We start from the raw sequence: 57,671 nt of genomic DNA on the forward strand, positions 1-57,671 counted from the left end.
ACTAGCATCGTCTACTAAAGAAAAAGGTTTAGCTGAAGCGCTTATTATTCGTGAACGTTTGACTGCGGAAGCAAATGGTTTGGTAGAGAAATTCCAAGCTATGAGCACCATGGATGAACAATCTAAGAATCATGAAGAGTTCCGCTTAGCGTTAGAAAAAAGCTTTGAACAATCTATGTCTGCCATTGCAGCAAATAAAGAGATTGCGCGTGAACAAGCTGATGTATTGGCTGCGGCATTTAGTAAAGCAAATATTGAGATTGTTGGTGGTAATGATAATTTCTTCAATAGCTTCTCTAAGGCGATCAGTGTAGGTAAAGCCGTTGAAGGCGCGGTTGGTCAAAGTCCGATATTGCAATCGGCATTACAATCCGTTTTATCCCGTTTATCTGGTAATAAGGATATTGATGTAAAATAGACGTTAGCCAATACAGATTTAAAAGCGTTAGCTAAACAATTTTTATCTGATAAGTCAGATAAGGAATAAATTGTAAGCTTAATTTGCTAAATCTAAGGTGTACTTAATCAATTGGTAGTAAATATATTGTGATTTACTACCTAAATCCCGCTTCCTTATAGATAAAATCAATGAGTTAAATATGGCTGAAACTCCACAAAAAAAACAACAACAAACCGCGATAGACAATGCAGTAGCAGAAGGCGGTGCATATGAGATTCTTCGTAAACGTTTAACCGTACTTGGTCAAGAATTAAATCAAAAAACAGAGCAACTTAATCAACAACGATTAGCTGAATTTGGCAAAAGCGATATGTCAATTATTAGCCGTATTCGGATTCGTACCAGTAATAACTGCATTGCAAGGGATATTGTTCGTTTTGGTGATTGGTTTTTATTTGGTTATAATGTTTTTATCGGATTAAAAAAAGAGACTAAAATTGAGGATGTTTTTTCACTTTACCAGCTGGTCGAAAAAGACGGTTCTTATGACGCAGCTCCCGTGGAACTCAATAATACTTTTTTAAATATAGATCGATTCGTCCAAGATTTTAGTGAACTTTATACCTACTATAAAAATGCGCAGCTTTTACAGCTAGTTGAACGTGACGGTAAATTACTGGCTAGTTTTCAAATTGGTGAACGAGTAAGTGATATTAGAGTATTTCGTTGGTCTATTTCAAACGATAAAAAAACAATAAATTATATTGATAATCGCGGAGAACGGGATATTGCACTCCCCCCCGCTTATAGCTTTGAATGGCAAGAAACAAGCCGAGAAAATATTGTTAATGGACGTTTTCCTCATATTAATGTACTTGATTCTGTCTTTGTTGAAACTATTGGCGGTGATTTAACCATTAAGTGTGAAAATAACACCGATGATGGGCTAGGGATTTATCGTGAAGAAGTGCTAGATAAAAACCAATCAATTAATGACGCCAAGATTGAATATGCAAAAGTAGGGACATTAATATTACTAAAAATACTACCATACCGAGAGGAGAGTTGGCGTTACCTGATATTCAATATTTTGACGCAAAAAGTTCAACGTATTGATGCTATTGGTTTAGCTTGCATTGAGCTACCAGAAGATCATGGTATTATTTTCCCTGGTGGATATTATTTGCAAAATGGTGAGTATAAAGCTTTTGATCAGGTAATGGATGGAATGCACTTTCGCCGTATAAGGCGTTCGCCTAATGGTGAAGATGTATTATATGTGTTTTATGAACCCACTTCTGGTCGCCTCGCACTATTCAATTATAATATGATTGAGCGCAAGCTTAATAACCCTATCTTAGGCTATGGCTATGCCGTTTTTGAAGATGGGCGGGTGGTGGTATTTGAAGGCGAAAATAATGAACCGACTCGTGTACATCCAATGCAAATTTGGCAGACACCATTTTATAGTGATGAGTTTGCTGCTCAACAACCGACTAATAATAGCTTTTTAGGGAAAATAGGTAATGCCGAATTAGTTAGAGGGATTTCTGATCTTTATTTCATCAGTCGTGAGATAGATAATCAGAGTATTTCGTCTCAACTTTATGCAAAATTAAGTGAAGACACGCGCCGATTATTTGATAATTATTTTTGGCTTAATGATGAAAAAAATCTTTCTTTCGTACCTATTTTGCGAGGAATTTCACAAACAAGTGAATTAGTCATAGATGAATATGAAAAAGTTGAAAGCATTCGGCGTCAATCGACGAGTGCAATGCGAGAAGCTACTGCGACACAAAAAGAGCTGCTGACAAAGTTATATCCAGATAGTTGGCAGGAGACTCAAGAGTTTGTTGATGCGCTTAATGCAATAAATTTGCAACTCGGCCAATTAGTGACCTTACGTAGCTATCGGTATATTGATGTTAATGAAATCGATAAAATGGAAAACGAGCTAAAGGAGCGCCGTGTTATCGTCTCCTTAGCAACAGCCGAATTTTTATCCAGTGAAAAAGCTTTCCAGCCATTTACACTTGCTATTAATGATATTGAAAAACAGTTATCGACAGTGACGATCGCCGTTCAGTTAAATGATTTAATTAAAACAGCCGATCAGATGTCGTTAGATCTTGATATGTTGTCTCAATTAATGGCAACATTAAAGTTTGATGATATAACTTTACAAACCAACATTGTTGAATCAATTGCCGAAGTCTATTCTAAACTAAACCAAACTAAAGCCAAAGTTAATCAAAAGCGCAAATCATTAACGAGCGTTGAGACGATCGCTCAATTTGGTGCACAGTTTAAACTGTTTAGTCAAAGTATCGCAAGTGCACTAAGTTTATCTATAACGCCTGAAAAATGTGATGATGAATTATCCCGTTTATCATTACAGCTTGAAGAGTTAGAGAATCAATTTAGCGATAATGAAACCTTTTTAAATGATATTCTTACTAAACGGGAAGAGGTCATTGAAACGTTTGAAACGCATAAACAATCGCTCATCGAAGAGCGTTCTAGGCGAACTCAAACACTTTTTACTGCTGCAGAGCGTATTTTGGATAGCATTCCAAGGCGAACAGCAAAATTTACCAATCAAACAGAACTTAATGCATTTTTTGCAGCAGATCAGCTGGCAATCAAAATTACAGAATTAACCGAAAAGCTCCGTGGATTATCGGATAATGTCAAAGCAGATGATATCGAAGCGCGTTTCAAAAATGCTAGAGATCAATCTGTCCGTTCATTACGTGATAAATCTGAGATTTTTGAAGCAGGCGGAAACATTATTAAGTTAGGTCCACGCCATCGATTTAGTGTTAATACACAAGAGTCGGACCTAACGATTTTACCTAAAGACGGTAACCTTTATTTACAACTTACAGGGACAGATTATCAGGAAAAAATTAATCATTCAAAATTGCAAAGTTATAAGCCATTTTGGTCAATGTCGCTTGAGTCTGAGTCCCCAACTGTTTATCGAGCAGAGTACCTCGTTTATTCATTGATCGCATCGACATTAAAAAACACCGATAGCCTCTCTTACAGTGAACTTGCCTCGCAGATAAATCAACCGGATGCCTTAGCTAAAACTGTACGTGATTTTGCGGCTATGCGTTATAGAGAAGGCTATGAAAAAGGTATCCATGATCACGATGCGGCTAAAATTATTACCAAGCTTATCCCTCTCGGTGAAAGTGCTGGTTTACTGCGTTATAATCCACTCGCACGCAGTTTAGCGATTCTTTATTGGCAATATAATCAAGACAATGATTTTGTCGCTTTATGGCCAGAACGCGCTAAAACCTGTATGGATATTTATGAGCTCTTTAAGCATGACGATGGATTACAAAATCTCCGCCAAGAGATGATTAATGCAATGACGGATTTTTTTAGTCAAGAATCAATAGCTCATGAAAAATATCATTTAATACAAGCCGCAGAATATTTAAGTTATGTTTTAACTAATTCGCCAAGAGAGTTTATTTTAAGTAAATATGGTAAACGATTATTTGATGGATTACTGAGCCACTTAGAGAAAACACATATGTGGAGTGGTTTTAATCACTCTCAGTTGAGCCTGCAGCAACGAATCGCCGATCGTTGGCTGTTAATTGAAAATTGGTTAAAAGGGCTTTGTTCGCTTTCAGAATATCAAGCGAGTAGCAATTATATTCCAGAAGCAATCATTTTAATTATGTTGAAAGATGATACTCATACTGCATTAAAGATGAGTGAAATCGACTTAGACATCAAGATCACTGACTTATTAGGTGAACATCCTAGAGTAAAACAGGGTACTTTAATGATTAATCTTGATGATTTCTTTAACCGTATGCGTAGACAGTCTCGAGTAATTATTCCTGAATATCAACAATATCAACAAATAAGGCAAGAAGTCCTTAATGAACAACGACAATTTTTACATCTAAGCGAGTTTAAAGCTAAGCCACTTAGCTCTTTTGTTCGTAATAAATTAATTAATGATGTCTATTTCCCTATCATTGGTGATAACTTAGCGAAACAGATGGGGACAGTAGGCGAAAGTAGGCGAACCGATTTAATGGGATTACTATTACTCATTTCCCCTCCAGGCTATGGTAAAACAACCCTGATGGAGTATATCGCTAATCGTCTAGGCTTAATTTTTATGAAAATAAATGGGCCGGCACTAGGGCATCATGTTTTGTCATTAGATCCGCAGCAAGCACCTAATGCAACCGCTCGTCAGGAGCTAGAAAAAATAAATTTGGCGTTTGAAATGGGTAATAATGTAATGCTGTATATCGATGATATTCAGCATACTAATCCCGAGTTTTTACAAAAATTCATTTCACTTTGCGATGGTTCTCGTCGCATTGAAGGAGTATGGAAAGGTAAGACCAAAACCTATGATCTGCGAGGTAAAAAGTTTTGTGTAATTATGGCTGGAAATCCTTATACTGAATCTGGCGAGGTGTTTAAAATTCCGGACATGCTAACTAACCGTGCAGATATCTATAATTTAGGTGAAGTCCTTGGTGGCATGGAGGAGGTATTCTCTTTAAGCTATATTGAAAACTGTTTAACATCAAACTCAGTACTTGCGCCATTGGCCTTAAGAGACCTAAACGATCTCTATAAGCTTATGGATTATGCGCATGGTAAACCGCTAAATAGTAATGATTTGAGTTATGCGTACAGCCAAACCGAAATCAATGAAATTAGTACTGTATTAAAGCATCTAATTCAAATAAGAAAAGTTGTATTTAAGGTTAATCAACAATATATCATTAGTGCTGCACAATCAGATAAATACCGTCAAGAGCCACCATTCAAATTGCAAGGTAGTTATCGTAATATGAACAAACTGGCAGAAAAAGTTTTTCCGGTAATGAATCAGCAAGAAATTAACCAAATCATTGATGACCACTATTTAGGTGAAGCGCAGCTATTAACCACCGGCGCAGAAGAAAACTTACTAAAACTCGCTGAAATTCGCCATACTATGGTCGAGGAGCAAAGAGTGCGTTGGGCACAAATTAAGAAAGACTTTATGCGTAATAAAGCGCTTGGAGGCGATGATATTGATACTGGAGCAAGAATTGTTAATCAACTCGCTGATCTGGTACAAAGCGTACAATCGCTAAAAAGCTAATATAGGTAAAACAAAAAATCGCTTAGCGCATTAGGTTAAGCGGTTTTTTGTTGCCCAAATATCGGGTAATGCTAATAAAATATCCAATCGATTTTTTATAGCGTTTTTAGCACTTGATAACTTAATATACCTAACAACGTCATCAATATTGAGCCGATAACATGAATAGCAATCGTACTTAACCCTAACGTGATTTGCCCTTTTTGTAAGAAAGTAACTATTTCAGCTGAAAATGTAGAAAACGTTGATAAACCACCACAAAAACCAGTAATAATAAGGAGTCGCCATTCTGCTGAAATGTGAGGCGTGTTAGCGAGTAATGCCATCGCAAAGCCAATAATATAACCAGCGATAAGATTTGATAACAAAGTTCCAAACGGAATAATAAAAAACGTATTAAATTTAACTGATAAAATCCAACGTAATATTCCTCCAGCTGTAGAGCCGATGGCAATTGCAATGATTGCTTTTAACATATGAGATCCTTATAGGATAAAAAACAAATAAATAGCCATATTATAAGGAGGAATCAGTAACCAAGATATTTTATTGATATGCGCTGATTTCCTCGTTATTACACGACTCGATCAGGCGTCATCATCCGTTAAGAACGGCGGTTGGGTAAGGTGGAACACCATCACCTCGCCCGCTAAGTTACAATAACATAGGTTATTTTGCAATAATTTAATGCTAGAATAGTTCAATTAATTTTACGAAGGAATATGCGTTATGTTCACAGGTATTGTGCAGGGTGTTGGCTTAATTGTAGATATTATTGATAAAAATAAGTTACGTACCTATCAAGTAAAACTACCACCAAACTTAACTCAAGCTATCGAAATTGGCGCCTCAATTGCTAACGATGGCTGCTGCCTCACAGTGACATCATTTGCTAATGAATGTGTCACATTTGATATTATGCAAGAAACATTAGCATTAACTACCCTCGGTAGCAAAAACGTTGGTGATTTGATTAATATTGAGCGTAGCGCTAAGTATGGCGATGAAATTGGAGGCCATGTTATGTCAGGACATATTTCTTGTACCGCCAAAATCGTAGCGATCAATAAAACAGCGACTAATTGCCAAATGATTTTAGCCATGCCAGCTGAGTTTATGAAATATGTGCTCTATAAAGGTTTTATTGGTATTGATGGCGCGAGTTTAACCGTGGGTAATATTAATAGCACTGGTTTTGATATTCACTTGATCCCAGAAACATTAGCCGTTACCACCTTAAAAAATAAGAAAGTAGGGGACTTAGTTAATATTGAAATTGATGCACAAACTCAGGCGATAGTCGATACTGTCGAAAGAGTTTTAGCGCAAAAAAATTAACGAGTTGAACGTCGCTCATTTGGCGATCAAGTCTTTTACATAATGGTTTTAAAGAGTAAGCAGCACCAATGATTAAGGTACTGCTTATTGGTTAAGCAAAATATTACTCAAAATGTGGTAATTTATTCTGACTTAGTGCTAGCCAAAACTGCTCGGTAGTTATTGATTTACCTTTTAACCTAGCTTGATTTTCATCTTTAGAATAATATAAATCAACAACAATTCCATCCTTGATATCATTATTAGGCTCGTTGTTAAAGTCGATGATTGGCGAGTTTTTAAATAATATTTTTGAAAATAAAATGACAGATTGGCGAGCTGATTCGATATCAATATCATCGGGTATCTCTTTATCTAGATTGCTGATCTGAGCGACTAAATACACCATCGGGTTTAAAGGTAAATGCATATTTGCTTCAGCTAAAATTAGGTTATCTTGATCTAATTCAGGCCATGTTTGATTATGATCGGTAATATTTAATATAAAGTTAGCATTAAAATTACCTTGTTGGTTCTGCCATAATAGTTTATCAAGCTTAATAAACCAATTTCTTACCGCTAAGTGATTATTCGTTCCTGCAGTTAAGTCACCGCTAATAGGCAACGTATAATTTACTAACATCTCACCTTGACCTAAATTTTGCTGACCTAAAAATAGACTATCAACAGATGTTGAAATATCACCTGTTATATTTTTATTCTGCGCCATGGCATCGATATTTATACTAAGTTGGTTGACTTTGATATCGTTATTATTCGGTTGAATTTGACTTATTGATCCCTTATCTATGCTCAAGTTACCTTTAATCTGATAACCTGAATCCAATTGTTTAACAATCTTACTGGACATCTCTAAATTGTTTATTTCAAATTCATTTAGTTGATTTTTAAAAATTAGTAAATTTACTTCGCCTTTGATAGCCAAATTATTAAACTGATTATCAATCGATATAGAGAGACTATTTTTAGTTGCTTGTAAATTGGTATCAAGCTCTTCGTTGGTATAATTAATCGGTTCATTATTGACTACTAGCTTAATATTTTCATTATAATCAATACTTGCACTCAGGGTGACAAAAGGTTTATTGCCCGCCGCAAGCCATAGCTGTTGATTGCTCTCTTTAGAGGTTTGATAAGTAAATGCGGCCATTTTCGGTGAAAGGTCAGCCGATTTTATTTCACTCCAAGGGAAAGGGCCATGATAGATAGTAACAATGTCATCAAAAATTATTGTGTTATCCTTTTCAATATTAACGGCATCTACGGTTAAGCGAAAAGAGGTTGAAAATATTCCTTTGTGATAGTTAGTGTACTGAATATTAATCTTCGATAAATTTTGCTGTTGATTAATTTCATTTGTTATTTGTATTACTTTTGCATCAATATTATTTTCGATAATATTACCCGTACACCAAGAAGCAACAGTATAGCCAATAGCTAAAATAACGATAATACTGGTGGCAATAACTGCTTTTTTCATAATTCGATATCCTTTTATTTTATTGCTCGTTAGCACAATGCATAGCAAATTGGCTAAGTAGTGTATTGATATAGTCAATACGTTGTTGCCTTTGTAAGTCAGTTTTTAATAGTTTTAATCGATTCTGTCCATCTAGGCGATAGCGCTTAGGATCTTTTTGTATTTCACCAATTAAGTAGTCGACTGAAACTTGGTTATTAGCGCCAAATTCAATGTAGCCACCTTTTTCCCCTAACTCGATTTTATTTATGCCTAATCGCTGGGCATTAAATCTAATTTTAGTTACGTCTAATAAAAATTGTACAGGCTCGGGTAAACGACCAAATCGATCAATTATTTCAACTTTTATATCACTGAGTTCTTCAAGCTCTTCAATACTGGCAATGCGTTTATAAAGCGATAAGCGGGTATTGACATCAGCAATAAAATCATCTGGAATTAGTGTTGGTAAACGTAGCTCAATGTCCACTTGTTGATTACTTAATAATGATTCTAGTGATGGTTGTTTGCCTTGTCTTAACGATTTGACGGCTTCATCAAGCAATTCCATATATAAATTAAAACCGATTGCTTCAATTTGGCCGCTTTGGTCTTCGCCTAATAACTCACCCGCTCCACGAATCTCTAAATCATGAGTGGCTAACGCAAAGCCTGCCCCTAAATCTTCTAATGAAGCGATAGCTTCTAAGCGTTTTTTAGCGTCTTTAGTTAATGCTTTTGGTGGCGGTGTTAATAGATAAGCGTAAGCTTGATGATAAGAGCGGCCAACCCGTCCTCTTAACTGATGTAACTGTGCTAAACCAAATTTATCTGCTCGTTCAATAATAATAGTATTAGCGTTAGGTACATCAATCCCTGTTTCAATAATTGTAGTGCAAAGCAGTAGATTATAACGTTGGTGATGAAAATCATTCATTACGCGTTCAAGTTCGCGTTCATGCATCTGACCATGGCCAATTGCAATACGTGCTTCAGGAATGAGTTCTTGTAATTTTTTTTGGCTATTTTCGATATCAGCTACATCATTGTGCAGGTAATACACTTGCCCACCACGCAATATTTCACGCAAAATGGCTTCACGGATAACATAACTATCGTATTCTCGGACAAATGTTTTAACGGCTAAGCGACGCGCTGGTGGGGTGGCAATAATCGATAAATCACGCATACCACTCATTGCCATGTTGAGGGTTCTTGGGATTGGCGTTGCTGTTAAAGTTAAAATATCAACGTTAGCTCTCATCGCTTTAATGCGCTCTTTCTGCCTTACCCCAAAACGATGCTCCTCATCGACAATGAGTAAGCCTAAATCACGCCATTTTACATCAGTTTGTAGTAGTTTATGGGTACCTATAACAATATCAACCTTACCGTCTTGTAAATCGGCTAATATTTTTTGTTGCTGCTTAGCCGTTTTAAAACGAGATAATGCTTCAATGCGAATAGGCCAATTGGCAAATCGGTCGCAAAAATTTTCATAATGTTGTTGAGCAAGTAAGGTTGTTGGGACTAATAAGGCAACTTGCTTATGATTTATCACAGCTAAAAAAGCCGCACGGATCGCAACTTCTGTTTTACCAAAACCAACATCACCACAGACCAAGCGATCCATCGCGATAGGCGTACACATATCACTAATCACGGCACCAATTGCATTAAGTTGATCATCCGTTTCTTGGTAAGCGAATCCTTGGCAAAATAATTCATATTGCTCGCGGTCTTGTTTAAATTCAAAGCCTGGTTTGGTTTCTCGCTGGGCATAAATATCAAGTAGTTCCGCTGCCACATCTCTGATTTTTTCGGCTGCTTTTTCGCGAGCTTTGCTCCAAGCATCAGAACCTAATTTATTGAGTGGAGCGGTTTCCTCATCACCACCAGAATACCGACTAATTAAATTTAGTGATGAAATAGGGACATAAAGCTTTGTCTCATTAGCATAAATTATAATCAAATATTCCGCGGATATTCCGCCGGTTTCAAGTGTTGTGAGTCCTGAATATCGACCCACACCATGCTCTAAATGAACAACTGGTTTACCTGGTGTTAACTCAGCTAAGCTTCTAATTAAATTATCAGTATTAATCGCTTGTTTAGCTTCTTTTTTACGCCGAATAATGCGGCGACCGAATAATTCATTTTCAGTCACTAAGGCAAATTGGTTATCAACATCAATAAAGCCTTGTTCACTGGCTCCAACCATTAAATAAAACTGTTGAGTAGCCGTTTCAATTTCACTCGCTGTTTCAATATAGTTGGGATAAATTTTTATTCGACCAAGAACATCTTGTAGCGCTTCACGACGACCTTGTGATTCAACAGAAAAAATAATTTTATGATGATAATTTTGTAAAAACTGTTGAAAATGGTGATAAGGATCTTTCTGTTGAATTTGTATTGCGAGCTCGGGTAACGCTTCATAGCCCAAGTTCTGTGCTTTTTTACTGGTTATTTTTTCATTACTGATAATTACGCGAGGGTAGTGTTTAAATTTGGCAAAAACTTCATCGACTTTTAACCAAATTTGTTCAGGTTTAAGCAACGGTCGCATAGGGTCAACATTGCGACTTTCGTAACGGTTTTGAATGTCTTGCCAATATTTTTCGGCAAATTGATGAATGTTTTGAGTATTAATTAATAAAGTATTATTAGGTAAGTAATTAAAAAGAGAGGCCAAGGGTTCATTAAAAAACAGCGGTTGCCAGTATTCAATGCCAGTAGGTAGAATGTTTTTGCTGACTTGCTGATAGATACTTTCCGCTTCAAGCCTGACTGCAAAGTTTTCTCGCCATTGGCTACGAAATAGCTCTATTGCGGCTTTATCAAATGGAAATTCGTGTGCTGGTAATAATTGAATATTATCTATTTCATCTAAGGTTCGTTGTGTTTCAACGTCAAAAATACGAATACTATCGATTTCATCATCAAAAAAATCGAGCCGATAGGGGACACTGCTACCCATTGGATAAACATCGAAAAGTGCGCCTCGAGTGGCGTACTCGCCGTGTTCCATTACTTGGTTAACACTACGATAGCCAGCATTTTCGAGCTGGGATCGTAAACCTTCTCGAGAGATGTGTTGCCCTTTTTGCATAATAAAAACATGCGCACTTAAATAAGAACTTGGGCAGATTTTTTGCATTAAGGTATTTACCGGAAGGATCAAGGCGCCTTTTTTTAAGGTCGGGATTTGATAAAGACATGATAATCGCTGCGAAATAATATCTTGATGAGGAGAAAAACTATCATAAGGCAATGTTTCCCAATCGGGAAATAACATAGTAGGTATTGAGGAGTATTGCTTGAGTTCTTCATGTAGACGTGTTGTCTGTTGCATATCATCAGTAATAATTACAACGGGGCCTTGATGAAGTGACAGTATTTTCGCACAAAATAGTGAAATTGATGAGCCGACTAATTGACCAAACTCTTGGATTTCTCCTTGTGCGTTAGGCAGTATAATATTAGGCATGTGTAAATCTTAATAGCAACTATGATAAATTTTAGTGGTCAATTATAGCTTAATTTGAACAATTAAGAAATCAAGATATCATGATTGCTTGATTCTTGATATGATAATGAGCTATCGTTATGATTGCCATAATTTAAAATTATATATTAAAAATCAAATAATTATATTAAATTGATTTTAAAGAGAATTAAAGAATGTTTTATCCTTTATCTACTTTTATTGGTTTACGTTATGCATATAGCCGAAAATCAGATAGCTTCGGTCGATTTGTCTCTTGGCTATCAATGATTGGCATTATGCTTGGATCTATTGGTCTAATTGTTATTATGTCGGTAATGAATGGTTTTGAAAATGAGATGCAAAAAAATATCTTACAATACCTTCCCCAAGCGCAAATAATCGGTCAAGCTAATCGACTGTCGACAATTCAATATCCATTAACATCGATACCGACGATTAACCAAGTTGACAATATCGTTCCTTTAGTAACGGCAGATGTCATTCTACAAAGCACTAAAAATATAACGATTAGTACTCTTATTGGTATTGAACCAAATCAATACGATCCTATCTCTAGCCGCATCTATGGTGGCAGTTATGCGTCATTGCAACAAGGTAAATATAATATTATTTTAGGACGTCATTTAGCTGATTTATTAAATATTGATATTGGTGATACTATCCGCTTAATGGTGCCAGAAGTTAGCCAGATAACCCCTGTTGGCAAAATACCCAGCCAACGTATTTTCAATGTTTCAGCGCTATTTGCTGCTAATCGAGATATTGAACAATCAGTCGTTTATTTAAATATTGACGATGCAGCCAAATTGATGCGTTATCCACCAAATACGATCACGAGTTGGCGGTTATACCTAAATAATCCATTAAATATTGAGTCGATTGTTACAACGAAATTACCCGAAGGGTTACACTTTGATGACTGGCGTGCTAAACGAGGCGAGCTATTTCAAGCAATTAGCATGGAAAAAAATGTTATGGGATTACTTATTAGTCTCATTGTGATTGTTGCTGCCTTCAATATTATTACATCATTAAGTTTGCTAGTTATGGAAAAACAAAATGAAATCGCTATTCTAAAAACACAAGGATTAACACATAAAGGAATTATGATGATTTTTATCATACAAGGTGCAAGTTCAGGCGTTGTTGGAACCGTGCTTGGTTGCCTCATCGGGTTATTCATTAGTTATAATTTAAGTGATATTATGTCGACTCTAGGTTTAACTTTTTCAGGTATTCGTTTACCATCAGTTGTTGATATAACACAGGTTGTAATAGTATTTATTGCATTGCTTATGCTGTCAATTGTGTCAACACTTTATCCAGCTTATCGAGCAGCTAAAACTCAACCGGCAGAGGCGTTACGTTATGAATAATCAGGCTAAAATTGATAGTAATGCGCTTATTTCAACCAAAAATTTATCTAAAAGCTATCAGGATGGTAAATCGGTGATTGAAGTATTAAAAGATGTCACTTTTTCTATTAATGCTAAGGCGATGACATCAATTATTGGCAGTTCGGGATCTGGAAAAAGTACGCTATTGCATATACTTGGTGGCCTGGATAAACCGACATCTGGCGAGGTTATATTCAAATCGCAGACATTAAATAGCTTATCTGAAGTCCAAAAAGCCGCTTTACGTAATAAAGAGATTGGTTTTGTTTATCAGTTTCATCACCTATTAGCCGATTTTTCTGCGCTTGAAAATATTGCGATGCCTTTACTTATAGCGGGAGTAAAAAGCAAAGAAGCGCAAGAAAGAGCATTTGATATGCTTAACGCAATAAACTTATCTCATCGAGCAAAACATCGACCAGCAGAGCTTTCTGGTGGTGAAAGACAGCGGATTGCGATTGGCCGAGCATTGATTAATCACCCTTCAATTGTAATGGCCGATGAGCCAACCGGTAACTTAGATCACTCTACTGCTGAAATAATATTTGAACTATTAATTACCCTCAATCAACAGTATGGTACTGCATTTTTAGTCGTAACTCATGATTTGAGTTTAGCCCGAAAAATGGATCAACAATACATGATGTCTCAAGGGACATTAAATCTAATTACGGGTGATTAAAAAATTATGTTATCACTTTTTCTAGCACGGAAATTTAGGCGAGGGCGCAGACAAAGCGGAATGTTATCTCTCATTTCGATTATATCTACCCTAAGCATTGCTATCGGCATTGCCGCCTTAATTATTGGTTTAAGTGCGATGAATGGCTTTGAAAAAGAATTAAAAAATCGAGTGTTATCTGTTATCCCTCATGGTGAATTTTATTCACCGAATGGAACATTACCAAATTGGCGAGCGATACAAAGCCAAATAGATCATGGTCGAGGGATAGTTTCATCAGCACCATTTATCAGTTTTACGGGACTAATCGAAAATTCAAATAAAATTAAAGCGGTTCAAGTTCAGGGTATAGACCTTGAACAAGAGGCAAAGATGAGTATTTTACCAACCTATATCTTAGATAATAAATGGCCAGCCTTTAAGCAGGACAATAAACAAATTATTATCGGCGTTGGGTTAGCTGATTCACTCGACGCGAAAGAAGGCGATTGGATTACATTACTTATTCCGACTAATGACGATTCTTCTAGGCAATTAAAACAACCTAAACGGATCCGTTTAAGTGTTGCAGGGATAATGAATTTTAGCGGTACGTTAGGAAATAGTATTGCCTTTATCCCCCTATCTGATGCGCAACAATACCTAAATTTAGGTGACAACGTAACAGGGATCAAAGTAAATGTTGATAACATCTATAATGCAAATTATATAATTCATAATATCGCGATGGATATTGCTACGCCTTTATATATTACTAGTTGGGAGCAAAATTATGGTTATATGTATCATGATATCCAGATGATAAGGCAGATTATGTACTTGGCTATGGTGGTGGTAATTAGTGTGGCATGCTTTAGTATTGTTTCAACACTTGTTATCGCCGTCAAAGATAAACAGCGCGATATAGCCATTCTAAAAACACTCGGTGCAACAAATCAACTTATCAGTAAAACGTTTATTTTTTATGGTATGATATCGGGTTTTGTCGGTAGTATTATTGGTGTTTTAATCGGTATTATTATTTCATTGCAATTATCTACTATTATTCACGTTATTGAGTCTTTAATCGGGCGTCAATTATTAAATAGCCATATTTATTTTATTGATTTCTTACCTTCAGAGCTACATCTAACTGACATTATGATTGTATTTTGTACGGCGATGGTATTAACCTTAGTGGCGAGTTATTATCCCGCTCGCCGTGCTTGCAAACTCGATCCTGTTAAAATTTTGAATGGTTTTTAGCCAGCGTTGTTATTTATTTCAGTGATTCAACATATTGAAATAGCAGAAAAATAAGCATACCTAATGACTGATTGTTGTCAACAGCAGAGATAGTGGTCAGTTTTATGATATAACGCTAAATAAGAAAATCTTTTAATGATTTTGTTTGGCTATTTAAGGCATGCTGTATTGGCTTTGGGGTTCGACCTTGTCCAGTCCAGGTGCGTAAATTGCCGTTACTGTCGGTATATTTATATTTAGGAGGGCGAGGTGGCCGCATTTTACGTAGCTTTTTAAATGCGGGTAAATTGGCTTTTTTTAGTAACTCAGCTAAGGCAACACCATCGCTTGTAATTTGTTTTAAATAATCTTCTACTTTTTTATTATGTTCAATAAGATTTTTTTTTGCCTCTTCATCTTCCTTTTGGCGTTCCTTAATGATTTCTTCTAATTTAGCCTGAATTGAATGGAGCTGTTCAAGCGAAATATTTTTAGTCTGCGCCTTAATGCTACGAATATTATTGGATAAAAAAATCTTCTTTGCCATAACTGTCTTAACCTATTTTTATCCCTAGCTGACAAGGTTTATTTTGTTGCCAATATTGCTGTTCTTGTTCCAAATCTAATAGAATGAGTCGATTATGCTTAGCAAACTCTTTGTCAATGATAAGTTCAATTTTATGAGGATCATTATCTAAAACAGCAAGTTTGAATACATCCGGATTTAATGTATTTGAACGCTGATTATTCACTAAAATAGCTAATCGAAGGATCTGTAATAATGGATAAATCTGCTTATTATCAAACAAACTAAAATAAGGTATTGTGTCTAGTTTAAAGCCTCTACGATGATATCTAACGAGCGTTGACAATAAAAATTGTTGCTCCTCATTAAATCCTGGCATATTGCTATGACGTATAATATAAGCGGAATGTTTTTGAATTCCCGAAAAATTAATACTTAAGCCGATTTCATGCAGCAATGCAGACCAGTACAACATTGATTCCAACGTTTTATCAATGACAACAGGAGAGGCACGCTGCCACTGTTTAAAAAAATGTTTGGCGGTTATGGCAACTTGGTTGGCATGAGTTTCATCTACATTATATTGTTTAAATAAATTATGGATTGTTTGCTGGCAAATATCTTGATTAATCTTATTATCGCCAACCATTTCATGCAATATGCCTTCGCGTAAAGCACTTTGCGTATAGTGAAGTTTTTGCAAGTCAAATGCCTTAAAAACGCCGTAGAAAATAGCAAGTCCACTAACAAAAACATGTTTACGGGCTTTAGATAGAGAAGGGTAGTCTATATCGCTAAAACGTTTAAATTCTAACACATAGGAAACTAAATCATCTAAACGTTTTGGTGTAATAATGCCATCAGTTACACCGATATCAAGTAAAATATTGTAGATACTTTTTATGGTACCCGATGAGCCAAATGCGATAGCAATGTTTTTACTTTTAACGGATTTAATTATTTTTTCAACTTGCTGCTCCGCTGCCAGTTTTGCGCGGTCAAATGATTGACGATCAATTTTTTGCTCAGGGAAAAATTGTTTTGCATAAGTGACACAGCCCATAGGTCTACTTTCGACTAATATTGGTGTCGAATTTATACCAATCGCTATCTCTGTCGAGCCACCACCAACATCTATGATGAGCTTTAAGTCAGATTTTGCAACGGATTCATTGTTGATTGCTCCGATATAAATAAGCCTGGCTTCTTCTTGGCCAGAAACGACTTCGATCGGATAAGGAAATACTTTGGCTGCTGCCATTAAAAATTTATGTCTATTTTTGGCGACCCGTAGAGCATAAGTCCCGACCACTTTAACGTGATTAACAGGAAAGCCATTTAGACGCTCGGCAAAGAGTGTTAAGCTGGCAACACCACGTCGAATGCTACTGTCACTAAGTTGATATTCATCATCCAGACCCGTTGCTAGGTGAGTATTTTGTTTATTTTTATAAATAACGTTATACGAGTCATTCACTTTTTTGACAACCAGCATATAGAAGCTATTTGAGCCTAAATCAATGACCGCATATTCATTAAAATTATTATTTTCAGATGTCACTTATTTGTAATCCTTTGTTATTTATTGATTTTCTAATTGATTCAAATAGTCATATATTGCAATTTGCGCTCTGACTTTCTTCTTATTACCTCGTTGAATGTAATTATTTTGTAGATCTTTATCGATAATTCTGGCTTTTACATTATCATTAACTTGTATTACAAAAATGTCGTGAATAATTTTTTGTAGCTTAGGATCTAGAATTTTAACGCCCACTTCAACTCGGTTATCAATGTTTCTTGGCATCCAATCAGCCGATGATATATAGGTATCCTTATGGCCATTATTTTCAAAAATATAGACTCTTGCATGCTCTAAAAAGCGATCAACAATACTGGTAACCATAATGTTTTCACTTAAGTTCGCTACTTGCGGAATTAGTCCACACATTCCTCGGACAATCATTCTAATTTTAACGCCCGCAGATGAAGCCTCGTATAGTTTATCAATTAATTGCTTATCGGTTATGGCATTAAGCTTCAAATAGATCCCAGCCGGTTTACCTGCTTTAACATGATCGATTTCTCGCTGTATTAATGCTATTAACTTTGTTCGGGTATTTTGTGGTGACACAAGTAAACAGTTAAATGTGACTGGTTTAAATGGGTTCTCAATAAAGTTAAATACATTTTTGACTTCATCGGTAACTAACGGATCGGCAGTTAGTAATGAGAAGTCGGTATAAATTTTAGCGGTTCTTTCATTGAAGTTGCCGGATCCTATGTGGGCATAACGAACGATTTTATCTTGTTCTTTCCTCTCAATTAGGAACAATTTGGCATGTATTTTTAATCTTGGTTGGGAATATATAACTTTAACCCCAGAGCCTATTAGTTTTTTTGCCCACCGAATATTTATCTCTTCATCAAACCGTGCTTGTAGCTCAACAACAACTGTCACTTTTTTACCATTATTCGCGGCATGAATTGCGGCTTGAACAAAGCGCGAATCTTTCGCAACACGATAGATATTTATCCTAATATGTGTTACGTTCGGATCAAATGATGCTTGACGCATTATTTCCAGTACGTGGCTAAACGAGTAGTAAGGATAATAAAGTAAAATATCTCGATCTTTGATAGCGTCAAATGCATTTCTAAACTGTTTAAATCGCTTATAGGTTAAATTCGGCAATACTTTATCTAGCAGGCTCCTAAAGCCGATATTAGGAAATTCTATTAAATCCTTAAAATTAGGATAACGTCCACCGAGCGTAGCATCACTCTCTGTTAACTTAAGCTTTGCTAATAAAAGTTCAATTAAGGCATTAGGCATGTTTTTTTGATAAATAAAGCGCACGGGTTGTGCGGTAAGACGTTGTTTTAACCCTTGTGACATTAGTTCTAGTAAGCTATCTAATTCACTGTTAAGTTCGTACTCGGCATCTCGGTTGATTTTAATCGAATAGGCATTAAACTCCGTTGCATCGAAAAATATTTTAAATATATCGGGTAAACAGTAACGTAAAATATTATCAAGAAAAATAATTGATTGGTTTTTTGATGCTGTATCAGACGGTAATAAAACAAAGCGAGATACTTTTTCTGTTGGTAATTCTAACAATGCATATTGAATTTCAGCATTATTGATAATTTCAACGGCTAAATAAGAGTGATCATCTTTTAAAATTTGGATCAAATCGGTATGGCTATCAAGTAAAATCGGGGTAATATAACGTTTTAAATTTTGTTTATAGAATTTTTTTATCCAATCTTCTTGAATTGAGGTTAGTTGCCTTTCATTGATTAAAAATATCTGATTACGAGCCATTTCGAGTAATAACTCATTATAGAGCATATCAAACTTTAATTCGATTTGAGCAACTTTTAGATGAACTTGGCGTAAAATATTTTTTACATTAGAAGCATTACCTTGTTCTTGTTTAATGAGGACTTCTTTTTTTAAGTTGGCAAATTGAACCTTATAAAATTCATCAAGATTATTGGAATAAATACCTAAAAAGCGTACTCGTTCAATAAGTGGATTACTTTTATCCGCCGCCTCTTGTAGCACTCTTTCATTGAATGCAAGCCAACTAAGCTCTTTTTGAATATATAAGTTATCGCTATTCATATAATTTTGATTTGACCTACCATAGAAATATTATTATCAATTATATACTTAATTTAATTGTATGTGCATATATTAGTTGCAAATATGCCACTAAGTCATATAAAAAAAGCCGGCTATAGCCAGCTTTTTTTCGATATCGTAAATTAAATACGATGTACAGATGTTGTATTTGTCGTGCCGCTTGGTACTAATGCTCCAGAAACCATTACAACAATATCACCAGACTTAGCGTAGCCTAATTTAACGGCCATTTCTTTACCTAAGCGGTAAAAATCATCAGTTGAGTCGATGGAATCGATTAATACCGGTTCAACGCCTTTAGTTAAAATTAATTGATTAATCGTTTTTTGATTTGAAGATAACGCTAAAATATTAGCTGTAGGGAAGTAATGTCTCACTTCACGTGCTGATTTGCCACTACGCGTTGCAACAATGATTAATGGTGCGTTTAGTCTTTCGGCAATTTCGACTGCACCACAGCATACAGCGCCTGTAATTCGTAGCTTTTCTAATGGTTGAAGATCTAAAGATGCGGGAATAATTTTATCTGTACGCTTACAGATTGTCGCCATCACATTTACTGTTTCTAGCGGATATTTACCCTTAGCGCTTTCACCTGAAAGCATAACTGCATCAGTACCATCTAAAATTGCATTCGCAACATCGCCAGCTTCAGCGCGAGTAGGGCGAGGATTTTTAATCATGGAATCAAGCATTTGCGTCGCAGTAATAACTGGCTTAGAGGCTTTAACACATTTTCTAATCATCATTTTTTGTGCAAAAATAACTTCTTCTACTGGAATTTCAACACCTAAATCACCACGAGCAACCATGATCCCATCAGAAGCATCTAAAATATCATCAAAATTATCTAAACCTTCTTGATTTTCAATTTTAGAAATAATTTTTATATTTTCGCCACCGTGGGTTTTTAAGTGTGTTCGGATATCTTCGACATCTGAGCGCTTACGAATAAATGACGCAGCAATAAAGTCAACACCTTGCTCGCAACCGAAGATAAGATCTTGTTTATCTTTTTCAGCAAGCGCAGGTAACTGGATTGATACACCGGGTAAGTTAACGCCTTTATTTTCGCCTAAGTCGCCATTATTTAATACCGTACAGATAACTTCATTGCCTTTTACTTCTTTAACATCCATTGCGATTAAGCCATCGTCAACTAAAACTCGATCGCCCGCTTTAAGGTCGTTAGCAAATCCAGCATAAGTAACGGCTACGCACTCTGAATTACCTGTAACAGATTTGTCGGTAGTGAAAGTGAACTTTTGGCCAGCAACAAGCGAAACATCATTGCCGCCTTCAAGCTTAATAGTGCGAATTTCGGGTCCTTTAGTATCAAGCATAATAGCTGCTTTTCGGCCGGTTTCTTGCATTACTTCACGAAGGTTTCTAATACGCTCACCATGCTCTTCATAATCGCCATGAGAGAAGTTTAAACGCATAACATTCATGCCCGCATTTAATAATTTAGCTAACATTTCTTTGGACTCTGATTTAGGTCCGATTGTACATACAATTTTAGTTTTTTTCATAATGATATATATCTGCTGTTAAGTTAATATTAAAAGTTAAATTTATAAGAAAACGAGCATAAAAAAACCAATGACAAGCATTGGTATAATTATAATATGGATACGATTAAGCTACACTCAAAATTAAAAACAATATCGACAAAATTACCTATATCTTTTGCTGATGTAGTTCCCACTGAAATAGCCTATAAAAGTTTTAAATGATTGGCTATATTATATATTAACAATTTTTTAAATAAAGATTTTTGTGTGAATAAACATAAAATATTAAGTTCAAAAGCTTATGGTTAAGTGCAGTTACTATATTAACGTTACGATTAATTTAGCTATTTTTATCGATTAGATCTTACATAAGATCTTTCTGTCTAAATTTTAATTCATACTCGTCATTTTTTAGCGTTAACTCACCTAATTCTTGATTAAGATTTGCTATTGCACCATATTGTAATAGTTGACTCATAATTAAGTCGAGTTTATTTAACTGTTCATCTGAACATAGCCTGTTTGTTGATGCTAAATGAGGTATTTCAATTCTATTTTTGGTTATGTTTGCTTGACCAAAAAATTGATTACACATCTGTCCATTAACCGTAGAATTTTCACCAAACTCAATAAATGTTTGTTTACTATTGATAATTTTTTCATTATTCAATTCAATAACCGTAAAGCGATGATGAGCTAAATTTTGCCCAATAGATGGCTGTTTATTATCACAGGCTGATAATATGATTACTCCAGTAAATAACGTAAAAAAATAATAAATATATTTCATTATCATTTCTCCCCAAATTAATTTATAAAATTTGCTATAATGGTAACAATTAACTCAATAAGTTACTAAGAATTTATGCCACATAATAAGCCAATACAAATACTCTTTGACCAATTAAGTAGGGTCTGCCTATATGATAAATATAAGATACAAAAAGAATTACAGCAAATAACTAAGCAGCAAACCCCTACAGCTCAATGCTTGGCATCTGTGCAAAGTAAGATCGAAGTAGCGCATAAAAATTATCAATTACGCTTAACCCAATTACCAAAAACAATTAATTATCCTGATTCATTACCTGTTACGACCAAAAAGCAACAAATTTATGATTTAATAAAAAGTAATCAAGTCGTTATTATCGCTGGGGAAACAGGTTCAGGTAAAACAACGCAGATCCCTAAAATTTGTCTAGAATTAGGGCTTGGTGTTAAAGGTTATATTGGTCATACTCAACCGAGGCGGCTCGCGGCCCGTTCAGTTGCAAGTCGTATTGCGCAAGAGCTCAATTGTGAACTTGGTGGGCTAGTTGGTTATAAGGTTCGCTTTAATGATCACGTTCAAGATAATACATTAATCAAACTCATGACTGATGGGATCTTATTAGCTGAAATACAACAAGATCGTTTATTAAGCCAATATGATACGATTATTATCGATGAAGCTCATGAACGCAGTTTGAATATCGATTTTATCTTAGGATATTTAAAGCAACTTTTACCTAAGCGCCCTGATTTAAAAGTTATCATTACCTCTGCGACCATTGATGTCGAAAGATTTTCTCATCATTTTAATAATGCGCCAATTATTGAGGTTTCAGGGCGCACATTCCCTGTTGATGTACGTTATCGCCCCTGCAATAATGACGAAGATAGCGAAGATGATGATTTCCAAGGGATAATTAATGCAATTGATGAGCTTTCGCTCGAAGATAACCATGGTGATATTCTCATTTTCTTAACTGGAGAGCGAGAGATAAGAGATCTTGCCGATACACTCAATAAGCTTAATTTACGTCACACTGAAGTTGTGCCTTTATATGCTAGGCTATCGGCAACAGAACAAAATCGGATTTTTCAATCTCATAGTGGCAGGCGAATAATTTTAGCCACTAATGTGGCTGAAACATCACTAACCGTTCCAGGGATTAAATATGTTATAGATCCTGGCATGGCAAGAATTAGTCGATATAGTTATCGGACGAAGGTTCAGCGTTTACCGATAGAGGCCATATCTCAGGCGTCAGCAAACCAACGAAAAGGACGCTGTGGCAGGACATCAAATGGGGTTTGTATCCGTTTATACGATGAAGTTGATTTCCTTAGCCGTCCTGAGTTTACTGAACCTGAGATCCTAAGAACTAATTTAGCTTCTGTTATTTTACAAATGACAGCATTAGATTTAGGTAATATTGCCGCCTTTCCTTTTTTAGAGCCACCTGAGCAAAAACATATTAAAGACGGTATTCGTTTGCTTGAAGAGTTAGGTGCCCTTTATAATAAAAAAGGCCAATATAACTTAACTCGAACGGGGCAAATATTATCGCAGCTACCTATCGATCCAAGACTCGCTCGAATGTTAGTTGAAGCAAGGAAAACCGGCTGCGTTAAAGAGATTATGATTATATCTGCCGCACTTTCCATTCAAGAACCTAGAGAAAGACCGCTCGATAAGCAACAAATATCTGATGAAAAGCATCGACGGTTTATTGATAAAAATTCAGACTTTATGAGCTACCTTAATCTTTGGTTGTATATTCATGAGCAACAAGATTTATTAAGTAATAATCAATTTAGACAATTATGTAAAAAGGAGTTTCTTAATTATCTACGTATTAAAGAGTGGCAAGATATTTATACTCAAATTAGGCAAACGATTAAACAACTAAATATTCCAATTAACAGCCAAGATGCAAATTATCAATCAATACATACGGCTATTTTAAGTGGCATGCTATCTCATATTGGTATGAAAGAACTGGAAAAATTTGAGTATATTGGTGCTAGAAATATTAAATTTGCTATTTTCCCCGGCTCGAGTGTCTTTAAAACACTACCTAAGTGGTGTGTTGCTAGTGAGTTAGTTGAAACCGCTAAACTTTGGGGGCGAAATGTTGCAAAAATTGAACCAGAGTGGATTGAACCATTAGCAGAGCATCTATCAAAAAAACACTACAGTGAACCGCGTTGGTCTAAAAAGCAGGGCACAACGATAGCTAATGAAAAAGTGACACTGTTTGGTCTGCCGATAGTAACCTCAAGAATGGTTAATTATAACCATATTGACCCAAAGTTGAGCCGAGAACTGTTTATTAGGCATGCATTAATTGAAGGTGACTTTGAAGCTAAATATGATTTTTTAATAAAAAATCATAAATTAGTCGATGAAGTGCTAGAACTTGAACACAAATCGAGGCGGCAAGATATTCTAGTTGATGATGCATTATTATTTGAGTTTTATGATAATAAAATACCGTTATCTGTAACAGGAGCAACAGAATTTGCTACTTGGTGGAAGCAGAAACAAGTCGACGATGCGGATTATTTATTGTTAACAAAAACGATGCTAATCAACCCTAATGCAGATAAAGTAACAAAAAATGACTATCCCGATTATTGGTATTACAATCAACAGTTGAAGTTAAAATTAGCCTATCAATTTGACATTGGCGGTATTTGCGATGGTGTTACGGTCAATATCCCACTGTCAATCCTTAATCAAATTGACGATGAATACGTTTTTCAATGGCAAGTTAATGGTTTCCGGCAAGAGCTAATCATTGCATTAATTAAATCATTGCCTAAATCGTTACGACGACATTTAGTGCCCGCGCCAAATTATGCCACTGCATTTTTAGAGCGTACTGAGCTTTATAAAAATGATCTATTTACGTCGCTTGAACACGAATTTAAAAAAATGACAGGCGTTAATATTAACCGAGATGATTGGCAGCTCGACCAAGTGCCCGATCATTTAAAAGTGACCTTTAATATTTTAGATCAAAACAATAAATCAATGTGTATAGGTAAAGATCTTAAGGTGCTTAAAGATCAATTAAAAGATAAAGTACAGCAAGCATTAACTAAAATAACTCGAGCTAAAAATAATGAAATAGAGAAAACTAATCTAGTTAATTGGGATTTTGGTAATTTACCAACAATTTATGAAAGAAAACAACAAAATTATGTGGTTAAAGCTTATCCTACCTTGGTCGATGAGGGGAATAGCGTCGCGATTAAGCTGGTTGAGCGTGAAGATGAACAAGCCAGATTAATGCTGCAGGGAATAAGGCGTTTAATCTATCTTAATATTCCATCCCCCGTTAAATACTTACATGATAAACTACCAAATAAAGCTAAATTAGGTTTATATTTTAATCCGTTTGGTAGCATCATCGACTTGATTGATGATTGTATCTATTGTGGTATTAACTATTTAATTGAAAAAGATCATGGGATCATTTTTGATCAAGCCCAGTTCATACCACTGCTAGATATGATAAAAAGAGAAATAAATGAGGTTATTGTTAGTATAGCTAGCCAAGTTGAACGAGTTTTAACATTAAATTACGCAATTAACAAAAAATTAAAAGGGCGCTTAGACCTTAGTGTTGCATTATCCCTAGCGGATATAAAACAACAATTATCTAGGCTTATCTATAAAGGATTTGTTACTGATACTAGCTACCAAAAACTATCTGATGTCTATCGGTACTTACAAGCTATAGATAAACGGATCGATAAACTCTATGCTGATCCGAACAAAGATCGATTACATTTGCTCGTTGTCGAGCGAGTGACCAAACAGTATCTTGAATTATGGCAAAGCCGCGAGCAGCACAAAATAGCAGAACAAAAGCTCAAACAGCTACGTTGGATGATCGAAGAATTAAGGGTTAATCTATTTGCGCAGCAATTAGGAACGCCGTATCCTATTTCAGAAAAGAGAATTAATCAATTTATTGAAGACATTAAACAATAAAAAAGAGGGTGGAACCATCCCTCTTTATATTTCAAACAAGATATCAATTAACGATACAAATCAACATACACTGTTTTGTTTGGACCTTTTGAATCTTGCGCAATACGAGATATATGATAATACTTAGCGCCTTTTTCCAGTGCTTTCTTACCCGCATTAAAGGAAATATCTTGCGCTGTCGCATAATAGCCTCTAAATTTGATACTATCAAATGGCACCATCTTGGCGGCAGTGGCATCATTGAGTTCTTCTATTTTAGTTCCATTCGGTAATGTTACAGTGTAACGAGATGATTTTTGTTCCACTACTACGGGTTTAGAAGAAACCGCTATGTCCGTTGTAACCATTTTACCATTATCAGTATTTTTATTTATTTCAATAGCTTGAGTATTCGTCTCTGGTGTAACGTCTTTTACGGACTGATTATTAAATTTATCAGCATAAAATTGCTCATTAAATGAAGATGAAGAGTAATAACCTGGTCGTTCAACCTGCATTGCCGCCTCGCCACCTTGTGCTAAAGCTTGTTGTCCCGCTTCTGAATCATATGGAATAGCATTATCAGGCTGAATTTTTCGTTCTGGTGCATCTTTTTTAAAGAGATATGCGGTAACTTGTTGATTACCGCTATTGTTAACTTGAACCAAGCGGTCAATAAAAAAGGCATATGCATTTTTAGCTCGAGCTTCTTTTGCAACCGCATTATTTAGAGCTACTTGAGTAGGAAAATATCCTCGTATTCTAATAATATCATATGGTTCGAAATGAATAGCAGTTGTTTTAGGATATTCATAGATCCCTACAAATTGTCGAAGATTATCTTGCTTATTGTCCGTTGATTCTGGAGCATTAGATTTATATAGTTTAGCGTAAATAATTCGCAAACTATCATTGCTAGGGTGTGGATTTACACTGGTAATATAAAAATAAGCTGCGTCTTGTTTGTCAGCAGCCTTAGATATTGCTCGAGCATAATCGGATTCGTTATAGTATGAACCTCTAATTGAGATCTCTTTAAAGGGTTGCAATGATGCTGCTTTTTCTGGTGTCAGCTCTTCTGCTGCATGAGAGTACGAAGCAAAAGAAGATAATAATAATAAAGTTAAACATGATTTTTTAAAATTTTTCATTCAAAATAAGCTCTTTTTAGGTGACAATGTCACTTCTTTTTGTTACTAAATAGTTTCAATCGCTAATCGAGCTAGCGCTGAAATATTTTTTATCGAAATATATTTACCTTTAACGCTTAATATCTCTGTTTCTTGAAGACGAGTTAGAATACGACTGACAGTTTCAATTGTTAGCCCCAAGTAATTCGCTATATCTGAACGACTCATTGACAATTTTATATTAAGAGATGTATGTCCACGTTGGGCATATCTTAAATATAAAGAGTAAATAAATGAAGCCAGTTTTTCTTCAGCATTTTTTTGCGAATAAGCCAAAATAAGTTTTTGATAATTAAGTACATCTTTACTCATTAAGTCTAAAACCATATCTCTAACTTGTGAGTTTTGGCTGACTAGTTTTTTGACTTCATCATATTCTAATACGCAGGTGAGGGTATGAGTTAGTGCCTTTATCGAGTTATTATATTTGTTATTTGAAATACCATCTAAGCCAACAATATCACCAGGTAGATAAAAACCATTAATTTGTTCTATACCATTTACCGTAACATAGGTTTTTAATGCACCAGAGTGGATAATATAAAGTTTTTTAAAAGGGGCGCCTTCATTAATGACAACTTCATCTTTAATAAATTCTTGTTTTCGGTCTAATACTGTATGAAGCGTATTATTCAACAACATTGGAATACACATAGAACCAATACTACAAAGTTCACAAGGCACTGAATAACTTTTAGAACGCAGAGGTTTGTAAATATCTTGCATAGTGATAATCAATATTAATTGCAACGCCCGACAAGATTACCAGCTTTATTCTAAATCACCAAGAATAACCTAGTACTATTTGATAAATATTATTGAATAATTTTATCAATAAAAGGTAATTTTATTCGTTTGATACTAATTTTTCATTGCAAAAAAACTCTATTAGAACAATAGGGAGGCTATCGCATGATGAGTTAGTGTGCATTCACTAATAAATAAAGAAAATTTTAACTTATTGTTAAATAGAAATTAAATCACATTTATTATTTAACATAATATACATTATGCGAACCAATGTGCATTTTAGAGGACTTTATCCAGCCAACCGATCAAAATAGGCACAAACTATCAAATCAATATGCAACACTGATAACAAAAGAGCTCGTTTTTTGACCAATATCATAAAAGTGACGCTGTCCCAACTATAATAACCCTTGTTTTTTAAGGGGCATTTTGAAGGCTGGCCATGAGGAAAGGAAAAAACTGCTTTCCTTTCCACCTGACCTAGATAATAAAATTGGAGGGGTTATCAATGGTGCACTTCGTCAAATGCTCACACGGTCTTACTGCGTATAAGCTGCGTCTTGCGCTTTGCCATTGACAAATAAACAACGGTAACGTCATGAGTTATTAACAAAAACAGTTTATAAAACCGTGTATAACCCCTTAAACCTGATCAGATTCAATCAATTAGCCTAATGCGCAAGAAAAAGACACTCAGAATTAGCGCAAAGCTCCTCGTTACCTGCGGTGCTTAGCGCTAACCCTGACTTTATTTATTTTATGCAATAACCCTATTTTTATTGAGTTCAATAATCCGGTTATTTAGTGATTTTTTCGAAATGTCTTACGACAACAATGCTAGTTTTACTTAATTTTATCTGCAATCTCAATATGCTAGACAGTTTAGTGGCGTTTGAATGGATCCTAATTGATCATCGTTTGCCGAAAAGGATCTATTGGTAGTGATAGTTAATGCTATCAATTGATCGCTTTGCGAAGCCGTAAATACTTAGTTGTATAAGTAGAAACAAGATTCACAATAAATATTACCAGCAAAAGTGCAAATAAATGTTGTGTCTGTTTTCGATCGAACTAGTAGCATTATTAAATCTTATTTATTTTTCAATCCCCTTACCTATTCTTTTATTTGTTGATTTTTGGTCTGATAAGGATTGCTTGATTACTAATTTTTGAGCTGCAGCTTGGCGTACTTGTGCAAAGATATCATTAGATGATTGTGCTAGATTATCTTTTGATAATTTTTTGTCATTTTTATTAATTTCAGCTTGAACAACTAAAGATGGCAATATCTTATCAATCTTTGAATCATATATTTTTTCTTGTCGGTTATGAATTGTTAAAGATTCAATCTGCTTTGACTGGCTGAGTTTATCTGTATTTTGTGGTAAAGCTTCAATAATTTGATCATGAACTACTTTTGGTACATGACGAGGGATTTCACCCGCTTTTAATGCATTTTCATAGCGCATATTAACACTATTCCAACTAATTTCTTTCGGACAAGTGTGGATTACAATATCAACGTGATAACCTTTATTTTTGAGGTTATCAATTAACTCTTCAGCTCGACCTACATTACCTAAGGTGCCATCAATAATAATATTATATCTGTTATCTATCGCACGTTTTTGAATTTCTTCCTTGATTTCACCGGCAAATTCATGTGTATAACTAGACAACTCTTTACCATATTTTTCATATAAGGCTTTATAGTTTGGATGCTCTTTTCGATATTGGTCTAAATCAATTAAAATAATATTATTACCGAATTTTTCTTTTAATATCGTTGTCGATGTCGATTTTCCCGCTCCTGGTTGGCCTCCCATAACATAAGAATGGGGGCTGTTTTCTTGTACCAAATTGTTTTTTGCAAGAATTCTACTCCATAATTCATTAACAATTTTTTCTTTCTGTTCAGTGCTCACAAATGATAAAGATTCATTATTTTTCATTGCTATCACCATTTATCTGGCATAGCTTCATATTTAGATTTTATCGTTTTAAAAAAAACTAATGCTTCTTCATAATTAATTTCTTGGTAAGGGGTATTTCCAATCCAATCTCTGAAATCATCCAATTTCTTACTATCTTCAAGCCACTCTTTAGAATACCCATCAGTCGATGATACTTTCTTTCCCATCGCGTGGGTAACAATTGCATACATTTCATCCCATAAAAACTCTTTTTCATCAAAGGTTGCCATAATTTTTTCCTTTTTGTGATTATTTATAATTAACAGTTTAGATTATACTAAATTTTCAAAGTCGCCCTATTTCTTAATGCCTTTATTCATTCCTTTATGTAAAGATTTTGGAATTGGTAAGGATTGCTTGCCTTCCAATTTCTGTATGGCACGTTGACGAGCCTTGACAAAATCGTTGTTAGATACTGATTCAAATTTTGTTGCCTTAATATCTTTACCTTTTGTTGCCTCAATATATTTATCTTTTGTTAGCTTAAGCACTTTATCTGATTCTGTTAATGCTTTTTTCAATTCCTCTTTCTGTACAGATTTATCATCACCAAATTTACTTAAAAAGTTTTTTAGATACGCTAAACTATTTCCTTTATCTAACTTATTTTTAGTCATCTCATTTAATTTGATTGCAGATATTTCTGCAACTAATTCATCTCTTTTAGCAAAATTGGCTTTTTGCTCTGCTGACTTAGGTTCACGCCCTAATTCTATAATTGTTGAGTGACCTATTTCATGAAACATATCATTATAATATTTTTCCGAGGATGGATATTGTGATCGGTGAGGCATATAGATCGTGTGGTTTTTAGGATTATAACGAGGTGTCGAGGTGCTATTGTGTAAGATTTTCACACCTTGGCTTTCAATAAATTCTTCTATTTGAGGGTTTGCCCTCCAGCTCGGCATCGGTTTTACTTCCAAAGGTAATTTATCAAACGACGCTTTATCTAATTGTTCAACATTGTAAAATTTGATATTTTCGTGATATTGGTTATTTTGATACAGATCGCTTTGGATAAAATTATTTTCTTCGCCAAGTTCTAGTTTCAAGCCATTTGCTTGTATTTCATTTTCAGATAACCAACGAGTTTCATTAAATCCTTTTTTATGGCCATTGTTGTGTAAAAAAATAGCTTCATATATTTCTTGGCTATACGGATTCTTAGGATAATTAATATCTGTTTTAATAAAATTATCAATAGTTGCTGATTTATTTGTTTGTTGTATTGCAGAAAATAACTCATCAGTATAATTGTTCTCCATTGCTTACATCTCTATGAGCCAACAATCTTCCAAGCTATCTTTTATGTAATCTCTAACAAACTCCAAAGTTGTTATTTTTTCATAGTAATGATTAATTTTATTCCAATCTTCATCATAAAAAGCTAGGCTATTTTCATATTTATTATAAATGTAAGATGTTAACTTATTAAGCTCATCTAAATATTTATCGTGCTGTTCTTGAGTAATTAAAGTCGTAGCTAATGCATGACGAAACTCATTTTTCATGGTGCTTTCAATGATATAAACTCTTTCTTTTTGGTCTCGCATATTTATACCCTTATTAAATTATTGCATCTTGTATATTATACATAAAACTATGTAGAAACTAAATGTTTGATGTACTGTGCTTGGCAACTCTTATGTAAGACGCATTCAGTTAATTTACCGCGCAGCTCACTATGGAATAATTTATTCCTTTCGTGTTAATTTACCTCGAGTTTCCAAATATTAAGAAAAAAATACTTTTCATGTTTCTTTTCTGTGGATAACTTGTGAATGAATGCGGCTGTAAATACTAGTTTACACTGTCGCCGATATCTATTGGTGGATTAATATTACTAATTACTAAATATAACTTTTATAGAAGTGACGCCGTAATGAAAATTAGGTTGTTTTATTTGTTTAGCTTTGTTCCTTGCTATTCAATCTAATATATTATGGTCATTTTTTAACTAAATAATTAATTACAAAACAAAAAAAGCCCACTAAATTTGTGGGCTTAAAAACGATAAATACAACCGCGATTACAATTTTTCGATTTCAGCGTATTGTTCTAATAGTTTTATTTTATCATCCTGATAACCTTGACGTTTTTCTTGCTCTTTAGCTACAACTGCTTCTGGAGCTTTATCGACAAAGCCAGGATTAGATAACTTGGTCGTAATGCGGTTAATTTCATTATCCATACGGTCAATTTCTTTACGTAAACGAGCAAGTTCATCATCTTTATTGATCAGCCCTGCCATTGGGATTAGTAATTCAGCGCCTTCAACTAATTTTGTTACTGACATAGGTCCTTTTTCACCTTCATCTAAAATAATGATTTCAGATAAACGCGCTAAAGACTTGATAAATGTGACGTTGTCACCAATTCGGCGATGTGTTATCGGCGATGCGTCCCTAATTAGCAGTTCTAATTCCTTACTTGGTGCTATATTCATTTCTGCACGAATATTACGCACTGCGATAACGACTTGTTTAATCCAATTAAGATCGTTAACGGCTTGCTCATTATGCCATTTTGCGTCATATGTTGGCATTTTCTGCAGCATAATCGTATCAGCATTAATTCCTACTAGCTCTTTTATATTTTGCCAAACCGCTTCTGTAATAAATGGAATAATTGGATGAGCAAGCCTTAACAAAGCTTCAAGCACTGATATTAATGTATGGCGAGCCGCACGTTGTTGATTAGCATTGCCATTGGCAATTGCTGATTTGGTCAATTCTAAATACCAGTCACAAAATTGATTCCATGTAAATTCGTATAATATGCTTGCTGCCATATCAAAACGATAAGTGGCAAAGGCTTCTTGATAGGCTTTAATGGTTTGGTTAAACTCTGCTAGGATCCATTTATCAGCTAATGAGTATTCCAGTTCTCCGCCATTAAAACCGCAATCATTACCCTCTGTATTCATTAGCACGTAGCGGCTTGCATTCCATAGCTTATTACAGAAATTACGATAACCTTCTAAACGTTTTAAATCCCAGTTGATATCGCGACCTGTGGATGCAAGTGCCGCTAAAGTAAAGCGTAACGCATCAGTACCATGAGGTTCAATACCCGCAGGGAACTGTTTTTCAGTACGTTTTGCAATTTTCTCTGCTAGCTGAGGCTGCATCATATTACCGGTACGTTTTGCTAATAGATCCGGCAACGAGATCCCATCGATCATATCTAAAGGGTCAATAACATTACCTTTAGACTTTGACATTTTTTGCCCTTCTTCATCACGGATAAGTCCAGTGACATAGACCGTTTTAAATGGCACTTGTGGCTTACCATCTTGATCTTTAATAAAATGCATGGTTAACATAATCATGCGAGCAACCCAGAAAAAGATAATATCAAAACCAGTTACTAACACATCTGTCGGGTGGAAGGTTTTTAAGTCTTCGGTATTTTCTGGCCAACCTAACGTTGAAAATGTCCAAAGTCCTGATGAGAACCAAGTATCAAGTACATCATCATCTTGAGTTAATTTGATACTTTCCTCGATATTGTTTTCGCTCCTCACTTCATTTTCAGTTCGACCAACATAGACATTGCCTTGTTCATCATACCAAGCTGGAATACGGTGCCCCCACCAAAGCTGCCTTGAAATACACCAATCTTGAATGTCATTCATCCATGAAAAATACATATTTTCATACTGCTTAGGGACAAATTGAATTTCGCCACTTTTAACTGCGTTAATTGCAACTTCTGCTAATGGTTTCGTTCTTACATACCATTGATCGGTAAGCATTGGCTCAATAACAACCCCACCACGATCTCCGTAAGGGATGGTTAAGTCGTGAGGTTCAATTTTATCTAAAATCGATAAGGCTTCACATGCAGCAACGATCGCTTTACGAGCCGAAAAACGTTCTAAACCTTGAAAATTCTGTGGTAAGTCAGTCGAATAGTCAGTAGATTCTTCGCCATTACTATTAAAAACTTCAGCCTGTTGACGGATATCGCCATCAAAAGTAAAAATATTAATCATCGGTAAGTTATGACGTTTACCTACTTCATAGTCGTTAAAATCATGCGCTGGTGTAATTTTGACGCAGCCCGTTCCTTTCGTCATATCGGCGTGGTCATCACCTAAAATTGGAATACGTCTATTAACAAATGGCACGATCACTTGTTTGCCGATCAGATCTTTATATCTTGGATCTGCAGGATTAACTGCAATCCCTGTGTCGCCAAGTAGTGTTTCAGGGCGGGTTGTAGCTACCACTAAATAATCATGACCATCAGTGGTTTTAAAGCCATTAGCTAATGGGTAACGGATATACCACATTGATCCTTTCACATCTTTATTTTCAACTTCAAGATCAGAGATCGCCGTGCGTAATTTAGGATCCCAATTAACGAGTCGCTTACCACGGTAGATCAAATTTTCTTTATATAAACGAATAAAGACTTCTTTAACGGCATTAGATAAACCATCGTCCATCGTAAAACGCTCTCGATCCCAATCAACTGAATCACCTAAACGACGCATTTGTTTAGTAATACTGCCGCCTGATTCCGCTTTCCATTGCCAGATTTTATCAATAAAGGCATCTCTACCATAATCATGACGTGTTTTATTTTCTTCAGCCGCTATTTTACGCTCGACCACCATTTGGGTCGCAATCCCGGCATGATCAGTGCCTGATTGCCATAAAGTATTATTACCTAACATACGATGGTAACGAATAAGAGCATCCATAATCGTTTGCTGAAACGCATGCCCCATATGCAAACTACCCGTTACATTTGGTGGTGGGATTGCAATACAGTAACTTGGCGCAGATTTATCGCCATTCGGCTTAAAGTAACCACTGTTTTCCCAATGCGAATAGATGGGTTGTTCAATTTCTTGAGGATTATAAGTTTTATCTAATGTTATTTTCATAATACTTTTCAGATCCAGCCACATAGGGCAAACAATAAAGACAAAGAAATGGACGATATTCTACATCAAATTGTACACAGATAAAAATGGAATAATACAATCCTAAGCAGATAAAAATTAGATAAACTCGGTTCTTGGATATAAAATATGCGTTATTTAAGAAAAATTAATCTGTTATGGTGATAGTTTTTAAATTGAATCCTACATTTTTGTAAGCAATATAGCGCTCTCTTGCCAAGGCTTTTAACCTACTTTCAAACGGTACAAAATCAATAATGTCTCGATATATAGTCGCAAATTCAGGAAATGCTTCTTGTAGATTAATCAATAAATGACGATTATTATTACCTTTTTTACCAACCCAGGCTATTTCAACTGGAGAGCCACTTGGCATGCCTTCTCCAACCAAATTATGTGGTACAAAACTTGCTGAATCTTGTTGCCACAAAAATTCATCTATTTTTTCTGCTTGTTGTTGATCTTGGCAGCTAACAAGGATACGAAACCCTTGCTGCCAACTGGCAATAATCTTTTCACATGCCAGTTTTTCATGAGGTAATAGTATTGAATCGGCTAACGAAGTGTCCTCTTCAATCAGATAAAAAATAACTTTCTTCAACTATCATTACTCCATTTATTAATGTGCTATAGATACATACTGTATAACTATTACAACAATATATTAATGAGCTTGCTGTAATAAATATTCAACTAACATTGCAACCGGTCGTCCTGTTGCCCCTTTTTTAGCTCCAGAAACCCATGCGGTACCGGCAATATCAAGATGAGCCCAATGATAGTTTTTAGTAAAACGAGATAAAAAGCAACCGGCTGTGATTGTTCCGCCATCTCGCCCAGCTGAATTGACAAGATCAGCACATGTTGATTTAATTTGTTGTTGAAAATCATCATCCAATGGCAACGGCCATGCTTTATCATCTGCTTGATTTGATGCTGCAACTAATTGTTCAATAAGCTTATCATTATTACCCATAATGCCAGTATAATGATGTCCGAGGGCGACAATGCAAGCCCCCGTTAAGGTGGCTATATCGATAACGGCTGCGGGCTTGAATCGCTCAACGAATGTTAATACATCGCATAATACCAAACGGCCTTCTGCGTCAGTATTAATTACTTCAACCGTTTGCCCCGACAATGTTGTTAGTATATCGCCAGGGCGATATGCTCCAGTCCCAGGCATATTTTCACAGCCGGCCATAACGCCAATTACATTAAGCGGTAGGTTTAATTCCGCAACGATTTGCATAACACCATATACGGTTGCTGCACCACACATATCGTACTTCATCTCATCCATTCCTGCTGAAGGCTTGATTGATATACCGCCAGAATCGAAAGTTAAACCTTTACCCACAAGCACAATTGGTTGCGATGTTTTATCTTTAGCGCCATGATACTCCATCACCGTCATAATCGATTCATTTTGCGAACCTTGACCAACGGCTAAATAAGTGTTCATACCTAATTTGGCCAATGCTTTTTCATCATAATATGATGCTTTTATTGAACTAAACTGTTTGCTAAGTTGCTTGGCACTATTTGCTAGATATTGCGCATTGCATATATTAGAAGGTTGATTTGCTAATGTGCGGGTTGTCGCAACGCCTTTTGCAATAACACTGCCGTGTGTTAAGCCTAGCTCAGCTTGCGTTACTAATGTTTTATCGGTAATCGATAACACTATTTTTTCTGTTTTTATGCTATCAGCTTTAGTACTTTGATACTGATCAAAGCGGTAACAATGGTAAATAACCTCTTCAACAAAGCGTCGAACAAAAGTATATACATGTGTTTTAGCCAAATCTGGCATTAAAACGCTTAATTGTTTGCTATTTAATGTGCTAAGTTGGTTAGCCACGCTTTGACTTATTTTACTGACACTATTGATAACATTGTTTTTTCTATCACCAATACCGACTAACAGCACTTTGCTTGTGGCTATATTAGGCACATTAAACAATATTAATGTTTCGCCGACTTTGCCACTAAAATCTCCTTTTTTGAGTAAGTTACTAATTAAATTATTACTTAATTGTTCAAATTCTTGTACAACATCTAGCTGTATTTTGCCTTGGTAAATAGGTAAAACTAGGCAATCAGCCTTTTGCTTAAGCACATTATTATTTTTAATCTCAAAATTCATTACCAATCCTTAAATAAATAATTTATTGTTTACAATATCATTCTTCCATTCTAGCGCTTAACAAATTCATATCAACAAAAAAGTGATAACGACAAATGCGATTTCACGCTATAATAGGCATAATTTATTTATGCATATTACTGTTTACAGGCCTAATACGTGATTATTCGTCGCTACATCATAAAAGAAACATTCAAAACGCAGCTGGCAATTTTATTTATTCTATTTATGATCTTTTTTTCACAAAAGCTAATCAGGATCCTTGCTAGCGCAGTAAACGGTGATGTGCCAAATAACTTAGTTATGCCCCTTTTGTTGCTCGGGGTATCAAATATGGCGCAATTAATTTTACCGCTAAGTCTTTTTTTAGGGATTTTAGTTGCTTTCGGCCGCTTCTATACTGATAGCGAAATGGTAGCAATGTATGCCTGCGGGGTCAGAAAACGGGTCGTTTATCAGGTTGTCATCTTTCTTTCGGTTATTACCTGCTGCTTTAGTGTAGCTAATTTGGTTTGGTTTGGTCCATGGTCTAGTGTGCAAGAAGAGCAATTAATTGAAAATGCCAAGTTGAATCCGAGCCTTGCAGGGCTGCTCGCCGGACAATTTCAAACTACACCAAAAGGCGATTCGGTTATTTATATTGGTCAAGTTGAACGTAGTAACATTAAACATATCTTTATTGCGCAAACTGATCCTACTAACACCTCACGGCCATCGGTTATTTTAGCGAATAAAGGTAAAATTGCCAGTGATGCTGAAGGTAATCAAATTATTGTTCTTGATGATGCCAACCGTTATGAAGGTTCAGCTCAATTGCAAGATTTTAGAATTTCTCATTTCAATAATTACCAAGCGATTATTAAACCGAAGACTCAAGTTTTGTCGGAAGATGAAACAAAAGATAAAGTTGAGCAACTATCTTTCGCTGAGCTTAGAAAAGTTAATACACCAAAATCTAAGGCTGAATATTATTGGCGTATATCGTTGATTATTTCTGTACCATTAATGGCGTTTTTAGTTATTCCTATGAGCGCATCAAATCCAAGACAAGGGCGTTTAGCGAGAGTCTTACCAGCAATTTTGCTTTATTTGATCTACTTTTTGATTGAAAGCTCGATTAAGGCTCATGCAAGCAAAGGTCGGATCGATCCTACATTTTGGTTTAATTTTGTTAATGGTATTTATTTTTTTATGGCAATTGTTTTTAATATTTGGGATAGCATACCTATGAGAAAAATTCGTTATCGATATATCCCTGCTCGTTTTGCATCATAAGGACATCTTGACATGCTATCTATTTTAGATCGTTACATAGGTAAAACCATATTGAGCATGATCGGCATTACGCTATTTTTGCTTGTAAGCCTATCGGGTATTATTCGCTTTATTGATCAACTTAGGCGAGTTAAAGCCGATTATGATGCATTATTCGCCGCATTCTATGCACTGCTAATGATCCCTAAAGATCTAGAAGTATTCTTTCCCATTGCCGCCCTACTTGGTTCGCTAATTGGGCTTGGGTTACTTGCATCAAAAAGTGAATTGGTTGTTATGCAAACTTCTGGTTTTAGTCGTTTGCATATTATCAAAGCGGTATTAAAAACAGCGATTCCACTGGTTTTAATTGTTATGGCAATAGGTGAATGGGTTGCACCGTTAGGCGAACAGACAGCAAGGAATATGCGTTCAGAAAAATCCTATGGAGGATCGTTAATTGCCAATAGAAATAGCATTTGGGCTAAAGATGGCAACGATTATGTGCACATAGGTAAGGTCGATTCTGATGATTCAATTTCTGATATTGATATTTTTTTAGTGAATAGCAATAGTGAATTAGAATCGATTACCCATGCATCGTATGGTAAATTCAAGGACAATGCCTGGCAGCTTTCGCAGGTCGATAAAACCGATCTAACGGATCCAAATGAAGTTAAAGGATCTAATTTAATCTCTATGGAGTGGATCACCACAATAACACCGGATAAATTAAGTATTGTTGCTCAAGATCCTGACTCACTATCAATATCTGGCTTGTATAAGTACGCGCAATACTTAAAATCATCGGAGCTCGATTCAAGTAATTATCAATTATTATTTTGGAAAAAACTATTAAAACCTCTCTCGGTTGCGGTTATGATGCTACTGGCGCTATCATTTATTTTTGGCCCTCTGCGCAGTGTCTCTATGGGGATAAGAGTAATAACGGGTATATTTGGTGGTTTTATCTTTTTTGTAGCGGATAGCTTATTTTCGCAGTTAAGTGTTGTGATGGGTTTATCGCCGATATTAGGCGCAATGCTAACGAGTATTGCATTTTTAGGCTTTAGTTACGTCTTATTTAGCCGAAAAACCTGATAATTAACTTAATTAAAGATGATTTTTTCAGCAACTAAAGAAAAAAAATACAATTATAGTTGCAAGGACAGCATAGCTTAGTATAATGCCAAAGTTTACTTTATTTACCTTCAATGCCTGAGTGGCGAAATCGGTAGACGCAGCGGATTCAAAATCCGCCGCCTTTAAAAGCGTGTCGGTTCGAGTCCGACCTCAGGCACCAACTTAAAACCCTTTATTTTCAATATCTATAGCAAATTTTTTTAAAATTTTAAAAAACTCTTTAAAATGGTGGTTGGATAATTTCCTCTATATTATATAGCTATGTAAAATATCATGTCCCTTCAAAATATAAAAAAGGTTTTCTCAAGCTCTTTCGTTATAACATTAAATACTATTTAAACTTTTTTTCTTACAAGTTTGCTTAGGAATTTCTACACAGCCTAATAATATATAAAATAACAAAAAAATAAGCAGAAGCTCTTTAACCAGGTATATAATAATTTTTCTAAGTGCAATGACATCTGCATGTAGTAAAAATATTATAAGATAAGTCCAAATAATCATAAAACGGCGTTTCTTTTGCAATGATTTATTATTTTTGTAATCAATTAATAAAAATCGTCTAAAATAAAAGCATAGCCAAACCGTGCCTATTGATATAGCATATAAAAAATATATTTAATAACCATTAACATACTGTTACCTATTTATATTCAGAACCATCTTCATAAAATTTGCATACTTCACCGCTAGGTCGGGTACAGCAGTAGTAACCTATATGAATGGGGTTATCTTCGAATGTCATTAACATGACATATTCACAATTTTCTACTAGCTCGCCTATATTTTTGATTTTTTCTGGCTCGCTAATGCTTAATGCTGCTTCTTGTGTTTTTTTATCTAAAACTATCAAATTTTTTAAATTCTCAATAACACCTCTTATTGATATTAAATCACTTACTATTTCTGCTTTTAATGCTAGTATGGTGCACCTTCGCAAGTCATTTTATGTTGAATGGAGGCAATCTTTTAGCGTTACAAAAAATACTGGGACGTACCGACAATACGTTACGCACATTTAGCACCCGAGCATTTAGAAGAGGCAACGCAGCTAAACCCATTATCAAAATTAAATTTTTAGAGGTTATATGAGCGATTTAGATTGTGAAATAATGGAAATAAGTACTATTAGTGATTTATTAACTGCAATAAAATCTTTAAGAGATTTGAATGGAAGTCACGAGCGCTTTTATCGTGGGCTTGGTGATCGGCAATACATAGATTTTGACTGCCCGTCTATTTATCGCAAAAAAACGAGCGAACATGAGCCATATATCAAATATGAAGATAAAATATTTCATGATATTATCGCTAAAGCACCTGAAGATTTTAGTAAATGTGAGAATACTTTTGAATGTTTAGTTAAAATGCAACACTATGGTGCCCCTACTCGTCTTTTAGATGTCACCTCAAATCCTCTGGTTGCTTTATATTTTTCTTGTGTAGGCGTTGATGGCAGTGTTAGTTTTGAAAACGATGGCGCTATAGTTATATATGATATACCACAATCGAATGTTAAAAATTTTAATAGTGATACCGTTACAATATTAAGTAATATTTCAAAAATAGACAATAATTACAAACCATTATATGCGTTACTCAATAAATTTGCCAAAGATTGTAAAAAAATTCGAGAATTTTATAAAGGTATTTGTAATGATGAAGAAATTAAAAATTATCTAGATAGTTATGATGATATTAAAAAGAGTCTAGAAAAAGAACAGAATAACAAATATAGAGAGATTTTTGATAATGAAAGCAATATAGATAAAGAATTTTTAGTTGGGGCAAGAGAAGACTATTTAGATTTTAAAGAATCAAGCAAGAAAAAAACGATTTTAAAAAAAATGGAAAGAATTGAAACTACAATCCAAAATAATCGCCCACATTCAGATATAAGATTTGATCATTATATAAAACAAGAAAAACTATTCTTTGTTCATGATAATATAAATTATAAAGATCTGACATCTGTTTTTTGTGTAAAACCAAAATTGAATAATCCAAGAATAATAAATCAAAATGGTGCTTTTTTAATTTTTGGTTTTGCGAGCTTAACTGATACCAAATCCAGTACAGTAACTCAACATTTTAACTATAAAGCATTAAATAGTAATAGTGGTAAACATCTACATATTAAGATACCAAAAAATAAGAAAGAGCAGCTTGTTAATCAACTAAAATTACTAGGTATAGATAGAGCTTTTATCTATCCTGAGATAGAAAACATTTCGAAAGTAATAACAGAGCAATATACAATAAAATCAGATTAAAACTATATCCCAACAGCTAAATTGTATTAGTTCCGACTTAATCTGACACAGCACTTGCAAAAGAGAGCATTACCCGTTTTGATATTAGGTGTTGAATCTATAATCAAAACAACAAGAGGTAATGCTCATGCTTCATACTAACAATCAAATCATAAAACATAAAGTAGGCTTATTAAATTTAGCGGAAGAACTGCAAAATGTATCAAAAGCTTGTAAGGTGATGGGGGTATCAAGAGATACTTTTTATCGTTATAAAGAGCTTGCTGATGAAGGTGGACTCGATTCTTTAATCTCTAAGAGCCGGCGAACACCTAATCTTAAAAACCGAGTTGATGACCCAACGGAACAAGCGGTTATTCGTTATGCCATTGATTTCCCAGCCTATGGGCAACATCGTAGTAGTAATGAACTACGCAAACAAGGCATTTTTATCTCTGGAAGTGGCGTTCGTTCTGTTTGGCTAAGGCACAACCTTGAGAATTTTAAAAAACGACTTAGGGCCTTAGAGCAAAAGATAGCTGAAGAAGGCATTGAGCTCAATGATAACCAAATAGCAGCATTAGAAAAGAAAAAATATGATGATGAAGCTTGCGGTGAAATAGAAACCATTCATCCTGGTTATCTTGGCTCTCAGGACACTTTTTATGTTGGAAACTTAAAAGGTGTGGGTCGTATCTACCAACAAACGTTCGTTGATACCTACTCAAAGGTTGCACATTGCAAATTGTACGTTACAAAAACACCGATAACGGCGGCAGACTTGCTCAATGATAAAGTATTGCCGTTTTATAATGCACACCAGTTACCAATGCTTAGGATATTAACAGATAGAGGAACGGAGTTTTGTGGTGTGGTTGAAAAACATGATTACCAACTCTATTTGGCGATTAATGATATTGACCATACTAAGACAAAAGCCATGTCACCACAAACCAATGGGATCTGCGAGCGCTTTCATAAGACTATTTTGCATGAGTTTTATATGGTCACATTCCGTAAAAAACTTTACTCAGATTTGGAGACATTACAGACGGATCTGGACAATTGGTTAGATTATTACAATAATGAACGAACTCATCAGGGTAAAATGTGCTGTGGTCGGACACCAATGGAAACATTACTTGATGGAAAACAGATCTGGGAAGAGAAAAATTTGAACCAGATTTAACCTGACAGACACCTAGTGAAAAACGGGTAACTGTCAGATCAAGTTTGAGCTAGTACAGCTAAATTGCCCCAACAATAGAATGAGGAGTGTATAGCTCTTCAAGATATTTAATATCTTCAGTTAATAGTGAAATATTTAGCGATTTGATCGCATCATCAATATATACCTCTTTAGTTGCGCCGATAATAGGTGCTGTTACGCCTTTTGCAAACAGCCAAGCTAAAGCTATTTGCGTCATTGTTACGCCATATTTATCTGAGAGCTCTTTCACTCTAACTGCAATATGAGTATCAGTATCTTGAGTCAGATCATATTTTGTGGCTGCAGTTTTATCTGTTTTACTTCGTAATGTACGAGCATCCCACTGTGGCCTTGATAATCGCCCTGCCGCAAGCGGGCTATATGGCGTTAATGCTACATTTTGCTGCTTACAAATTGGGATTAATTCTCGTTCATCTTCCCGATATAATAAATTGTAATGATTTTGCATTGAGACAAAAGGCGCCCACCCTTCTCGATGGGCGATCAGCTGCATATTAAAAAACTGATAACCGTACATCGCTGATGCGCCTAGTGCTCTAACCTTACCCTGTTTTACTAAATTATTGAGTATTTCCATTGTTTCTTCTATTGGGGTGTTATAGTCAAAACGGTGAATGATATATAAGTCAATATAGTCAGTACCCAAACGCTGTAATGAACCCTCTATCTCTTTTAGAATCGCTTTCTTTGATAGATTACCCTCATTAAAATAAACTTTGGTTGCCAGTATCACTTTATCCCGAGCAATATTTTTTTTAATTGCTCGACCTAAATATGTTTCACTAGTTCCTGCGGAATAAGTATTTGCGGTATCAAAAAAGTTAATCCCTAAATCGAGTGCATGCTTAATAATCGTTTCACTTTCTTCGGCATTTAATGTCCATGCATGCATATTGCTTGCGGGATCGCCAAAGCTCATGCAACCTAAACACAAACGAGATACCATTAAGTCTGAATTGCCAAGTTTTAAATAATTCATATTATTACCCTTGTTGCTAGTAAAGTTATCATGCTGCTTAATATTATCGCTTTATTTATCTAACCCTTTTTCTTTTAACCAATTAGATAAATGATCAGCTATTTCCATGTTATTTAAATCTTGCATTATAAAATGCGTATTACCTTTAATGCCAATTGTTGGTAAATGGATTACTTGCACATCACCACCATGTTTATTAACAATATCAGCCCATTGTTTCGCTAATACCAAACGAATTCGCCACTGGTCTTCACCCTGAATATGAGAGGGTGTATCTGGAATATTATCACCAAAATAGATAATGATAGGTGTATTTGTCAAGTTATCAAAATCAGTTTTACTCACTTCATTCGGTAAAATACCACCAAATGAACTTTCGATAGGCTTAGGTACTTCCCCTTGAGGAAATGGGAAATTACCAGGTTCAATTGCAACAATTGCGGTTACTTTATCGGGCGATTTTATTCCAGTAAGCCAGCCAACCGAGCCACCTTGCGAATGAGTCACCAAAATGCCATGGCCAATACGGTCAAATAAAGCGTCAAGGCTTGCAGATATTACTTCTTCATCAAATGATCCGGTATTTGGTGTCATCTGCCTAAAAAACTGCTCTAAGCTTGCGTTATCTGTAGGGAAAGCTAAATTTTTGAAGAAATAAGGATATTCCCCTATACGAAACTGTGCAAACCAAAATTGATCATCCGGAGTCGATGAAATAGTATTATCAACTGTAGATCGGCCAGACCAACCTCGACGCGGTTGATCAACTAAATACACTGAATAATTTTTCTGTAAAAAAAGATTATTCCAACCATCGCGCCCATCTGGAGTGGTTTGCCAACTGCGCATTGACTGCCCTGCGCCATGTAAAAATACTAACGGTAACGTTTTACTATTAACCGGTATTTGATAAGCAACTGTTGCATGATCGCCGTGCAATGTTTGCCCGCCATTGCTAATACTAGCTTGATATACGTCGATAAAATTATTATCGGTTTTTGCTATGGTAATTTCAGGGCGGGGATTATAGTGACCAGCACTTGTTTTTACTATGCCACCGACAGTAAAACTGCCTTGTTGCTGAATGATTAAGGGTTTGTTATTCGCTTGATTTGGGCTTGCAATAACACAAGAAGAAAATGCCATTAGTGCAAGTGTAGTTGAAATGGTTCTTTTTTTCATTCGATATCCCTTCAATTTGAAACGTTATCTTAAAAATAGATAGACAAATTTCGATCATAAGCGAAAGTATTATTTGCTTACGTCAACCCACACTGCTTGTAAATTTTTTGCCTGCGGTAATGCAACTGATCTTGCAAGCTGGTTAACGCCAATATCAGTTAAACCTAAATTTTTTAGGATAATTAAATGTGATCGCAGCTGATCATTAACGCTCTCCCCTAAGCCTAATAAACTAGCAACGGTAGCAAGCTCACGCTCAACATCACCTAAATTATCTCGACTAAATTGATAACCAAATAATTGTGCTTTGATCGCATAATCGACTGCTGGTGCAAAATCAAAAACCGCAGATGCCGCAGATCGATTGGTTAAAGCTACCAACTTTTGTTCACCAAGATGATAATAATCCACGTTGCCAAGATCTGTGGCGGGCCTACCTTTTGGATCAACGATACCTAATTTCGCTCGTTGTTCAATAACTGACTTTAGCGTGATTATGCCATTTAATGTTTTAGGGGCGCCAATATAAGAAAACTGATGTGAGATTATTTCAGTCAGTTCACTAATAGTTAATTTCGCATTTAAGCCTTGCTCAATAGCATTTATTACCGCAATTTGATCGCCCTGAGTAACTGCAACCGCTAATGACAAAATAGCAAGTTGTTTGCTGGTAAATTGACTATCAGTGATGGTATCGATATGAACTATATGATGCCTTTTATCTAGTTGCACTTTGTCGAGCCAAATCACCTTATTGTCCTTTACTGGGCTAATGGCAATATGCGTCATTGCGGTAAACTCATCTGCGCCGTGCCAATGTTTAACATTAGGGGCAACCCATACTACATCGCCCTTCGTTATTATTTCAACTGGCTTACCCCATTGCTGAAAACGTCCTATTCCATCAGTCACAATTAAATATTGCCCTTGGCTGTGGCTATGCCAATTAGTAACACTATTTGGTTCAAAATGTACAATAGTCGGTAAGATATCGCCATTGCTCGGCATGATAGGTAAACGATAAAAGTCTGCCTTGCCACTAAAATACGCTGGGTCAACTGACTGTAACGTTTGTTGCTCTTTTGGTGTATATTGAGTATTCATTGTCTGCGCCATACTAAACATAGAAAATATGATAAAAGAAAATGAAATAAGAAATTGACTTATTTTATCCATTGTTTGTTTTCTCATTTTGAAAATGCTATTTAAACCTTTTTAAATAGCATTATCTTATTTCAGCTTATTGCTTTAACTGGTGAGTTTTAGATGATCAGTTTAAATTTTCGTCATAAAACTGAATTAATTTATCGGTAATTTGTTGTACATAAGGCTGTTTCCAATAGGTTTCTATATGTGTTGCATTAGGGATTTTTATTAGATTTTTATTATTTGTACCACTTGCATTGGCAAAAATTTCTTCCGTCATATAAAGCGAATCTGCCTTTTCACCTGCAATCATTAATAGCGGTTGGTTAATCAATTCAACTTGAGTATTAACATCAAACTCCATCAAATCTTGTAAACTATCTACCGTACTATTGGTTTGAGAATTTGGATGAGCATGAGTCTTTGCATAGTATTCATAACCTTGACGATAGAGTTCAAAAGGCATGGCAGCAACCTGCTCTTTTGTCATATTTTGGCCAAAAGACGGAGTATATTGGATCTCACCATTTTTTGCCTCATTGGCTCGCATCTTGGCAATATCGTTTAGCCTCTGTGTTATCGTCGCTTTTTGGCTGTGCATAAAACCATTACGACGCACATCACCAGAATTAAACAAGCTTATGGTTGCAATTGATTTAAATCGTTTATCTGTTTGCGCCGCTTTAATTGAATAACCTGCCCCACCACAAATACCGAGTAATCCTAAGCGCTCAGTATCTGCGCCGGGGTATTGAGTAATAAAATCAGCAGCAGCTCGAATATCTTCAATGCGGTTTTGTGGTTTATCGGTGTAACGAGGAATACCTGAGCTACCACCTTGATATGCAGCATCAAAGGCAAGAGTAATATAACCTTGTTCTGCCAAATTTTGAGCATAAAGCCCTGCAACTTGCTCTTTTACTCCACCATTTGGATGAGCAATAACAACTGTTGGATATTTTTGAGTAGGATCATAATTAGTTGGCGTATAGATATTTGCCACAACCTCTATACCCGTTTCCTTTTGTGTGTATTTTACTGGATGGATATTCACTTTTCCTATTACATTTTCAGTGATGGCATTATCGTAAGTTAACGTGAATGGATTATTTCTATAATCATTCGCCATAGCTTGTCCCCCTATGATTGTGGCTAATAGTGTTAGTCTTAATGTGGTTTTTAAAATTTTCATTATCTTTTTCTGTTAATTACTCAATGAGTTGCATTATAAATAGGCAACATTAATTTGATAAGATAGAATAATTACAATGCTTTTGTGAAAAAAACTCAATAATGAGGTAAGCAATGAACGATAGTAAACAATTCAATGACCTATATGCCTTTGTGCAGGTGGCTAAATTTGGGAGTTTTACCCAAGCTGCAATGGCATTGAATGTACAACCATCAGCACTAAGCCACCGAATGAATGATTTAGAAAAGCGTTTAAAAATTAAATTACTTAATCGAACTACTCGATCTGTTTCAACTACCGAAGCTGGGCAACAACTATTGGAACGGACAGCTCCGATGTTTAATATCATTCAACAGGAAATATATGCGCTTTCTGATTATACTGATAAAATGATAGGAAAGATTAGAATCAATACCCCAGAGCGCCCTGCATTTGAATTAATTTATCCTAAAATAAACCGTTTTTTAGCTGAAAATCCCGAAATAGAATTAGAGGTTTTTATCAATAACCGTTATTGCGATATCGTCGCTGAACGTTTCGATTTTGGTGTACGTTTAGGGCAAGATATCGCCCAAGATATGATTGCGGTTAGAATATCTACAAAAAATACCATGACGGTAGTTGCATCACCAAGCTATATCAATCAATTAGGTAGTCCTAACGATTTGAAAGACCTTAATGCTCATCGCTGTATTGTTGCATCTTTTAACCCAGATTACCGTTTAAGCGAATGGGAATTTATGGTAAAAAATCAGTTAAATAAAATCCGAGTGCCTGAAAGTTTAGTATTTAATTCATTAGGCTTAGTAAAACTTGCCGCAAATGACGGGCTCGGTATCGCTTGGCTGCCAAGAACAACGGTTGAGGCCGAAATAAAAACGGGTAAGCTCATTGAGTTTTTTACAAATATAAATATTACCTATCCGCCAATGTACCTTTACTATGCTAAAAACAAACACAAAACGCCAGTAATGATCGCCTTAATTGAATTATTAAGATGGCAAAATGATCAAACGCCGCATGCAGTGTAGTTCAGTTGTTCTTATGATGCGCTTAATTTATTGCTACTTTTAATGTTGATAAAGTTGCTACTTGTTTTAACGCAATATTTAAAGCCCCATTTGCATTAAGTACAGCAATTGGCGTTATAACGACGACAATAATAAAATATTAACCGCCGCCATTAACATACATGATACAGTAATGATAAATCCTGATTTCATAAATTCTATAAACGAAATTTTTACGCCATATTGCTTGGCTTGTTCAACAACAATAATTCCGGCAAGGCTACCAAATACAAACATGTTACTTGAAAAACCAGAACCAAGTACTAAAGCCGCACCTAGCGCATCATTATTGGCGCCATGATGTAAAAAAGGAACCAGTAACATAACTGATGGGTTATTACCAATAATATTACTTAATATTCCCGTCACCAAAAATAAAATAATAGGATTATTAAGATCAATTCCAATATGCTTTAGATCATTAAGCAATGATTGAGGTAAACCCGTTGATGAAAACGCCGCATTGACGATAAACAATCCCATAATTAATAATAATAAGTTACCATCAACATGTTTAAGCATATCATTTGTCGAGATTGTGCGATTAAGTAATAAAAATCCAGCAGCACCAAATGCGATAAGTTCTCTTGGAATACTGGTAGCAATAAAAGCAATAATAACGAGCAGCGTAATAATGCCAGCTTTTACCGTTTCGGTTATATCAAGTGAACTTTGCGACTTATTTATCGCTGTAGAGGTTATAGGCGCCGCAGTCTTAGCTAAATACCACTTATTACGATATAACCATGTTAAAATCCCCCAAATGATTGGTAAGGATAATAACGCGGGTAAAGCCGCAACATGCAATAAGCCAGTAAAAGAAATATCGAGCCCTTGCGCTACAATCATATTTTGTGGACTACCGATTAGCGAACCAGAAGCCGCCGTATTACTGGCAAAGCAAAAGCCTAATAAAAATGGCACAGGATTTAACCCGCGTGACATTGTCACGGATACTAATAAGGGCGTCATCGCAACAACGACGACATCGTTAGTTAATAGAGCAGATAATAGCCCTCCAGCACAGACCATCACCGCAAGCAACAAACTAGGCGAAACTCGTAACGTTGCGATGCGAGCCGCAGTCCAACTATAAAAACCTGAAACAATAAAAGAAGCAGAGACCACCATTAAGCCAAATAATAGACTAATTGTACGATAATCAATGGCATTCCAAGCATTCGGCGGTGAAATCACACCCAAAGCAATCATGGCAAAGGCGCCAATCACTGCCGCTCCAGTACGATCAACTTTAAAGCCAGGTAAAAAACCAATGCACATTGCTAAATAGACTAATAAAAAAATCGTAATTGTAAGGACCATTATCTTATCCATATATTTATTAAAAACGAACGGGGTCATTCAAATTTACTGGGGACAATTTCATCTTTGAAAAATAAGGCTTCACAATGGAAATCATGCTCTTTAGTTTCAATGCCGTATCTTTCAAATACTGCCTTATCATCAATATCAATACAAAAATCAGCTAACTCATATTAAATCAAATTGTAGTAAATTTAAACACACTTAGCCAATATTGACTTTTTGCTGCCTTTTCATTTCAACGACTTTACTTTGTATGTTTAGTACATCGTTTTATGCTATATACAAAACCATTAGTAAACTTTTCTGATTGAATTGTGTAATTTAATGCTATAATCTGCAACTTTTATGCTCAGGCACTATTGCTATAAGTAACACTATGAACTTTATTTATCCATTAATTGCTGTTTTAATTTGGTCTGTCAACTCAATTGTCAGCAAGCTTGCGGCTAGTTCAATTGATCCCGCGGCTATTTCATTTTATCGTTGGTTTATTGCTTTTCTGGTAATCAGCCCTTTTGCTATTTCATCGGTCATCCGCCAACGTAAAATAATCAAGCAGTATTTACTTAAATTTTTTGTACTGGGTGCCTTAGGCATGTGTATGTTTCAAGGCTTAGCTTACTATGCTGCCCAAACAATTTCAGCAGCCTTAATGGGTGTGGCGAATGGTGTCATTCCGCTATTAACATTAATTCTTAGTCTCTTTATTTTACGTACAACAATCACATTAGGATTGATTATCGGCGGGATGCTATCCTTTATTGGCTTAGTCTGGTTAGTTACCAATGGTCATCCGTTAGCATTGTTTTCTAATGGAATAAATAAAGGCGAATTATTAATATTATTGGCCTCATTAGCATACGCATTATATGGTGTACTACTAAAAAAATGGGCAATCCCTGTTACGGCTTGGGCTTCATTATATATACAAATATTCTTTGGCTTACTGTGTATCCTGCCATTATTCCTAAGCGTGGATAATGTGGCTTTAACTGGGCAGAATATTCCTCTAGTATTATTTGCAGGGATCCCAGCCTCAATCATTGCCCCGTTTACGTGGATGGCTGGAATTCGTTTGCTTGGCGCTTATAAAGCATCAATATTTTTAAACTTTGCACCTATTTTTACTTTAATTATTGCCGCAATATTTTTAGATGAATCCATTACGATACATTTTACTATCGGCACTGTGTTGGTTCTTATCGGGGTATTTATTGCCCAAACATTAAAAAAAACCATCACCAATAAACGTAAAAATACTGCACCAAAAACAGGCTCATAACATTATTTTCAACCAATATTGCCGATTAAAATCGGCAATATTATCGCTAATTTTTAGTGTAAACATCCGTTCTAATCATAACGATGAGCTAACTATTAGTGTTAACAGTTAGCATCACATCATGATAATATAGATTTTATATAGCTTATAACTTTTGATATAAAATGATATGCTCCCCCATCCGTAAAGCAATTGCTCTTGGTATTTTAGCTGCTTTTTTTTTCGCATTTACTTTTTTGATGAATAAGCTCATGGCGGCTTCTGGTGGTAACTGGATTTGGTCATCATCAATGCGATTTTACTGGATGCTGCCTTTCTTTTTAGCCATTGTTCTGGCCCGAAAAAATATATTGCCTTTATTTATCCATATCAGAAAAAACGTAGTTAGTTGGATTATATGGAGCACAGTAGGTTTTGGTTTTTTTTATGCGCCATTAACCTATTCAGCAAGCTTTAGTCCTTCTTGGTTAGTTGCTAGCACCTGGCAATTTACTATTATTGCGGGCGTAATATTGGCGCCTTTTATTTACAAACATCGATCTTACTTCTCTATTGCTAATTTTTCATTCTCTTTAATTATTCTACTCGGTATTATTATCATGCAGTTAAGCCAAATAGATAATATTGATATAGCAACACTAGTCGTTGGTAGCAGTTGGATCATATTAGCTGCCTTTTGTTATCCGTTAGGTAATCGAAAAACGATTCTAATGATTAAAGGTGAATTGGATGTATACCAGCGGATTTTAGGGATGATTATATGCAGCCTACCCTTTTGGCTTATCTTAAATCTCTATGCGGTATTAGTTGAGAAATCGCTTCCTTCAACAGAACAAATCCAGCAAACATTTATCGTTGGTCTGTTTTCGGGGGTGATTGCGACTTCATTGTTTTTTTATGCAACAGAAATCGTAAGTGGCAATCATAAAGCATTAGCCTGTGTAGAATCAACGCAGTCAGCCGAAGTAATTTTTACATTACTCGGCGAGATGGCTGTTTTACATATTATGCTACCAAGCTTTTATGCACTATTAGGAATGGGGGTTGTGATTATTGGCATGATCTTATACAGCTTATTTTCTAAATAATAATCAAAAACTATCTGTAGTTGGCTAAAATTATATGATTTGCCCATAATCAATAAACGATAAATTATGAGCAAATAAACACTCATTTATTCATCGGTAATCTTATCTAAGGCCAGCGGTAAAAATTCATCTAATTGTCGTTCAACCCTATGGTATGCGTCTAACGGTAACTGATACGGATCGGATAAATCTGTATGCTCACCTGTTGCAAATTCCGCTAGAGTAAACACCTTATCTACTGCTTGTGGGTATTTAGCGAGGATCTTATCTTTATGTGACTGGGTCATGGTAAGCAAATAGTGTGAACGCACAATATCTTCTTCTGTAAGTTGGGCTGCCCTGTGTGATGAAATATCAATTCCCCGCTCTTTTAGTACTGTCACGGTGCCTGCTTCAGGGGTGATCTCACCTCTATCAACGCTAACACCTCTTGATTGAACATTAATAGCGAGCAGGTTTTTAGCTATATAGTCTTTAGCTAACGCTTCTGCCATAGGGCTTCTTCCGGTATTACCTGTACAGACAAATGTGATTAATGGTACTGTTGCAAAAGCTGAAACATTAAATAGGATAAAAAGTGGTAGTACAATTTTTTTTAAAATTGACATCATATCTCCAAAATAGGATTAATCTAATAAGTAGACTTAATTAACTTTTAAAATAATAAGTTATCATTCAAATTAAATTAACTTTAAGTCTTTGAGTGATAATTTAATAAACGCATAAAATATAGGCGCAAAAACGAGGCCTATAATCCCAAATAATGTCTCGCAAAATAGCATGGCTATAAGTAATTCACAGATCCCTGCTTGAATTTTTGTCCCGACAATTTTCGCATTTAAGATATATTCAACTTTATGAATTAAGATCAGATAAATTATAACCGCAATTGAAACAGCAAATGATACCGTAAAGGCAACTAAAAACATTAAAACATTAACGATCAAATTCCCTACAATAGGAATTAAACCAAGCACAAATGTTGCTAATACTAAACTTTTGCTAAAGGGTAAATGAATACCAAAAATAGGTAATATCGCAAATAGGAAAATAGCGGTCATAGCCGCATTAAATAAAGCAATCGCACACTGCGAGATTGCCACATATTGAAAAACAACAACAAGCCGATCAATACATGCACGAAATGCGTTTACCAGTGGTTTTTTTTGCGCTTTTTTGACTAAACTTAATTGTCTTTGATGCTTAAAGCCAAAAATCAGACCAATGATCATGCCAACAATGAGTATCACTAAAATGTGAAATGCGTGAGCAATAATGGATTGTAGATAAAAAATATGCTCTTTTAAATAAAAGGTTATATTATCTCTAATTCCCTCAATATCATCAGGTAAATAGGATTTAATACTTTCAGGTAAAGCATTCGATACATTATCAATAACGGGCTTAATCGTTGCCATTGTTTCAGCCGGATTTTTTGCCATATCGACAAACCAAGTAAATAAATACCAAGAGCCACCAATAATTATCAGCATAATAATTGTGAGTAGTATCGTTACAGAAATTAACTTTGAGGTATGCCCTAATTGACGCATATTATTAGATAAAAAAGCATCTAACTTAAGGGTCAAGGTGTAGGTTAATAAACCGGCGATTAACCCCGGCATCAAGTGGACTTGCATCAGGATAATGAAAAAAATAGCAAATCCAACTACACAAAAAATGCCTAATTTTTGATTATTATTAAATAACATTATGTTGAGATCCTTTTATTATTTTTCATCCTAATTTCCTTATTACAATATCGTCGATTATTTTAATATTGACTGTTAAAAGTGGCAATAAGCTAACCTAGCTAAACCGCTTAATTTAGATCGTTTGCTACGTTATCTTAAAAGAAGAGGTTATTCAATAAATAATTATAACAAAAAAAATAGCTCACCTTAATTTGGTTAATATAAGGTGAGCTATATTTTAATGACACAAGCCGATTATTGATTATAGTAATAAAAAAATTAAACTCATTTTAGTGCACCTATAATATCTATTAGGTAAGCCTTCTGAATGTTCTTTTAGTTTTAGAAGAAGTATTTAAATCGGATCCTTCCGCCATAGCGATGATCATCACCACCACCTTGTTTTTCATCACGATCAAGCAGTGACCAGTATGCGCCTAAATAAATATTAAAATTATCCATTGCCATTACATTATCAATAAGGTAAGAGGCATGAACTGTATGTACCTTATATTTACCTACCGTATCGAGCCCATTAAGGTTAGTTAAACTAGGATTAAATGCCTTAATATCATTAGCGGCAAAAATATAACCTAACGCATATTGATGCCAAATCGCATTAATACCAGCAGTAAAGTCTTTTTCTTGCTCTGCATCTAAATAAGCGGTGCTTAGGTTAACCAGTAAACCTTGTGAAGCTTGGCTAAAATCGCCGACACTATTCCAACTCATGGTAACCCCATAACCGGTTCTTTTCGATTGATCTTGCCAATCGCCATTCGCATCATAATAACCATAAGCATTATTAACAACGTTACTTTCAACGGCTGCAGCGACAGAAACGTCTTGATCTTTGTACGAGATAACCGGCCGCAAATAAACCACATTTTTGTCATTTTTTAACTTATAACCATGATAAAGATCATCATAAAAAAGGGTTGTGCCATCTTTTATCATCGTATTAACTTCAAAATTAAAGCCACCTAAGTTTTTAATAAGCTGTAAACTGCCACCGCTACTGCTGCGCCCTCTGGCTTCTTTCATCATATAAATATAGCCAAAACCATCATGATACAAATCATTAGACGTATTACCCGAGTATTCAATAAAAGTATCTTGGCCCAATGGAAACATATCATATGCTTCAAACCGACCTATTTTTAGCTGCCAGTCTTGTTGCTTGCCAAAATAAAAATCCGCATCATCCAAATTCACTTTACCGCTTAGATCGGCAAGAGGCTGCACGGAAAACCCCGCATAACTTTGATTTTCTAATACCCTTTTGCCATCTAAGCCAATTAAAATTCGCCCGTTAACATCCCAGCGATTAATGTCATCGGCATCAAAATCCTTTTTCGCCGTTGTCTTAACTGAAGTAAGTTGTTTTTTCTTACTTGCTGCATCAACATTAAACTCAACATCGCCATAAAGTTTTAACTCACCTTGCGGCGTTTGCCACTCAATTGATGCGAAAGCGGGTATTGAATATAAACAACATAGACCAAAAATTAAACTTGATGATTTCATTTATGATTACCTACCTTTTATTATTTGAATGAAGATAATTTATTATTTATGTTTAATTAAATGAACCGATAAAATGTATTAGGTTTTTATTTTTCTATTCCATCATGGTAAAGATAGATCGCTTGGTATGGTGCTAACTCAAACGACGACGATAATTGACATGGTTCTGAATAATTATTCAGCAATATCTGCCATTTTTTATCGATCAAAGAGGCTGACAAAGAACAGGTTAATGGCTCTGCATGCAAATTAGCAATAACGAGCAATAACTTATCATTATATTGCCGTTGGTAGATCCAAATTTTATCAGAATTGGGATCTAAATCATGATAATCACCTAAACTAAATATAGAATATTGCTTGCGCAGCGCTATTAACTTTTGATAGCAATAAAATATGGAATTATTATCGGCTAAAGCCGCGCTAGCATTAACCAATGGATAATTATTGGCAACACTAATCCATGGAATTCCGCTGGTGAAACCGGCATTAGCAGTATTATCCCACTGCATTGGCGTACGGCCATTATCCCGAGATTTAGATGCTAATATGGCCATTATGTGTAGGATATCTAGGCCTTTTTGCCGCATCTCGTCAAACATATTTAAGCTTTCGATATCACGATATTGGTCAATGTCTGTAAAATTAGGATTGGTCATACCGATCTCTTCGCCTTGATAAATATAAGGTGTACCCTGCAATCCATATAAAACCATCGCGAGCATTTTAGCGGATTGATTATGAAATTTGACGGTATCACCAAAGCGGGAAACAATACGAGGCTGGTCATGATTACACCAGAATAAAGCATTCCACGCTTTATTATGCATCCCTTGTTGCCAGTGTGCCATAATTTGCTTTAACTGAATGAAATCCGGTTTGGCTAATGACCATTTTTCGCCATCAGGGTAATCGACTTTTAAATGATGAAAATTAAAGGTCATAGTGAGCTCTTTACCATCAAGAGTAGCGTATTGCTGGCAATGTTCTAATGAAGTAGATGACATCTCGCCAACGGTTACCAAATTATTCGGCATAAATACATCGCGACTCATCTCTTGTAAAAACTCATGGACCCTTGGCCCATCAGTGTAAAAACGTCGCCCATCTCCTTGATTATCATTGGCAAAATCTTGCTGCTTTGACACTAAATTAATCACATCTAACCTTAAAGCATCAACACCTTTGTCGGCCCAAAATTGACAAACTTGCTTCAGTTCCTTCCTTACAACTGGGTTTTCCCAATTAAGATCGGCTTGCTGTGCTGCAAATAAATGTAAATAGTATTGGTTAGATGCCTCATCCCATTGCCATGCTTTACCGCCAAATTTGGATCGCCAATTGTTCGGCTCCTCCCCTTCATGATTAGCATCTTTCCAAATATAAAATGCACGATATGGGCTGGTCTTATCTAAAGCCGATGTAAACCAAGGATGTGCTGTTGAGGTATGATTAAGCACCATATCCATCATTATTTTGATATCAAGTTGATGTGCTTTATTAACCAGCTCTTCAAAATCAGCCATTGAGCCATATTCAGGATTAATCGCACAATAATCAGAAACATCATAACCATTATCGATTTGTGGCGAAGGGTAAATCGGTGTTAACCAAATAGCACCAACACCGAGCTTTTTCAGGTAGTCTAAACGCTGTATTATACCGCGTAGATCGCCTGTTGCCCGTCCATTGGTTGCTTGAAAGCTTTTCGGGTAAATTTGATAAATTGTTGCGGTTTTCCACCAAGGAAGCATATCTTGTGACATATATATTCTCTCAAGTATAAATAGGTATTAATAAAATGGTTAAATTGCGCGGCAATTAATCAACCGATAATGTGCCTTTGTTTAGTTTGATTTTGTATACTGCCATGGTGAGTAAAATTGGCACAACAATAGCAACAACCATGGCAAAAGCATAAACCAACCAATATGCTGGTTGTATTGATAAAATACCCGGTAAGCCGCCAACACCAATCCCGTTGGACAATACCCCAAAAAGCCCACAAATCAGTCCAGATATAGCTGCCCCAATCATTGCACAAAGCATGGGGAATTTATAACGTAGATTAATACCATACATTGCCGGCTCAGTTACGCCTAAATAGCCTGCAATCGCCGCTGGAACAGAGATCTCTCGCTCATTGTATTTTTTACTGACCAAAATAATACCGACAACTGCCGAAGCTTGAGCGATATTTGATAAGGCAATGATTGGCCAAATTGGTGTGCCGCCCATGCTATTGGTCATTTGTAAATCGATAGCTAAAGTAGTATGGTGAATTCCTGTTATAACTAGCGGTGAGTAGAAAAAACCAAATAATGCAGCGCCAATTGGTGCAAATTCCCCTGTCATTAAAAATTTTACGCAATATGCGACGCCTTCACCTAATTGTCGCCCTAATGGACCTAATAAAATATGTGCTAGGAAAACAGAAACCAATAAGGCAATAATAGGCACAAGTACAATATGTAAATAAGTAGGGATAATTTTACGTAATCGCATTTCCAACCAACCAAGTAAAATACCAGCGAAAATAGATGGAATAACTTGTGCTTGATAGCCTACTTTTTCAATTGTAAACCACCCAAAATTCCACACTTCTGGTATTTTTATGCCAAGATCATAGGCATTCATTAATTGCGGTGAAACTAGCGTTATGCCAAGTACGATCCCTAAAACAGGCGAGCCCCCCATTTTTTTTACGGTTGACCAACAAATCGCCACCG

General features: G+C 35.5%; 41 protein-coding genes, 1 tRNA gene, 1 pseudogene and 1 riboswitch (2 of these 44 cut by a window edge). Of the genes and pseudogenes, 16 read left to right on the plus strand and 27 right to left on the minus strand.

What is annotated here, in order from left to right; all coding sequences use genetic code 11:
* Both RHO12_02205 and RHO12_02210 read left to right on the plus strand, forming a co-directional pair.
* Positions 1–418: the 3' end of a flotillin family protein gene (locus tag RHO12_02205; GenBank protein ID WVD66594.1), read on the plus strand. 1,616 nt of this gene lie to the left of the window's left edge; only the last 418 of its 2,034 coding nucleotides appear in the window; the start codon falls outside the window, past its left edge; it ends in the stop codon at positions 416–418.
* Positions 419–599: 181 nt separating this feature from the next.
* A complete protein-coding gene (locus RHO12_02210) occupies positions 600–5,543 on the plus strand; it encodes a DNA repair ATPase (GenBank protein ID WVD66595.1) in 4,944 nt (1,647 codons plus the stop codon).
* Positions 5,544–5,638: 95 nt separating this feature from the next.
* Here the strand turns inward: RHO12_02210 and crcB are convergent, their stop codons facing one another.
* The gene (gene crcB, locus RHO12_02215) at positions 5,639–6,019 is read right to left on the minus strand and encodes a fluoride efflux transporter CrcB (protein WVD66596.1); all 381 of its coding nucleotides are present in this window, start codon (positions 6,017–6,019) and stop codon (positions 5,639–5,641) included.
* A gap of 105 nt (positions 6,020–6,124) precedes the next feature.
* Positions 6,125–6,194: riboswitch (Fluoride riboswitch) on the minus strand.
* 78 nt (positions 6,195–6,272) lie between these two features.
* Here crcB and RHO12_02220 point away from each other — a divergent pair.
* Positions 6,273–6,881, plus strand: a complete 609-nt coding sequence (locus RHO12_02220) for a riboflavin synthase subunit alpha (protein ID WVD66597.1) — start codon at positions 6,273–6,275, stop codon at positions 6,879–6,881.
* Positions 6,882–6,984: 103 nt separating this feature from the next.
* Here RHO12_02220 and RHO12_02225 read toward each other — a convergent pair whose 3' ends face one another.
* Entirely contained in the window at positions 6,985–8,361 is a 1,377-nt protein-coding gene (locus tag RHO12_02225; protein WVD66598.1) for a DUF945 family protein, read from the minus strand.
* Positions 8,362–8,380: 19 nt separating this feature from the next.
* Complete coding sequence (gene mfd, locus RHO12_02230) at positions 8,381–11,830, minus strand: transcription-repair coupling factor (GenBank protein ID WVD66599.1); 3,450 nt, start codon at positions 11,828–11,830, stop codon at positions 8,381–8,383.
* Positions 11,831–12,024: 194 nt separating this feature from the next.
* Here mfd and lolC point away from each other — a divergent pair, with 194 nt between their 5' ends.
* Genes lolC through lolE form a run of 3 tightly spaced genes read left to right on the plus strand, consistent with a single transcriptional unit; the run spans position 12,025 to position 15,175 of the window.
* A complete protein-coding gene (lolC, locus tag RHO12_02235) occupies positions 12,025–13,227 on the plus strand; it encodes a lipoprotein-releasing ABC transporter permease subunit LolC (GenBank protein WVD66600.1) in 1,203 nt (400 codons plus the stop codon).
* On the plus strand, positions 13,220–13,930 hold the full coding sequence (lolD, locus tag RHO12_02240; GenBank protein ID WVD66601.1) for a lipoprotein-releasing ABC transporter ATP-binding protein LolD: 711 nt from the start codon (positions 13,220–13,222) through the stop codon (positions 13,928–13,930). The genes lolC and lolD overlap by 8 nt, the downstream gene beginning before the upstream one ends.
* Positions 13,931–13,936: 6 nt before the next feature.
* Positions 13,937–15,175, plus strand: coding sequence for a lipoprotein-releasing ABC transporter permease subunit LolE (gene lolE, locus RHO12_02245; protein ID WVD66602.1), 1,239 nt, complete (start codon positions 13,937–13,939; stop codon positions 15,173–15,175).
* A gap of 115 nt (positions 15,176–15,290) precedes the next feature.
* Here lolE and RHO12_02250 read toward each other — a convergent pair whose 3' ends face one another.
* The 5 genes from RHO12_02250 to RHO12_02270 all read right to left on the minus strand — a co-directional run bounded on the left by RHO12_02250 (position 15,291) and on the right by RHO12_02270 (position 21,639).
* The gene (locus tag RHO12_02250; GenBank protein ID WVD66603.1) at positions 15,291–15,701 is read right to left on the minus strand and encodes an H-NS family nucleoid-associated regulatory protein; all 411 of its coding nucleotides are present in this window, start codon (positions 15,699–15,701) and stop codon (positions 15,291–15,293) included.
* 7 nt (positions 15,702–15,708) lie between these two features.
* Positions 15,709–17,241 (minus strand): exopolyphosphatase, encoded by a 1,533-nt coding sequence (locus RHO12_02255; protein WVD66604.1) that lies wholly within the window; start codon positions 17,239–17,241, stop codon positions 15,709–15,711.
* Positions 17,242–17,262: 21 nt separating this feature from the next.
* Positions 17,263–19,314 carry a polyphosphate kinase 1 gene (gene ppk1 / locus RHO12_02260; GenBank protein ID WVD66605.1) on the minus strand — a complete coding sequence of 684 codons (2,052 nt, stop codon included), beginning with the start codon at positions 19,312–19,314 and terminating at the stop codon, positions 17,263–17,265.
* 143 nt (positions 19,315–19,457) lie between these two features.
* Positions 19,458–20,867, minus strand: coding sequence for a pyruvate kinase PykF (gene pykF / locus RHO12_02265; protein WVD66606.1), 1,410 nt, complete (start codon positions 20,865–20,867; stop codon positions 19,458–19,460).
* Positions 20,868–21,213: 346 nt separating this feature from the next.
* Positions 21,214–21,639: an META domain-containing protein gene (locus tag RHO12_02270; protein WVD66607.1), complete on the minus strand. Its 426-nt coding sequence runs from the start codon at positions 21,637–21,639 to the stop codon at positions 21,214–21,216.
* Positions 21,640–21,714: 75 nt separating this feature from the next.
* On the opposite strand from RHO12_02270, the gene hrpA reads away from it, so the two are divergent.
* Positions 21,715–25,617, plus strand: coding sequence for an ATP-dependent RNA helicase HrpA (gene hrpA, locus RHO12_02275; protein WVD66608.1), 3,903 nt, complete (start codon positions 21,715–21,717; stop codon positions 25,615–25,617).
* A gap of 47 nt (positions 25,618–25,664) precedes the next feature.
* On the opposite strand, the gene RHO12_02280 is transcribed toward hrpA, so the two are convergent.
* The 9 genes from RHO12_02280 to RHO12_02320 all read right to left on the minus strand — a co-directional run bounded on the left by RHO12_02280 (position 25,665) and on the right by RHO12_02320 (position 36,576).
* Positions 25,665–26,747: a DUF1471 domain-containing protein gene (locus RHO12_02280; GenBank protein WVD66609.1), complete on the minus strand. Its 1,083-nt coding sequence runs from the start codon at positions 26,745–26,747 to the stop codon at positions 25,665–25,667.
* A 45-nt stretch (positions 26,748–26,792) separates the two neighbouring features.
* Positions 26,793–27,512 (minus strand): helix-turn-helix domain-containing protein, encoded by a 720-nt coding sequence (locus RHO12_02285; GenBank protein WVD66610.1) that lies wholly within the window; start codon positions 27,510–27,512, stop codon positions 26,793–26,795.
* Between the two features lie 1,118 nt (positions 27,513–28,630).
* Positions 28,631–29,488: a zeta toxin family protein gene (locus RHO12_02290; protein ID WVD66611.1), complete on the minus strand. Its 858-nt coding sequence runs from the start codon at positions 29,486–29,488 to the stop codon at positions 28,631–28,633.
* Between the two features lie 5 nt (positions 29,489–29,493).
* Positions 29,494–29,739 carry a hypothetical protein gene (locus RHO12_02295; GenBank protein ID WVD66612.1) on the minus strand — a complete coding sequence of 82 codons (246 nt, stop codon included), beginning with the start codon at positions 29,737–29,739 and terminating at the stop codon, positions 29,494–29,496.
* Between the two features lie 66 nt (positions 29,740–29,805).
* The gene (locus RHO12_02300; GenBank protein ID WVD66613.1) at positions 29,806–30,777 is read right to left on the minus strand and encodes a zincin-like metallopeptidase domain-containing protein; all 972 of its coding nucleotides are present in this window, start codon (positions 30,775–30,777) and stop codon (positions 29,806–29,808) included.
* 3 nt (positions 30,778–30,780) lie between these two features.
* Positions 30,781–31,065: a hypothetical protein gene (locus tag RHO12_02305; protein ID WVD66614.1), complete on the minus strand. Its 285-nt coding sequence runs from the start codon at positions 31,063–31,065 to the stop codon at positions 30,781–30,783.
* Between the two features lie 476 nt (positions 31,066–31,541).
* Positions 31,542–34,409, minus strand: a complete 2,868-nt coding sequence (locus RHO12_02310) for a valine--tRNA ligase (GenBank protein WVD66615.1) — start codon at positions 34,407–34,409, stop codon at positions 31,542–31,544.
* Positions 34,410–34,575: 166 nt separating this feature from the next.
* Entirely contained in the window at positions 34,576–35,028 is a 453-nt protein-coding gene (locus RHO12_02315; GenBank protein ID WVD66616.1) for a DNA polymerase III subunit chi, read from the minus strand.
* Between the two features lie 63 nt (positions 35,029–35,091).
* Complete coding sequence (locus RHO12_02320; GenBank protein WVD66617.1) at positions 35,092–36,576, minus strand: leucyl aminopeptidase; 1,485 nt, start codon at positions 36,574–36,576, stop codon at positions 35,092–35,094.
* A gap of 159 nt (positions 36,577–36,735) precedes the next feature.
* Here RHO12_02320 and lptF point away from each other — a divergent pair, with 159 nt between their 5' ends.
* The 6 genes and pseudogenes from lptF (at position 36,736) to RHO12_02350 (ending at position 42,414) form a co-directional block, all read left to right on the plus strand.
* Positions 36,736–37,851, plus strand: coding sequence for an LPS export ABC transporter permease LptF (gene lptF / locus RHO12_02325; protein ID WVD66618.1), 1,116 nt, complete (start codon positions 36,736–36,738; stop codon positions 37,849–37,851).
* 12 nt (positions 37,852–37,863) lie between these two features.
* Positions 37,864–38,931, plus strand: a complete 1,068-nt coding sequence (lptG, locus tag RHO12_02330; protein WVD66619.1) for an LPS export ABC transporter permease LptG — start codon at positions 37,864–37,866, stop codon at positions 38,929–38,931.
* A 115-nt stretch (positions 38,932–39,046) separates the two neighbouring features.
* A tRNA-Leu gene (locus RHO12_02335) sits at positions 39,047–39,133 on the plus strand.
* Positions 39,134–39,903: 770 nt separating this feature from the next.
* Positions 39,904–40,054 (plus strand): annotated as a pseudogene (locus RHO12_02340) (site-specific integrase).
* Between the two features lie 7 nt (positions 40,055–40,061).
* Complete coding sequence (locus tag RHO12_02345; GenBank protein WVD66620.1) at positions 40,062–41,246, plus strand: FRG domain-containing protein; 1,185 nt, start codon at positions 40,062–40,064, stop codon at positions 41,244–41,246.
* 127 nt (positions 41,247–41,373) lie between these two features.
* A complete protein-coding gene (locus RHO12_02350) occupies positions 41,374–42,414 on the plus strand; it encodes an IS481 family transposase (protein WVD66621.1) in 1,041 nt (346 codons plus the stop codon).
* A gap of 58 nt (positions 42,415–42,472) precedes the next feature.
* Here the strand turns inward: RHO12_02350 and RHO12_02355 are convergent, their stop codons facing one another.
* The 4 genes from RHO12_02355 to RHO12_02370 all read right to left on the minus strand — a co-directional run bounded on the left by RHO12_02355 (position 42,473) and on the right by RHO12_02370 (position 46,955).
* Complete coding sequence (locus RHO12_02355) at positions 42,473–43,435, minus strand: aldo/keto reductase (protein ID WVD66622.1); 963 nt, start codon at positions 43,433–43,435, stop codon at positions 42,473–42,475.
* Between the two features lie 51 nt (positions 43,436–43,486).
* Positions 43,487–44,617 (minus strand): alpha/beta fold hydrolase, encoded by a 1,131-nt coding sequence (locus RHO12_02360; protein WVD66623.1) that lies wholly within the window; start codon positions 44,615–44,617, stop codon positions 43,487–43,489.
* Between the two features lie 69 nt (positions 44,618–44,686).
* Positions 44,687–45,808, minus strand: a complete 1,122-nt coding sequence (locus RHO12_02365; GenBank protein WVD66624.1) for a cupin domain-containing protein — start codon at positions 45,806–45,808, stop codon at positions 44,687–44,689.
* A gap of 79 nt (positions 45,809–45,887) precedes the next feature.
* Entirely contained in the window at positions 45,888–46,955 is a 1,068-nt protein-coding gene (locus tag RHO12_02370; protein WVD66625.1) for an alpha/beta hydrolase, read from the minus strand.
* A 113-nt stretch (positions 46,956–47,068) separates the two neighbouring features.
* Here RHO12_02370 and RHO12_02375 point away from each other — a divergent pair, with 113 nt between their 5' ends.
* Complete coding sequence (locus tag RHO12_02375; GenBank protein ID WVD66626.1) at positions 47,069–47,986, plus strand: LysR family transcriptional regulator; 918 nt, start codon at positions 47,069–47,071, stop codon at positions 47,984–47,986.
* 114 nt (positions 47,987–48,100) lie between these two features.
* Here RHO12_02375 and RHO12_02380 read toward each other — a convergent pair whose 3' ends face one another.
* Complete coding sequence (locus tag RHO12_02380; GenBank protein WVD66627.1) at positions 48,101–49,348, minus strand: SLC13 family permease; 1,248 nt, start codon at positions 49,346–49,348, stop codon at positions 48,101–48,103.
* A 379-nt stretch (positions 49,349–49,727) separates the two neighbouring features.
* Here RHO12_02380 and RHO12_02385 point away from each other — a divergent pair, with 379 nt between their 5' ends.
* Positions 49,728–50,633 carry a DMT family transporter gene (locus RHO12_02385; protein ID WVD66628.1) on the plus strand — a complete coding sequence of 302 codons (906 nt, stop codon included), beginning with the start codon at positions 49,728–49,730 and terminating at the stop codon, positions 50,631–50,633.
* Positions 50,634–50,884: 251 nt separating this feature from the next.
* Positions 50,885–51,721 carry a multidrug resistance efflux transporter family protein gene (locus RHO12_02390; protein ID WVD66629.1) on the plus strand — a complete coding sequence of 279 codons (837 nt, stop codon included), beginning with the start codon at positions 50,885–50,887 and terminating at the stop codon, positions 51,719–51,721.
* Positions 51,722–51,807: 86 nt separating this feature from the next.
* On the opposite strand, the gene RHO12_02395 is transcribed toward RHO12_02390, so the two are convergent.
* The 5 genes from RHO12_02395 to treB form a co-directional block, all read right to left on the minus strand.
* Positions 51,808–52,332, minus strand: a complete 525-nt coding sequence (locus RHO12_02395) for a low molecular weight protein arginine phosphatase (GenBank protein WVD66630.1) — start codon at positions 52,330–52,332, stop codon at positions 51,808–51,810.
* Between the two features lie 69 nt (positions 52,333–52,401).
* On the minus strand, positions 52,402–53,433 hold the full coding sequence (locus RHO12_02400; GenBank protein WVD66631.1) for an AI-2E family transporter: 1,032 nt from the start codon (positions 53,431–53,433) through the stop codon (positions 52,402–52,404).
* 324 nt (positions 53,434–53,757) lie between these two features.
* Entirely contained in the window at positions 53,758–54,942 is a 1,185-nt protein-coding gene (locus RHO12_02405) for a carbohydrate porin (GenBank protein ID WVD66632.1), read from the minus strand.
* 86 nt (positions 54,943–55,028) lie between these two features.
* A complete protein-coding gene (gene treC / locus RHO12_02410; protein ID WVD66633.1) occupies positions 55,029–56,708 on the minus strand; it encodes an alpha,alpha-phosphotrehalase in 1,680 nt (559 codons plus the stop codon).
* 55 nt (positions 56,709–56,763) lie between these two features.
* A protein-coding gene (gene treB / locus RHO12_02415; GenBank protein WVD66634.1) for a PTS trehalose transporter subunit IIBC crosses the window boundary here: on the minus strand, positions 56,764–57,671 show its 3' portion. Its footprint extends 520 nt past the window's final position; only the last 908 of its 1,428 coding nucleotides appear in the window; its start codon lies off the right edge, out of view — the gene reads right to left on this strand; the stop codon is at positions 56,764–56,766.

It is taken from the genome of Orbaceae bacterium lpD02 (assembly GCA_036251875.1).
GTDB classification, from domain to species: Bacteria; Pseudomonadota; Gammaproteobacteria; order Enterobacterales; family Orbaceae; genus Orbus; species Orbus sturtevantii.

Coding starts and splice junctions, on each gene's coding strand:
- RHO12_02345 (WVD66620.1), top strand. CDS start 40,062: ATGAGCGATTTAGATTGTGAAATAATGGAAATAAGTACTATTAGTGAT.
- RHO12_02210 (WVD66595.1), top strand. CDS start 600: ATGGCTGAAACTCCACAAAAAAAACAACAACAAACCGCGATAGACAAT.
- pykF (WVD66606.1), bottom strand. CDS start 20,867: ATGAAAAAAACTAAAATTGTATGTACAATCGGACCTAAATCAGAGTCC.
- lptG (WVD66619.1), top strand. CDS start 37,864: ATGCTATCTATTTTAGATCGTTACATAGGTAAAACCATATTGAGCATG.
- RHO12_02370 (WVD66625.1), bottom strand. CDS start 46,955: ATGAAAATTTTAAAAACCACATTAAGACTAACACTATTAGCCACAATC.
- RHO12_02350 (WVD66621.1), top strand. CDS start 41,374: ATGCTTCATACTAACAATCAAATCATAAAACATAAAGTAGGCTTATTA.
- RHO12_02385 (WVD66628.1), top strand. CDS start 49,728: ATGAACTTTATTTATCCATTAATTGCTGTTTTAATTTGGTCTGTCAAC.
- lolD (WVD66601.1), top strand. CDS start 13,220: ATGAATAATCAGGCTAAAATTGATAGTAATGCGCTTATTTCAACCAAA.
- ppk1 (WVD66605.1), bottom strand. CDS start 19,314: ATGAATAGCGATAACTTATATATTCAAAAAGAGCTTAGTTGGCTTGCA.
- treC (WVD66633.1), bottom strand. CDS start 56,708: ATGTCACAAGATATGCTTCCTTGGTGGAAAACCGCAACAATTTATCAA.
- RHO12_02375 (WVD66626.1), top strand. CDS start 47,069: ATGAACGATAGTAAACAATTCAATGACCTATATGCCTTTGTGCAGGTG.
- hrpA (WVD66608.1), top strand. CDS start 21,715: ATGCCACATAATAAGCCAATACAAATACTCTTTGACCAATTAAGTAGG.
- RHO12_02390 (WVD66629.1), top strand. CDS start 50,885: ATGGCGGCTTCTGGTGGTAACTGGATTTGGTCATCATCAATGCGATTT.
- mfd (WVD66599.1), bottom strand. CDS start 11,830: ATGCCTAATATTATACTGCCTAACGCACAAGGAGAAATCCAAGAGTTT.
- RHO12_02300 (WVD66613.1), bottom strand. CDS start 30,777: ATGGAGAACAATTATACTGATGAGTTATTTTCTGCAATACAACAAACA.
- RHO12_02295 (WVD66612.1), bottom strand. CDS start 29,739: ATGGCAACCTTTGATGAAAAAGAGTTTTTATGGGATGAAATGTATGCA.
- RHO12_02225 (WVD66598.1), bottom strand. CDS start 8,361: ATGAAAAAAGCAGTTATTGCCACCAGTATTATCGTTATTTTAGCTATT.
- RHO12_02320 (WVD66617.1), bottom strand. CDS start 36,576: ATGAATTTTGAGATTAAAAATAATAATGTGCTTAAGCAAAAGGCTGAT.
- RHO12_02250 (WVD66603.1), bottom strand. CDS start 15,701: ATGGCAAAGAAGATTTTTTTATCCAATAATATTCGTAGCATTAAGGCG.
- lolC (WVD66600.1), top strand. CDS start 12,025: ATGTTTTATCCTTTATCTACTTTTATTGGTTTACGTTATGCATATAGC.
- RHO12_02355 (WVD66622.1), bottom strand. CDS start 43,435: ATGAATTATTTAAAACTTGGCAATTCAGACTTAATGGTATCTCGTTTG.
- RHO12_02305 (WVD66614.1), bottom strand. CDS start 31,065: ATGCGAGACCAAAAAGAAAGAGTTTATATCATTGAAAGCACCATGAAA.
- RHO12_02310 (WVD66615.1), bottom strand. CDS start 34,409: ATGAAAATAACATTAGATAAAACTTATAATCCTCAAGAAATTGAACAA.
- RHO12_02405 (WVD66632.1), bottom strand. CDS start 54,942: ATGAAATCATCAAGTTTAATTTTTGGTCTATGTTGTTTATATTCAATA.
- RHO12_02395 (WVD66630.1), bottom strand. CDS start 52,332: ATGATGTCAATTTTAAAAAAAATTGTACTACCACTTTTTATCCTATTT.
- RHO12_02365 (WVD66624.1), bottom strand. CDS start 45,808: ATGAGAAAACAAACAATGGATAAAATAAGTCAATTTCTTATTTCATTT.
- crcB (WVD66596.1), bottom strand. CDS start 6,019: ATGTTAAAAGCAATCATTGCAATTGCCATCGGCTCTACAGCTGGAGGA.
- RHO12_02360 (WVD66623.1), bottom strand. CDS start 44,617: ATGAAAAAAAGAACCATTTCAACTACACTTGCACTAATGGCATTTTCT.
- lolE (WVD66602.1), top strand. CDS start 13,937: ATGTTATCACTTTTTCTAGCACGGAAATTTAGGCGAGGGCGCAGACAA.
- RHO12_02400 (WVD66631.1), bottom strand. CDS start 53,433: ATGTTATTTAATAATAATCAAAAATTAGGCATTTTTTGTGTAGTTGGA.
- RHO12_02380 (WVD66627.1), bottom strand. CDS start 49,348: ATGGTCCTTACAATTACGATTTTTTTATTAGTCTATTTAGCAATGTGC.
- RHO12_02280 (WVD66609.1), bottom strand. CDS start 26,747: ATGAAAAATTTTAAAAAATCATGTTTAACTTTATTATTATTATCTTCT.
- RHO12_02270 (WVD66607.1), bottom strand. CDS start 21,639: ATGAAATATATTTATTATTTTTTTACGTTATTTACTGGAGTAATCATA.
- RHO12_02220 (WVD66597.1), top strand. CDS start 6,273: ATGTTCACAGGTATTGTGCAGGGTGTTGGCTTAATTGTAGATATTATT.
- RHO12_02290 (WVD66611.1), bottom strand. CDS start 29,488: ATGAAAAATAATGAATCTTTATCATTTGTGAGCACTGAACAGAAAGAA.
- RHO12_02285 (WVD66610.1), bottom strand. CDS start 27,512: ATGCAAGATATTTACAAACCTCTGCGTTCTAAAAGTTATTCAGTGCCT.